General features: G+C 58.2%; 51 protein-coding genes, 1 tRNA gene and 1 riboswitch (2 of these 53 cut by a window edge). Of the genes, 19 read left to right on the forward strand and 33 right to left on the reverse strand.

The genetic code is table 11. The annotated features are described in order from the left end of the window. The 8 genes from rdgB to FXO11_RS03030 form a co-directional block, all read right to left on the reverse strand. Positions 1–228, reverse strand: the 5' portion of a protein-coding gene (rdgB, locus tag FXO11_RS02995) for an RdgB/HAM1 family non-canonical purine NTP pyrophosphatase (protein ID WP_148861511.1). Its footprint begins 381 nt before the window's first position; only the first 228 of its 609 coding nucleotides appear in the window; the start codon lies at positions 226–228; the stop codon falls past the left edge of the window. Positions 229–236: 8 nt separating this feature from the next. Then, positions 237–695, reverse strand: coding sequence for a DUF4426 domain-containing protein (locus FXO11_RS03000; protein ID WP_148861512.1), 459 nt, complete (start codon positions 693–695; stop codon positions 237–239). 32 nt (positions 696–727) lie between these two features. After that, the gene (gene metW, locus FXO11_RS03005; RefSeq protein WP_148861513.1) at positions 728–1321 is read right to left on the reverse strand and encodes a methionine biosynthesis protein MetW; all 594 of its coding nucleotides are present in this window, start codon (positions 1319–1321) and stop codon (positions 728–730) included. Further along, positions 1318–2466 carry a homoserine O-succinyltransferase MetX gene (metX, locus tag FXO11_RS03010; RefSeq protein WP_148861514.1) on the reverse strand — a complete coding sequence of 383 codons (1149 nt, stop codon included), beginning with the start codon at positions 2464–2466 and terminating at the stop codon, positions 1318–1320. The genes metW and metX overlap by 4 nt, the downstream gene beginning before the upstream one ends. A gap of 175 nt (positions 2467–2641) precedes the next feature. Further along, on the reverse strand, positions 2642–4606 hold the full coding sequence (locus FXO11_RS03015) for a dynamin family protein (RefSeq protein WP_148861515.1): 1965 nt from the start codon (positions 4604–4606) through the stop codon (positions 2642–2644). 410 nt (positions 4607–5016) lie between these two features. Further along, entirely contained in the window at positions 5017–5601 is a 585-nt protein-coding gene (locus FXO11_RS03020; RefSeq protein WP_148861516.1) for a YggT family protein, read from the reverse strand. A 73-nt stretch (positions 5602–5674) separates the two neighbouring features. Next, the gene (gene proC, locus FXO11_RS03025) at positions 5675–6505 is read right to left on the reverse strand and encodes a pyrroline-5-carboxylate reductase (protein WP_148861517.1); all 831 of its coding nucleotides are present in this window, start codon (positions 6503–6505) and stop codon (positions 5675–5677) included. 114 nt (positions 6506–6619) lie between these two features. Further along, positions 6620–7318: a YggS family pyridoxal phosphate-dependent enzyme gene (locus FXO11_RS03030; protein WP_148861518.1), complete on the reverse strand. Its 699-nt coding sequence runs from the start codon at positions 7316–7318 to the stop codon at positions 6620–6622. A 269-nt stretch (positions 7319–7587) separates the two neighbouring features. Between FXO11_RS03030 and FXO11_RS03035 the strand changes: the two genes are divergently transcribed. The 4 genes from FXO11_RS03035 (at position 7588) to FXO11_RS03050 (ending at position 14078) form a co-directional block, all read left to right on the forward strand. Continuing rightward, entirely contained in the window at positions 7588–8622 is a 1035-nt protein-coding gene (locus tag FXO11_RS03035) for a type IV pilus twitching motility protein PilT (protein WP_148861519.1), read from the forward strand. 182 nt (positions 8623–8804) lie between these two features. Continuing rightward, positions 8805–9926, forward strand: coding sequence for a PilT/PilU family type 4a pilus ATPase (locus tag FXO11_RS03040; RefSeq protein WP_148861520.1), 1122 nt, complete (start codon positions 8805–8807; stop codon positions 9924–9926). Between the two features lie 233 nt (positions 9927–10159). After that, positions 10160–11563 (forward strand): OmpP1/FadL family transporter, encoded by a 1404-nt coding sequence (locus tag FXO11_RS03045; protein WP_148861521.1) that lies wholly within the window; start codon positions 10160–10162, stop codon positions 11561–11563. A 346-nt stretch (positions 11564–11909) separates the two neighbouring features. Further along, positions 11910–12110, forward strand: a riboswitch (cobalamin riboswitch). 174 nt (positions 12111–12284) lie between these two features. Further along, positions 12285–14078: a TonB-dependent receptor domain-containing protein gene (locus tag FXO11_RS03050; protein WP_148861522.1), complete on the forward strand. Its 1794-nt coding sequence runs from the start codon at positions 12285–12287 to the stop codon at positions 14076–14078. Between the two features lie 114 nt (positions 14079–14192). Here FXO11_RS03050 and polA read toward each other — a convergent pair whose 3' ends face one another. After that, a complete protein-coding gene (gene polA, locus FXO11_RS03055) occupies positions 14193–16913 on the reverse strand; it encodes a DNA polymerase I (protein WP_148861523.1) in 2721 nt (906 codons plus the stop codon). 100 nt (positions 16914–17013) lie between these two features. Between polA and FXO11_RS03060 the strand changes: the two genes are divergently transcribed. Then, entirely contained in the window at positions 17014–17343 is a 330-nt protein-coding gene (locus FXO11_RS03060) for a DUF2782 domain-containing protein (protein WP_148861524.1), read from the forward strand. A gap of 76 nt (positions 17344–17419) precedes the next feature. Here the strand turns inward: FXO11_RS03060 and FXO11_RS03065 are convergent, their stop codons facing one another. Then, positions 17420–17932, reverse strand: a complete 513-nt coding sequence (locus tag FXO11_RS03065; RefSeq protein ID WP_148861525.1) for a fibronectin type III domain-containing protein — start codon at positions 17930–17932, stop codon at positions 17420–17422. Positions 17933–18340: 408 nt separating this feature from the next. Here FXO11_RS03065 and FXO11_RS03070 point away from each other — a divergent pair, with 408 nt between their 5' ends. Next, positions 18341–18808, forward strand: a complete 468-nt coding sequence (locus tag FXO11_RS03070) for a hypothetical protein (RefSeq protein WP_148861526.1) — start codon at positions 18341–18343, stop codon at positions 18806–18808. Positions 18809–18906: 98 nt separating this feature from the next. Here the strand turns inward: FXO11_RS03070 and FXO11_RS03075 are convergent, their stop codons facing one another. Both FXO11_RS03075 and pyrE read right to left on the reverse strand, forming a co-directional pair. Next, positions 18907–19497, reverse strand: coding sequence for a DUF4124 domain-containing protein (locus FXO11_RS03075; RefSeq protein WP_264766197.1), 591 nt, complete (start codon positions 19495–19497; stop codon positions 18907–18909). 218 nt (positions 19498–19715) lie between these two features. Next, on the reverse strand, positions 19716–20354 hold the full coding sequence (gene pyrE, locus FXO11_RS03080; protein ID WP_148861528.1) for an orotate phosphoribosyltransferase: 639 nt from the start codon (positions 20352–20354) through the stop codon (positions 19716–19718). Between the two features lie 68 nt (positions 20355–20422). Here pyrE and FXO11_RS03085 point away from each other — a divergent pair, with 68 nt between their 5' ends. Beyond that, positions 20423–21229, forward strand: a complete 807-nt coding sequence (locus tag FXO11_RS03085; protein ID WP_148861529.1) for an exodeoxyribonuclease III — start codon at positions 20423–20425, stop codon at positions 21227–21229. A 124-nt stretch (positions 21230–21353) separates the two neighbouring features. Here the strand turns inward: FXO11_RS03085 and rph are convergent, their stop codons facing one another. After that, on the reverse strand, positions 21354–22070 hold the full coding sequence (gene rph, locus FXO11_RS03090; protein ID WP_148861530.1) for a ribonuclease PH: 717 nt from the start codon (positions 22068–22070) through the stop codon (positions 21354–21356). A 157-nt stretch (positions 22071–22227) separates the two neighbouring features. On the opposite strand from rph, the gene FXO11_RS03095 reads away from it, so the two are divergent. From FXO11_RS03095 to FXO11_RS03115, 5 genes are all read left to right on the forward strand, one after another. Continuing rightward, a complete protein-coding gene (locus tag FXO11_RS03095; RefSeq protein WP_148861531.1) occupies positions 22228–23094 on the forward strand; it encodes a YicC/YloC family endoribonuclease in 867 nt (288 codons plus the stop codon). A gap of 105 nt (positions 23095–23199) precedes the next feature. Then, complete coding sequence (gene gmk / locus FXO11_RS03100; RefSeq protein WP_148861532.1) at positions 23200–23847, forward strand: guanylate kinase; 648 nt, start codon at positions 23200–23202, stop codon at positions 23845–23847. A 106-nt stretch (positions 23848–23953) separates the two neighbouring features. Continuing rightward, complete coding sequence (rpoZ, locus tag FXO11_RS03105; protein ID WP_148861533.1) at positions 23954–24166, forward strand: DNA-directed RNA polymerase subunit omega; 213 nt, start codon at positions 23954–23956, stop codon at positions 24164–24166. 329 nt (positions 24167–24495) lie between these two features. Then, the gene (locus FXO11_RS03110; protein ID WP_148864772.1) at positions 24496–26649 is read left to right on the forward strand and encodes a RelA/SpoT family protein; all 2154 of its coding nucleotides are present in this window, start codon (positions 24496–24498) and stop codon (positions 26647–26649) included. 159 nt (positions 26650–26808) lie between these two features. Continuing rightward, a complete protein-coding gene (locus FXO11_RS03115; protein ID WP_148861534.1) occupies positions 26809–27195 on the forward strand; it encodes a RidA family protein in 387 nt (128 codons plus the stop codon). Between the two features lie 21 nt (positions 27196–27216). On the opposite strand, the gene FXO11_RS03120 is transcribed toward FXO11_RS03115, so the two are convergent. Next, the gene (locus FXO11_RS03120) at positions 27217–28077 is read right to left on the reverse strand and encodes a sugar nucleotide-binding protein (RefSeq protein WP_148861535.1); all 861 of its coding nucleotides are present in this window, start codon (positions 28075–28077) and stop codon (positions 27217–27219) included. 67 nt (positions 28078–28144) lie between these two features. Here FXO11_RS03120 and FXO11_RS03125 point away from each other — a divergent pair, with 67 nt between their 5' ends. The 3 genes from FXO11_RS03125 (at position 28145) to FXO11_RS03135 (ending at position 32772) form a co-directional block, all read left to right on the forward strand. Next, positions 28145–29110 (forward strand): hydrogen peroxide-inducible genes activator, encoded by a 966-nt coding sequence (locus FXO11_RS03125; RefSeq protein WP_148861536.1) that lies wholly within the window; start codon positions 28145–28147, stop codon positions 29108–29110. A gap of 20 nt (positions 29111–29130) precedes the next feature. Continuing rightward, on the forward strand, positions 29131–31206 hold the full coding sequence (recG, locus tag FXO11_RS03130; RefSeq protein WP_148861537.1) for an ATP-dependent DNA helicase RecG: 2076 nt from the start codon (positions 29131–29133) through the stop codon (positions 31204–31206). Between the two features lie 192 nt (positions 31207–31398). Beyond that, entirely contained in the window at positions 31399–32772 is a 1374-nt protein-coding gene (locus FXO11_RS03135; RefSeq protein WP_148861538.1) for an HDOD domain-containing protein, read from the forward strand. Positions 32773–33294: 522 nt separating this feature from the next. Here FXO11_RS03135 and FXO11_RS03140 read toward each other — a convergent pair. From FXO11_RS03140 to FXO11_RS03150, 3 genes are all read right to left on the reverse strand, one after another. Further along, positions 33295–33765, reverse strand: coding sequence for a DUF2489 domain-containing protein (locus FXO11_RS03140; protein ID WP_148861539.1), 471 nt, complete (start codon positions 33763–33765; stop codon positions 33295–33297). A 119-nt stretch (positions 33766–33884) separates the two neighbouring features. Beyond that, the gene (locus FXO11_RS03145) at positions 33885–36179 is read right to left on the reverse strand and encodes a molybdopterin-dependent oxidoreductase (protein ID WP_148861540.1); all 2295 of its coding nucleotides are present in this window, start codon (positions 36177–36179) and stop codon (positions 33885–33887) included. A 454-nt stretch (positions 36180–36633) separates the two neighbouring features. Then, positions 36634–37752, reverse strand: coding sequence for an alkene reductase (locus FXO11_RS03150; protein WP_148861541.1), 1119 nt, complete (start codon positions 37750–37752; stop codon positions 36634–36636). A gap of 317 nt (positions 37753–38069) precedes the next feature. Between FXO11_RS03150 and FXO11_RS03155 the strand changes: the two genes are divergently transcribed. Continuing rightward, positions 38070–38765 (forward strand): glutathione S-transferase N-terminal domain-containing protein, encoded by a 696-nt coding sequence (locus tag FXO11_RS03155; RefSeq protein ID WP_148861542.1) that lies wholly within the window; start codon positions 38070–38072, stop codon positions 38763–38765. 55 nt (positions 38766–38820) lie between these two features. Here FXO11_RS03155 and FXO11_RS03160 read toward each other — a convergent pair whose 3' ends face one another. The 8 genes from FXO11_RS03160 to rpsU form a co-directional block, all read right to left on the reverse strand. After that, on the reverse strand, positions 38821–39771 hold the full coding sequence (locus FXO11_RS03160; protein ID WP_148861543.1) for an ornithine cyclodeaminase family protein: 951 nt from the start codon (positions 39769–39771) through the stop codon (positions 38821–38823). Positions 39772–39775: 4 nt separating this feature from the next. Then, positions 39776–40129: a RidA family protein gene (locus FXO11_RS03165; protein WP_148861544.1), complete on the reverse strand. Its 354-nt coding sequence runs from the start codon at positions 40127–40129 to the stop codon at positions 39776–39778. A gap of 45 nt (positions 40130–40174) precedes the next feature. Next, complete coding sequence (locus tag FXO11_RS03170; protein ID WP_202980280.1) at positions 40175–40327, reverse strand: hypothetical protein; 153 nt, start codon at positions 40325–40327, stop codon at positions 40175–40177. A gap of 147 nt (positions 40328–40474) precedes the next feature. After that, positions 40475–41248, reverse strand: a complete 774-nt coding sequence (locus FXO11_RS03175; RefSeq protein ID WP_148861545.1) for a helix-turn-helix transcriptional regulator — start codon at positions 41246–41248, stop codon at positions 40475–40477. Positions 41249–41593: 345 nt separating this feature from the next. Then, a tRNA-Ile gene (locus tag FXO11_RS03180) sits at positions 41594–41670 on the reverse strand. A 59-nt stretch (positions 41671–41729) separates the two neighbouring features. Beyond that, a complete protein-coding gene (gene rpoD / locus FXO11_RS03185) occupies positions 41730–43577 on the reverse strand; it encodes an RNA polymerase sigma factor RpoD (protein ID WP_148861546.1) in 1848 nt (615 codons plus the stop codon). 171 nt (positions 43578–43748) lie between these two features. Further along, the gene (gene dnaG, locus FXO11_RS03190) at positions 43749–45491 is read right to left on the reverse strand and encodes a DNA primase (RefSeq protein WP_148861547.1); all 1743 of its coding nucleotides are present in this window, start codon (positions 45489–45491) and stop codon (positions 43749–43751) included. Between the two features lie 232 nt (positions 45492–45723). Beyond that, on the reverse strand, positions 45724–45939 hold the full coding sequence (gene rpsU / locus FXO11_RS03195; protein ID WP_004578868.1) for a 30S ribosomal protein S21: 216 nt from the start codon (positions 45937–45939) through the stop codon (positions 45724–45726). Between the two features lie 403 nt (positions 45940–46342). Here rpsU and tsaD point away from each other — a divergent pair, with 403 nt between their 5' ends. After that, on the forward strand, positions 46343–47398 hold the full coding sequence (gene tsaD, locus FXO11_RS03200) for a tRNA (adenosine(37)-N6)-threonylcarbamoyltransferase complex transferase subunit TsaD (RefSeq protein ID WP_148861548.1): 1056 nt from the start codon (positions 46343–46345) through the stop codon (positions 47396–47398). A gap of 85 nt (positions 47399–47483) precedes the next feature. Here the strand turns inward: tsaD and plsY are convergent, their stop codons facing one another. Beyond that, the gene (gene plsY, locus FXO11_RS03205; protein ID WP_148861549.1) at positions 47484–48068 is read right to left on the reverse strand and encodes a glycerol-3-phosphate 1-O-acyltransferase PlsY; all 585 of its coding nucleotides are present in this window, start codon (positions 48066–48068) and stop codon (positions 47484–47486) included. Between the two features lie 167 nt (positions 48069–48235). On the opposite strand from plsY, the gene folB reads away from it, so the two are divergent. Further along, positions 48236–48589 carry a dihydroneopterin aldolase gene (gene folB, locus FXO11_RS03210; protein WP_148861550.1) on the forward strand — a complete coding sequence of 118 codons (354 nt, stop codon included), beginning with the start codon at positions 48236–48238 and terminating at the stop codon, positions 48587–48589. 1 nt (position 48590) lies between these two features. Beyond that, positions 48591–49115: a 2-amino-4-hydroxy-6-hydroxymethyldihydropteridine diphosphokinase gene (folK, locus tag FXO11_RS03215; RefSeq protein WP_148861551.1), complete on the forward strand. Its 525-nt coding sequence runs from the start codon at positions 48591–48593 to the stop codon at positions 49113–49115. A 43-nt stretch (positions 49116–49158) separates the two neighbouring features. On the opposite strand, the gene pgi is transcribed toward folK (FXO11_RS03215), so the two are convergent. The 7 genes from pgi to FXO11_RS03250 all read right to left on the reverse strand — a co-directional run. Beyond that, entirely contained in the window at positions 49159–50817 is a 1659-nt protein-coding gene (gene pgi, locus FXO11_RS03220; protein WP_148861552.1) for a glucose-6-phosphate isomerase, read from the reverse strand. A gap of 29 nt (positions 50818–50846) precedes the next feature. Further along, a complete protein-coding gene (panC, locus tag FXO11_RS03225) occupies positions 50847–51695 on the reverse strand; it encodes a pantoate--beta-alanine ligase (protein WP_148861553.1) in 849 nt (282 codons plus the stop codon). Then, entirely contained in the window at positions 51692–52486 is a 795-nt protein-coding gene (gene panB / locus FXO11_RS03230) for a 3-methyl-2-oxobutanoate hydroxymethyltransferase (protein WP_148861554.1), read from the reverse strand. Before panB ends, panC begins: the two co-directional genes overlap by 4 nt. Before the next feature lie 227 nt (positions 52487–52713). Beyond that, positions 52714–53238 (reverse strand): 2-amino-4-hydroxy-6-hydroxymethyldihydropteridine diphosphokinase, encoded by a 525-nt coding sequence (gene folK, locus FXO11_RS03235; RefSeq protein WP_148861555.1) that lies wholly within the window; start codon positions 53236–53238, stop codon positions 52714–52716. Between the two features lie 4 nt (positions 53239–53242). Further along, a complete protein-coding gene (gene pcnB, locus FXO11_RS03240; RefSeq protein WP_202980323.1) occupies positions 53243–54571 on the reverse strand; it encodes a polynucleotide adenylyltransferase PcnB in 1329 nt (442 codons plus the stop codon). Between the two features lie 905 nt (positions 54572–55476). Beyond that, positions 55477–56874 carry a sigma-54-dependent transcriptional regulator gene (locus tag FXO11_RS03245; RefSeq protein WP_148861557.1) on the reverse strand — a complete coding sequence of 466 codons (1398 nt, stop codon included), beginning with the start codon at positions 56872–56874 and terminating at the stop codon, positions 55477–55479. 222 nt (positions 56875–57096) lie between these two features. Further along, positions 57097–57318: the 3' portion of an ATP-binding protein gene (locus tag FXO11_RS03250; RefSeq protein WP_148861558.1), read on the reverse strand. 2742 nt of this gene lie beyond the right edge of the window; the window shows 222 of its 2964 coding nt (coding positions 2743–2964); the start codon falls outside the window, past its right edge — the gene reads right to left on this strand; it ends in the stop codon at positions 57097–57099.

Below are 57318 nucleotides of genomic sequence, written 5' to 3' on the forward strand. Positions count from 1 at the left end.
GACGGCCAGGCCCGAGTCATCCGCCAGCGCCGGTAGGCCGGTATGGCTGGCGGCGTTGCGCGCCTTGATCAGCGCGTTTTCCACGAAGGTTACTGCAGGCTCTTCGGCTTCGGGAACGCCGAGCGAGGCTTGGGATTCTACCGTTAGGTTCAGCGGGGCAAGCAGCTCACTCAGTTCGCGGATCTTCCCGGCGTTGTTGCTCGCCAGTACCAAACGTTGTTCGTTCATTGTTTCGCTCAGTCATTGACCAGAGTTTGGGCGACGCGGATCGGCATGGGATCGCGGGTGCCAGGCACGTTGGCTTCGAGCTGGAAGGTCAGCAATTCGCCGTCGCTAAACTGGAACTCGGCGATGTAGTAGGTCGCCTTGCCTTCGCTGATACGGCGAAACCCAAGGAAGCGACTCTGGCGGATATCGTTCATCACTTGACCTTCGACCTGTCCGGATACGGGTTGGAGGCCGCCTTGCTCAGTCTTCTCCAGGATGCTCACGTTAACGATGCCAATGGATTTACTGCGTACGATGCCGTATTGGGCCGCGACTTCCGGCGTCAGGAAGCTGCTGGGGAAGATGCTGTAGTGCACCTGATAGTCGCCGAACTTCTTGTATTGGCCCGCGTGAGCTTGAGCACCGGCCAGCAGCGCGCAGGCGGCCAGGAGCACGAACAATCGGTGAATAAGGGTCTTGGAACGCATGATGACCTCCTGCAGGTAATTCGGTAACCGCGCTAGCGCGTAATCCGGTAGATCGCGATTTGCCCGAGCATGTTGGGCCATAACCGGCTGAACCAGCGGTAGCGATGTTCACTGTCGACGACGGTGCGGTTCATGATGTGGATGTTCTTACGATAACAGAGTCCCTCGAAATCCTTGAACGTGCACAGGTGGATATTCGGCGTGTTGTACCACTTGTACGGCAGGGTTTCGGATTCCGGCATGCGACCGCGCCGCATCAGGTACCAGCGCAGCCGCCAGTAGGCGAAGTTTGGAAAAGTGACGATGCATTCCCGGCCGAGGCGCAGCATCTCATCGAGCACGATATCCGGCCGGCGTACCGCCTGCAGGGCTTGGGTCATGAGGACGACATCGAAGCTCTGGTCTTCGAAATTGCCTAGTCCCTGCAGGTCCAGGTTCTGCTCGATAACGCTGACGCCGCGGCCCATGCAAGAGGTGATGTGGTCCGGATTGATCTCGAGGCCAAAACCGGTGGCCTGCTTTTCATCCTGCAGGTAGGCCAGCAGCGTGCCATCGCCGCAACCCAGGTCCAGCACATGGCTCTGGGGGCTAATCCACTTTTCAATGATTTCCAGGTCGGCCCTCATCCGTTTACCTCCCGCGCAATGCGGCTCATATAGGCGGTGAAGGTATCCGTATACCGCGGTGTGGGAATGAGAAACGCGTCGTGCCCCCACGGAGCGTCGATTTCGGCGTAGCTCACCTTTCTGCGGGCGGCGATCATGGCTTTGACCAGTTCCTCGGAGCGGGCTGGGGTAAAGCGCCAGTCGGTGCTGAAGGAAAGCACCAGAAACTCGCATTGAGCATGGGTCAGGGCCTTGGCCAGATCGTTGTCGTACTCAAAGGCCGGATCGAAGTAGTCCAGCGCACGGGTCATTAGGAGATACGTATTGGCATCGAAGGTTTCCGAGAAACGCTCACCCTGGTAGCGCAGGTAGCTTTCCACCTGGAATTCGGCATCGTAGCCGAACTTGTAGGCTTCCTCGCGTAGCTCACGGCCAAATTTTTCACCCATGGAGGCGTCGGACAGGTAGGTAATGTGCCCGACCATTCGTGCCAGCATCAGGCCATGGCGCGGCGTGGCGTTGTGTTCGCCGTAACGGCCGCCGTGAAACTCTGGGTCGGAGGTGATGGCCTTGCGTGCCACCTCGTTGAAGGCGATGTTCTGGGCCGTCAACCGAGGGGTTGAGGCGATAACGACTGCGTGGCGGATGCGCTCGGGATAGGACAGGCTCCATTGCAGTGCTTGCATGCCTCCCAGGGAGCCCCCGACCACCGCGGCCCATTGCTGGACGCCCAGGCGGTCGGCCAGTTGCGCCTGGCTATCGACCCAGTCCTTGACGGTCACGACGGGAAAGTCCGGCCCGTAGGCGCGACCGTTATCCGGGTTGACGGACGTTGGCCCGGTACTGCCGTGACAGCCGCCTAGGTTGTTCAGGCTGACGACAAAAAATTTATCGGTGTCGATGGGCTTGCCGGGGCCGATGCAGCTATCCCACCAGCCGGGCTTGCGTTCGTCCATGCTATGGAAGCCCGCGGCATGATGGTGCCCGCTCAGGGCGTGGCAGATCAGCACGGCATTGGATGCGTCGGCATTGAGCTCGCCGTAGGTTTCCACAACCAAATCGTAGTGCGGCAGCGCCTGACCGCACGCCAGTGTCAGCGGCTCTGAAAAATGCAGGGTCTGGGGTTGAACCAGTCCTACGGAATCGGGTGGCAGAGAATCTGGCATTGACGCAATGGGTTCCTAGACAACGCCGGCAGGATTAAGGGGACTCAGAACGCCGACCAGCGAAGCAGTTTAAAGGCGGGGCGCGAGGGCTGCAACAGCGCGTCGGAACTCATACCGTAATTCCCTAAAGCGCGGCGAGAGCAGCAGCGCTTTAGGGCTTGGATGGGCTGTGTTTTCAGGCAATTCCCGAGAGGTTCACCACTTTCTGCTGGATCAGCGTGGGTGCCGGCTTGCGGATTTGGCGTTGCATAGTGTCGGCCAGGTCGAGCTGTCGATGCAGGTCGCCTATGCTGTCGTCCAGGCGCTTGCGCTCATCCTTCATGGTGCGGTCGTTGCGGGCCATGTCGCGGATGCGGCGGATCTGGTGCTCCAGCAGCTGCTTTTGCTCCATGGAGTACTGCATGATCGGCAATAGCGCTTCCTGGGGCCAACGCTCGACATCGGCGCGCACGCGATGGTGTAGGGTGCGGGCTTCGCCCACCATGACGTTGAAGAAACGGCGAATAAGTAATGACTGCTCCGTTAGCATGTTCTTGGGATTGCGCCGGAAACGATCGGACTTCTTGCGCAGCTCCCGTACTGCAATAACGTGGCGGCCCGCCCGTAGCGGAATCGGTTCGAGGTGACGGGCGCGGGTGTCCTCGTTGTAGCGGCGGTAGATCGAATTCACCATCTTTTCCGCTAACTGGCCCTCGGCCAGCAGGTTGCTCAGATCATTCTCGAGCAGCTCGAAGAAGTGGTTCATCGCGCGGCTCATGCCGGCTGTCGTCCAACTTTTGCTGAGCAGGGCGCGCACATTTTCCACGTGAGCGTCAAAGCGGGCCTCGGTCACCAGATCGTTGAGCATGTCGCCCTGGGACTGCATGAGGCGGCGGCTGGAGCGCAGGGTGATCAACTTTTTGTAGTAGAAGTCGTATTCCTGCTGGGCGCGGTTCGTCAGGCGTTTGAGGGCGTCGCGGTCCACGTGGGTTTCGCCGCAGGCCTGGAGCTCTTCTTTCAGGGCTTCCAATCGGGTCTGCATGGCCGCCTGGCTGTTCTGCAGCATACCCAGCAAGTCGTTGATCAGGCTCTGGGTGATCAACTGCTCCTTATGCATGAGGATGCGGTTGATGATCAGCTTTTCCAGTTCCGGCAGGCGGCTGCGTTCGAACAGCGTTTCGTTCTTCTGCACGCGTGCCAGCAGGCCCTGCTTGGCCGAAACCGGGATGACGTCCTCGGCACGGATATTGAGGTGATCGGCGGTGTAGTCGCGCACCCGGGAAATGGACGCTTCGGTGTGCTCCGGTCCCTGCAGATCGTCCCAAAGCACATCGATCTTGTTCAGCACCGCAAAGCGGCCGGCGCGGTGGTCGGCCTCATCGGTGGCGATGTGCTCCTTCCAGATCGTCATGTCGCTGGCGGTCACGCCGGTATCGGCGCTGAGCAGAAAGATCACCGCATGGGCGCTGGGCAACATGCTAATGGTAAGTTCTGGCTCGGAGCCCAGTGCATTCAGGCCCGGCGTGTCGAGGATGCGCAGGCCCCGCTCAAACAACGGGTGGCGAATGCTGATCTGGGCATTGCGCCACGCCGGCACCAGGACGTGCCCGGGATGGCTGCGGTCGTGCTCCAGCATACTTTCGTGGAAGCCCAGCTCGCGGGCCTCGCCTGGGGTGACGCTCTTGACTTGGGCCACTTCGGCCAAGACTTCACGCATGACTGCAGGATTGCTGGCGTCTAAATCGTAGCGCTGCCAGCGCTCGGGCTGCTTGCGTAGTTGCTGTAGGGAGACGTCCTCGCACCGGGTTTCGATGGGCAGCAGCAATAGGTAGTCTTTGCCTTCGGTGCGATCGTAGAAGAGTTCGGTGGGGCACATGGTCGTGCGCCCGGCCTGGGATGGCAGCATGCGCTGGCCATAGTCGGAGAAGAAGAGGGCGTTGATTAGCTCCGTCTTCCCGCGGGAATATTCGCCGACGAAGGCAATCGTCAATTCATCTTCGATCAACAGCTCCAATCCGCGCCGAATGCGCTGGCTAACGTCGTCGGAAAACAGGTCGTTATCCTGCAACCAAAGGCGATAGCGGGAAATCTGGCGGATAAGTTCCTTCTTCCAGGCGTGGTAAGCCTCCACCTGATGGGACAAGCTTCCAATTGCGTTCATGGCTAGCCTTCTGCGCGAATTCTGTGCTGCGGAGATGCCGGAATGCTGGTGCTGGGTGCCAGCACACGACTAGATCACCCGTTTACCGAACCCTTCCTGCGGTCCTTTTATGTCGCTATAACGGTTAAGTCGTTATACCGGTATCCATCTCGGCGCGACCCTGACGTGGTCGAACCGCCTTGAGAGAATTCCGGCTTATTCTATCTATGGTAGGTCGCGGCGAAAGTTCGCTTTGTGACAGAGCGCGCGATTACGCCCTGTTTTACCGTCAATTTAACGGCAGGGAAAAGATAAGTGTTTTGAAATCAGTCGTGTGGAAGGCTTTCGGTCTTAGGTGGATTTTTGCTTCTTTTTGTAAGTCTTTGTTGGTACGGAAGAATTCTACTTTCAGGCGGGGAGGTGGGCGCCGCTCAAAGAGCGACGCCGATGTTGCCCAGTCCAACGCCACGGGCCATGTGCTCGATGATGATGGAAATAACATTGAGGAGCAGGAACACCACAATCGGCGACAGATCCAGTCCGCCTAACGAGGGCATCACATTGCGTACCGGACGCATTACCGGTTCGGTGAGCTGGCCAATGAGCTGGATGGCCGGATGCGAGCTGCCCGGGGCGATCCAGCTAATGATGACAATCGCCAGTACCGACCAGAAGTAGATCTTGACGATCAGGCCCAGCACCGTAACGACGGACCACGCCAGCAGTGTGACCGGGTTGATCGCCGGCAGGCCATTGTTGAGTGCAATCAAGATCAGCAGGAACGTCATCATTTGAATAAGGATGGCGAGCACCAGTGCAGCGCCATCGACCCCGCCCCAGCCGGGAATCACCTTGCGTAACGGACGCAACGGTGGGTTAGTGGCTTTAACCACAAACTGGCTAATGGGATTGTAGAAGTCTGCCCGTGCCACCTGCAGCAAAAAGCGCAGCAGGACGATGGTGAGGTAGAAGGTCGAGAGAATCTGTAACGTCGTAATCAGAATCTGCGCCAGCATATCAGGCTCCGTGCTCAGGTTTCGGCGTCAATAATGCGGTCGGGCAGGGCGAATTTCCACCACTGCGTGCTGTTTAGTCTTCACTCAGTTCTTTGGCGAGTTCGCCAGACCGTTTGAACGCCGCCTGACCCGCCTTCTGGACCAGTTCGCGTAGGCCGCCTTCTTCGAAGGTCTTGATGGCCTGTTCGGTGGTACCGCCGGGTGACATGACATTGCGCTTCAGCTGCGCCGGTTCGTCCGGGCCGCGTGCAGCCATTTCTGCGGCGCCAGCCATGGTTTGGATTGCCAGCCGGCGCGCCGTCCCCGCTTCCAGACCGTTGGCGATGGCGGCCTCTTCCAGCGCTTCAAGGATGAGGAAGAAATAGGCCGGCCCGCTACCGGACAGCGCCGTGACCGAATGCAGCAGGTCTTCGTTATCCACCCAGACAGCCACGCCGATACTCTCGAAGATGGCGGTAACCGCATCGCACTGCTCGGCTTTAACGTCCTCCGTGGCGTACAGGCCCGCAGCGCCTTTGCCGACCAGCGATGGCGTGTTGGGCATCACGCGGATCACCGGCAATCCGCCGCCGAGCCAGCTGTCGAGTGTGGCGCATTCGAGACCGGCAGCAATAGAAACCATCAGCGGCCGGGTATTCTGTACCATTGGCGCGATGTCTTGGCAAACGTCGCGCATGGCCTGGGGTTTGACGGCAAGGACGATAATATCCGCCTGCTGGGCGCAATGGCGGTTGTCGGTGGTGACGCTGACGCCGAAGCGATTACGAATGGCCTGTAAGTGATCGTCGTCCGGGGCGCTGACCCAGATGTTGTCGCCACTGTATCCGTTTTCGAGCATGCCGCCGATGATGGCACTTGCCATGTTGCCGGCACCGATGAATGCGATCGTCTGGGGTTTGCTCACACTTGAACTCCGTCAGTCTTATGGAACATGTCAGTCGTTAAACCGTCCTGATGGCTAAGGCCCGATGATAACGGGCTGATGATAACGGCCTGATGATAGCAGAGCCCCGGCGGCTTACGCCTCCCGCGCGCCAAACAGCGCCGTGCCGACGCGCACTATCGTGGCGCCTTCTTCTATGGCCAGGTCCAAGTCGCCGCTCATGCCCATCGAGAGCGTGTCGAGCCCCGTGGCACCGGGGTGGGCATGGCGTAACTGGTTCAGCATACTGGCCAGCGCCCGGAAACGCGCGCGCAGGCTCTCCTCGGACTGATCCGGATCGGGGATGGCCATTAAGCCCCGCAGACGCACGTTGGGTAACTGCAGTACGTCGGTAGCCAGTTGCGGAATCGATTCGAGCGTGGTGCCGGACTTGGTCTCTTCGTTATCCACATTCACTTGAAGGCAGATGTTCAAAGGGGGTTTATCCTCCGGGCGCTGGTCGCTCAGGCGGCGCGCTATCTTCAGTCGGTCAACGCTGTGGACCCAGTCAAAATGGACGGCGATATCCCGGGTCTTGTTGGACTGAATGGGGCCGATAAAGTGCCATTCCAAGCGTGGAATATCGGCCAGGGCAGCCATCTTTTCCAGAGCTTCCTGGACATAGTTTTCGCCAAATGCGCGCTGACCGGCGGCAGCGGCGGAACGCACGTCGCCGGCTGGTTTGCGCTTGCTTACGGCCAGCAGTCGGACGCTGTTCTCAGGCCGGTTTGCGGCCTTTGTTGCTTTTTGTATGCGTCGGGTTACGCCCCCAATATTGTCTGCTATGCTGCCCATTCAGGTACCTCTGGTCGAAACTGGAACCTATTCTGGCTTGGTCTTCGAAGCGACACAAGGCAGGGGCCAGGTCAGAGCCGCAATAGCAGCCGCCGTGGTCCGGGCGTTTGACGCCGATAGTTTTCGATACCCGGTGATTTTTATCACCTAGACCTAGTCACATTTAACACCTAGCTAGACCTGGTCATTTTTAATACCTAGCTAGACTTGGTCATTTTAGTACCTAGACAGAAACAACAGAACCAAGAAAAGCCTTCCGAGGAATTCCGATGGATATAACTGAACTCCTGGCCTTTTCGGCGAAGCAGGGCGCGTCGGACTTGCACCTGTCTGCCGGACTGCCACCGATGATTCGTGTTGACGGCGATGTGCGGCGAATCAACCTGCCGCCGATGGAGCACAAAGAAGTCCATTCGCTCATTTACGACATCATGAACGATAAGCAGCGGAAGGACTACGAAGAATTCCTCGAGACCGACTTCTCCTTCGAAGTGCCGGGCGTGGCCCGCTTCCGGGTCAACGCCTTTAACCAGAATCGCGGCGCCGGCGCCGTATTCCGGACGATCCCGTCCAAGGTCCTGACCATGGACGATCTGGGCATGGGGCAGGTCTTCAAGGACGTGTCTTCGGTACCCCGCGGGCTGGTGCTGGTCACCGGACCGACCGGTTCCGGTAAGTCCACGACCCTGGCGGCGATGCTCGACTACATCAACGACAGCCGTTACGAGCACGTCCTCACCATCGAAGACCCCATCGAATTTGTGCACGAATCCAAGAAGTGTCTGGTTAACCAGCGGGAAGTTCACCGCGACACGCTTGGGTTCAACGAGGCCCTGCGTTCGGCCCTGCGGGAAGACCCCGACATTATCCTGGTGGGTGAGCTGCGGGACCTGGAGACTATTCGTCTGGCCCTGACCGCGGCGGAAACCGGTCACCTGGTCTTCGGCACCTTGCATACCACGTCCGCTGCCAAAACCATCGACCGTATCGTCGACGTCTTCCCGGCGGAAGAAAAGTCCATGGTCCGCTCGATGCTGTCCGAATCGCTACAGGCAGTTGTCTCCCAGACGCTGATGAAAAAAGTCGGTGGCGGCCGGGTGGCGGCTCACGAGATTATGATCGGCACTTCGGCGATCCGGAACCTGATCCGGGAAGACAAAGTGGCGCAGATGTACTCGGCGATCCAGACCGGTGGTTCGATTGGGATGCAGACCCTCGACCAATGCCTCCAGCGTATGCTCCAGAAGGGCTTGATCACCCGTGAGGCGGCCCGATCCAAGGCGAAGATGCCAGACAACTTCTGAATCCGTTGAATTCCGGAAACGCGGATTCTGGAGGGCACTATCGCGGCACATGGATGTGCCGCCAAAATCGAAGGCGTAAGCCTTTGATTTTGCGAGCCGGGCTAAACCGCGTTTTGCCCGGTGACTCCGCGAAACGCCAGGGATGGCGTTTCAGGAAGGAAAACTACGTCACAGGTGAACCGATGGAATTTGAGAAACTGCTGCGGTTGATGGTGGAGAAAGGGGGCTCAGACCTCTTCATTACGGCCGGTGTGCCGCCCAGCATGAAGGTGAACGGTAAAGTGTTGCCGGTTACCAAGAACGCGCTTACGCCGGAGCAGACCCGGGAATTCGTCTACGGGGCGATGAACGATAAGCAGCGCGCCGAATTCGACGAAACCCACGAGAGCAACTTCGCGATCAGCGCCCGGGGCATTGGCCGGTTCCGTGTCAGCGCCTTCTTCCAGCGCAACCTGTGCGGCATGGTGCTACGCCGTATCGAGGTGAAGATTCCGCAGCTCGACGATCTGGGACTGCCCGATATCATCAAGGATTTGGCCATGACCAAGCGTGGCCTGATTATTTTCGTCGGCGCCACCGGAACCGGTAAGTCCACGTCGCTGGCGGCCATGATCGGCCACCGCAATCGCAACAGCCGTGGGCACATCATCTCGATCGAGGACCCGATTGAATTCGTCCACCAGCATCAGGGATGTATCGTGACCCAGCGTGAAGTGGGCATCGATACAGAGAACTTCGAGGTGGCGCTGAAAAACACGTTACGCCAAGCGCCCGATGTGATCTTGATCGGCGAGGTGCGAACCAAGCAAACCATGGAGTATTCCGTCCAGTTCGCCGAGACCGGCCACCTGTGTCTGGCCACCCTGCACGCGAACAACGCCAACCAGGCGCTGGATCGGATTATCCAGTTCTTCAACCCGGACCAGCACAACCAGATCTGGATGGACCTTTCTCTCAATCTCAGGGCTGTCGTCGCCCAGCAGTTGGTACCGACGCCGGACGGCAAGGGCCGTCGCGCGGTTATCGAAGTGCTGATCAACACGCCGCTGGTCCAGGATCTGATTCGAAAGGGGGAAGTTCACAAGCTCAAAGAATTGATGGCCAAATCGACCGAGATGGGCATGCAGACCTTTGACCAGGCGCTCTACCGGCTCTACGCTGAAGGTGCGATCACCTACGAAGATGCGCTGGCCCATGCGGATTCGGCCAACGACCTGCGTCTGATGATCAAACTGGGTGCCGATGCGGCCGGTTCTGATAAGCTTTCATCCACGGTCGACAAACTGTCGATCCAGGACGATTAGGAACAGGGGTCCGGGCGTTTGCCGGACCCTATTATTCTCCCTCCTCGCAGTGCGTCCTAATGCCCGAAAGGGTGTATACGGTCCGGCGCCACGTTCAATCTCCAGTTAGTCGAACACAAGCGATTGTAATAACTAACAATATGCAATCCGAATGGGTTGCCTTGGCATTTGAGGCCAGCGCTTGCTCGTGCGTATACTCGCATCCCTACGACTTTAGGCGGAGATCCAATAAAATGAGAAACAACAACACGTTGTCGCGCGCAATCCTCGCTTCAGTACTGTGTAGTCCCGGTGCCGTCATGGCTGGCGGCTTTGCGTTGAACGAGCAGAGTGCAAGCGCCATGGGCACAGCGAATGCCGGTACCGCAGCCAACCCCGAGAACGCCACCACGGTTTATTTTAATCCGGCGGGCATGAGCCAGCTTTCGGGCACGAATATCTCTTTCGGCGCCGCTGTACTGGATATCGACGCCGAAGCAAAAGAAGGTACGGCTACAGCCCGCAACGCCATTAATCAGCCGGTATCAGGCTCGAACGGCGGTGATATTGCCGATCCGGCGGTGCTGCCGAACTTCTTTATGACGCACGAAATCAACGACACCGTTGACGTCGGCTTCGGCATCCATGCGCCATACGGGCTCTCAGCGGATTACGAAGATGATTTCGTGGGCCGTTTCTTTGCCGATAAGACGGAGTTGACCGCTATCGCTTTTAGCCCTTCCATTGCCCTGAACAACGGCGAGGGGTTCTCTTTGGGTTTCGGCGTGAACGTACTCTACGCGGAAGGCCGTTTGACCAAGTTCCAGGATTACAGTGGCAATGAGGCGCAGTTGCGCCAGCTGGGCTATGCCGGACCCGCCTTGGAGCAAGGCTATTTCGATACCGAAGGCGACGACGTCGGCGTCACCTTTAGCTTCGGGTTGCTTTATGAACTGTCTGATCGCACCCAGATTGGCCTGTCCGGCCAGACCGGTACCGAGCTTGAGCTGGAAGGCGATTCAACGCTGACCAACGTGCCAAGTCCGTCGATCGGACCCGGTGGCGTCAATGTCAATATCGTTAATTTGCAGGAAGATGCGGTGGTGCCACTGGAAATCCCCGAGAGCCTGACCTTCGGCGTTCGCCATCGGTTGACCGACAGCGTGACTCTGCTGGCTGGCGCGACCTGGGCCAAATGGAGCCGTTTCGAAGCACTTGATATAGAAAGCGACCAGGGCGGTGGGCCGATCTCCGATATCGCTGAAGACAAGTACGGGCAGGAAAACATTATCGGCCACGTCTCCGAGAACTGGAAGGACACCTGGCAGGTGAACGTTGGCGCTATCTGGCAAGCCACCCCGGAGTGGGCCTTCAAAGCGGGCTACGCTTACGATGAGTCGCCCGTAAACGAGAACTTCCGCACCGCGCGTATTCCATCCGATGACCGTCAGTGGCTAACGCTAGGCACCCAATACGCCCACGCGCCGTCCGGCTGGACGGTGGACGTTGCGGGCGGTGTGCTGCTGTTTGACGATGTAGATGTCAACGAGCGGGAATACACTGTCGATGACGAGCCTGCCGAAGGCGCAGCCAGCTACTCGGCCACGTACGAGCTGAGTGCGTGGGGCGCCGCCGTGCAGGTCAGCAAGGCATTCTAACGATCTAGCGTCGCTGAATTTCTACGACAGGCAGGCCTCCGGGCCTGCCTGTCGCGTTTAAGGCGCTTAAAAATCCCTATTGGACTTCATCGGGGTATCACTCAGTGAACCGGCAAGACCATTTTGCGCCCGCGATAAGTAATAACCCGAGTTTTACCGCCATGGGCGGAAGCGGGTGTTCTCGCTGGTTTTCCGGGGGGGTGTAGGCACCGTTTTGGCGCAGCGCCTCGAAGCTCTGCAGTGACGTGCCGGCCTGATTGCTGCATTTTGCATTGACCGTTCGATGGTCAGAACCTAAAGTGCGCTCGTATTAAGATGACAGTTTTGTCATCGGGGGCTAAAAGTCCCCGTATAACCTGCAAGCGGTGCTCGCCCAGGCGAGTGAAACGGGAAACTGGTGCAAACCCAGTGCTGCCCCCGCAACGGTAAACAATGAACGGCAGTCAGCTTTGGCCACTGGGTATTTGCCTGGGAAGGCGCTGACGCCGGCATCTCTCTCGACGATGCCATTGTGAGCCCGGAGACCGGCCGCTTGCGACGCGTTTCATGCCCCGAGTTTTGTGCACAGACCAAGTGTCGTGCACCGAGAGGTATAGAGGCGTTGAAACGACATGCGGTGTAGCGGAGGGCTTCACCGGTGGCTTTCCTGCCGTGACACGCATCAGCTGCCGCACGTTCCTCTTCTCGCCGGGTTATTCGACTTCCGTTAAAGGGCGTACCCGTGAGAGTTTCCTCCAAATTTGCCTTCAGCTTGTTGGCGAGCTCAGTCTGTGCAGGGTTGCATGCCGAAACCTTGAATCCGTTGGTTGTGACGGCGACTCGCACGGTGCAGACCGTGGACGAGGCAAACGCCTCGGTGACCGTCATCAGTCGGGAGGACATTGACCGAAGTTCCGCAACAACCATCGAACAGATCATTCGCACGGTGCCAGGTGTGTCGGTAACGAGTACGGGTGGGCCGGGTAAACAGTCCAGCGTATTCATTCGCGGCGCCAATTCCGATCACGTGCTGGTGCTGGTCGATGGCGTCAAGATCGGTGGGGCGACGGCCGGCACCGCTCAACTGGAAAATATCCCGTTGGCACTGGTGGACCATATCGAAGTCGTTAAGGGTCCGCGCTCGAGTCTATATGGCTCTGAGGCCATTGGCGGGGTTATCCAGATATTCACGCGCCGTGGCACGGTGGAACCCGAGGTCATTTCCGAGGTCAGCGCAGGGAATAACGGAACGTCACGGCTCACTCAACATTTTGCGGGGGGCTCCGGTGACACGCGTTATAGTCTGTCGGCTTCGTTGTACGATACCGAGGGTGTGGATGCTCAGCCGGACGGTGTGCAAAATGATGCCGATGGTTTTGAGAGCAAATCGGTCGCGACCAGCCTGGATCGGCATGTCACCGATAACCTATTGCTGGGCCTGAACTTCATGCATGCGCAGGGAGAGAACGACTACGATGGTTCGCCGTCTTTTGGAGACCGGTATTGGAACAGGTTCGTTCAGCAGTCCGGCCGCGTGTTCGCTGACTATGCCGCGTCAGATCGGGTGACAGTGCGGGCGCAGCTCGGATTCGGCCGCGAAACCAATGACAATTTCGTCGATACGGCCGATTTCTTCGACTATGAGACCCGTCGCCTCCAGTATCTACTGCAAAGCGATGTCAGTTTGACTGATCATCAGTTGCTCACTATCGGGCTGGAGCGTGTCGACGAGGAAGTCGACGCCTCGACCCAATACACGGAAGAGGAGCGCTACAACAACGCTGTGTTTGTGCAATGGCAGACCGTTGACCAGCCCTTGCATGTGACCGCATCCCTTCGGCAAGACGATAATGAAGCGTACGGCGAGGAAACGACTGGGATCATTTCGGCCGGCTATCATTTGGCTGACTTCTTCCGCCCCTATCTCAGCTACGGCACTGGATTTAAAGCACCGACATTCAACGATCTATATTCCCCATTTGGCGCCAATCCGGATCTCGAGGCCGAAACTTCGGATACTTTCGAGGTTGGGCTAAAAGGAAGCGTTGGACGCGTATCTTATGAATTGGCGGTCTACAAGACCAAGTTTGATGAGCTGGTCGTCCTTAGTCCGCCGCCACTTTTCATTCCGTACAACGTTGATCGCGCGACGGCCAAGGGTGCCGAGCTGAGCGCTGCTTATAAAGCTGATGGCTGGTCGCTTGAGGCTGGCGTAGGTTACACGCGTGCGACGAATGACGAGACTAACGCCCAGCTCGAACGACGCCCGAAGTGGGATGGCCGTTTGGCGGGAACAAAAGTGCTTGAGAAAGTGGAGTTGAACGTGGAGCTGCTCGGACGCACTGACGCTGTCGACACCGGCGATGCCCGCATACCCGGCTACGTTATTGCTAACGCCGGGGCCGCGTATAGGGCCACGGAATCGCTGAACGTGGCGCTGGAGGTGACCAACCTGTTCGATCAGACAGCCATTACCGCTACCGGATACGCCGGCCAGGTTCGCCAGGTTCTGGCTACACTGCGTTATACCTACTGATGTGCGGGAAGTCCGGTAGGTTGGGCTGGCAAGCCCAACAAGATTTGTCGGGTTTGTTGGGCTTTCCAGCCCAACCTACAGTCAAGTGAGTTGCGATAGTTAATCGCGAGCTGCTCAGTGAGCCTCGTCCCAGTTGTCCCCCACACCGGCCTCAACCAGCAGCGGCACGTCCAGCTCCGCAGCCCTGGACATACGCTCGGTCAGTCCCTTCATGACCTTGTCCAGCGCGGATTCCTTCACCTCCAGGATCAGTTCGTCGTGAACCTGCATCACCATGCGAGCCTCGTCTGCGTGGCTGTTCAGCAGCCAATCCTCTACCGTGACCATGGCGCGTTTGATGATGTCGGCAGCGGTCCCTTGCATGGGCGCATTGATCGCAGTGCGTTCGGCGGCCTGCTGCATCTGCTTGTTCCGGGCGTTGATCTCCGGCAAGTAGAGGCGGCGTCCGAAAAGCGTTTCCACATAGCCTTGGTCGTGGGCCAGCTTGCGAATGTTGTCCATGTACTCGGCCACGCCGGGGTAGCGGTGGAAATAAAGATCGATATATTCCTGGGCCACCTTGCGCTCCACGCCAAGCTGACGTGACAGGCCGAACGCCGACATACCGTAGATCAGGCCGAAGTTAATCGCCTTAGCGCTGCGGCGCTGTTCGCCGGTCACGCCGTCTACCGACGTGCCGAACACTTCGGCGGCAGTGGCGCGATGGATGTCTTTACCTTCGGCAAAGGCATTGAGTAGGCTCTTGTCGCCGGAAAGATGCGCCATGATGCGCAGCTCGATCTGCGAATAGTCCGCGGCCACCAGCTTGTAGCCGTCGGGAGCCACGAAAGCCTGGCGGATACGCCGGCCTTCTTCCGTGCGGATCGGAATATTCTGCAGATTGGGTTCCGATGACGACAGGCGTCCAGTCGCCGCCACGGCCTGATGGTAAGAGGTATGCACGCGCCCGGTGCGGGGGCTAACCACCTCCGGCAAGCGGTCGGTGTAGGTGGATTTGAGCTTGCTCAGGCTGCGATGCTCCAGGATCAGATGCGGCAGCTTGTAGTCGTGGGCCAGCTCCTGCAGCACCGGCTCGGCGGTCGAGGGCGCGCCCTTCGGCGTTTTCTTGATCACCGGCAGGCCCAGCTTTTCGTAGAAAATGGCCTGGAGCTGCTTGGGGGAGCCAAGGTTGAATGTTTCGCCGGCTTCTTCATGAGCCGCCTGTTCCAGCTCCGCCATACGCGTGGCCAGCTGCTGGCTGTGGCTTCGCAGGGTGGCCGTGTCGAGCATGACGCCGCGCTGCTCCATGTGGGAAAGCACCGGCACCAGGGGTAGATCAATGTTTCTATAAACCGACTCGAGCTTGGGCTCCGCCGCCAGTTTTGGGCGCAGCGTTTGGTGCAGGCGCAGGGTGATGTCGGCGTCTTCGGCCGCATAAGGGCCGGCCTGCTCAAGCGAGATCTGGTTGAAGGTGAGCTGCTTGACGCCTTTGCCGGCAATGGATTCGAAGGAGATCGTGGCCTCGCCCAGATACTTCAGTGCCAAGCTATCCATGTCATGGCGGGAGGCTGTGGAATTAAGCACGTAGGACGCCAGCATGGTGTCCTCGGCGATTCCTTCCAAAGAGATGCCGTGGTTGGCCAGCACGTTTTTGTCGTACTTGAGATTCTGGCCCACCTTCTTGCGCCGCGGGTCCTCCAGCAACGGTTTGAGCTGACCCAGTACATAGTCGCCTTCGAGTTGATCCGGGGCGCCCATATAGTCGTGGCCGAAGGGCACATAGGCCGCCTCGCCCGGCTCGATGGCAAAGGAAACCCCGACCACTTCGGCGATGGAATAGTTGAGGCTGGTGGTTTCGGTGTCGAAGGCGAAAAGGTCGGCCTTCGCCAATCGTTCGACCCAGCTATCGAATGCCGCTTTATCGGTGATGGTGGCGTAATGTTTTTCGGGCGCTTCCGGCGCCGCCTCATCGCTGGAGACGTCCGGAACGTCCGCCTGGCGACTGAGTTCGTCCACCCAGGTTCTGAATTCCAGTTCTTTGAACAGAGCCAGCAGCTTTTCTTTGTCGGGTTCCTCCGGGTTGACGTCGGTAATGCCGAACGCCAACTCCACATCTGTTTTGATGGTAGCGAGTTCCTGGCTCAGGGGGAGGATCTCTGCCGCAGCGCGGAGGTTGTCGCCAATCTTGCCCTTAATCTCGTCAGCGTGCTCAAGCAGGTTGCCCAGGTTGTTGTAGGATTGCAGCCACTTTACCGCCGTTTTCGGGCCGCACTTTTCCACGCCGGGAATGTTGTCCACCTTGTCGCCGACGAGGGCGAGGTAATCAATGATCTGCTCGGGAGCGATGCCGAATTTTTCCTGCACGCCCTCCCGGTCCATAGCGGTTTCGGTCATGGTGTTGATCAGGGTGACGTGATTGCTGACCAGTTGCGCCATATCCTTGTCGCCGGTGGAAATCACCACATCCACCCCCTTGGCGGTCGCCTCGTAGGCGAGGGTGCCGATCACATCGTCGGCCTCCACGTTGGGTACGATCAATAGCGGCAGGCCCATGGCGCTAATAATCTCGTGGATCGGGGCGATTTGGGTGGCCAAGTCCTCGGGCATGGGTGGACGATGGGCCTTGTACTCTTCATAGAGATCGTGGCGGAACGTTTTGCCCTTGGCATCGAAAACAACAACCACTTTGGAGCCCGGGTAGTCCTTGTCTATACGGCGAATCATGCTGATCACGCCCTTGATTGCACCGGTTTGCTGTCCCTTGCTGGTCGTCAAATCAGGGAGGGCGTGAAAGGCGCGAAACAGGTAGGACGACCCATCGACAAGAACAACCGGTGGCGTCTGTTGCTGGCTCATAGCTGCGGTTTCCGGAATCAGGTTGTGAAGAGGGCGGTGTTGTGCAAATCTCAGGGAAGCTCCCTAAAAACACCATCGATTTCAGGATGCCAAGGTTAACATGAAACGAACCCTCTCCCTGCTGACCGCCGTCGCTGCCGGCATTTTTTCCGTCGCTTTTCTTCAGGTATCGCAGGCGCAAGAATCAGCGGCGGACAACGAACCGGTGCGGGCTTCGGAGTACCAGCCGCCATCGGATGAGCCTCAGGTTGTCATTCGACCGGGCGAAGACGCTACTTATTATGAGTACCGTGTGAACGGCGAATTGAGGGAAATCAGGGTCGATCCCAAAGTCGGGCCGGTCTATTACCTGATTCCGGTTGATGGCGGATTCATTCGCCAGGATGGCTCGCAGCTGGTGGTGCCGAAATGGGTTCTTTTCGAGTGGTGATGACAGCCGCTTGGGAGAAGGCGGCATGGGGAGCAGGTATCAACTGCTCCCACATAACGAACCGGGGGTTGTCGTTTCAAATGATGTTGACCGCTACCAGCTCCGAGCGTTGGCTTTCCAGGCCCTCCGTGTCTAAAGTTGATATCGAGAATTCATACACCCCGGGGATGAATTCTTTTAGGGGGTAGTGAGTCGAGCTGGCGTCGTCTACCTGGATAATACGAAACACATGCTGATGGCGCAGCTTGTAATAAATCTTGTAGCCATGGATCTCGCCTGTATACAGCTTCGAGCCATCGGCGCGAGTGGCCGGCGCCAACCACTGCAGGCGGGTTGGTGGAGCGTGCCGATAACCAGCCGCTTCGGTATGGCGTGTTTCATTGACTGTTTCATTGGCCGTTCCATTGGCTGTCTCAGTGGACCATGCCGGATTGTTAAGCGTCTGAGCATCGGTGTTGTGGGCCACATTCACATTGGTGGTGGCGTTGCTGGAAACGCCGCCACCTTTGCAGCCAGAAAGCGTTAGAGCCGCAATAAAAAGCAAAGCCAGGGCGTCCTGCACGCCCGGCGGTTGGTTGTTAAACATCACGCGCCTGCCATTTTTTTGAATAGATCCGCTCAAGCGGACTTTATTTGTTATCGAATATTTGTTCTTAAGAAGTGCTTGGGTATGACCTTTTTTTATCGGACCATTAAGTTCGAGACATTAAGTCCGCGTCATTATGCCGACGATTATTATCCCCTCAAGCGACAATGGTTGGGGTTGGCGTGCGAGATATCCTAAGAATCAGCGAATTGCGATGTTTGTCACATGGTCTGCGCGTAATATAAAAACATAGGTGCTTGCGCTGGCCCGGGTAATGCGTCCCTGTTTTTTGTCCTTAGTATGATTATTCTAATTTTTAGACGTAATGTCGGCGGTGTTATCTAAAGGGCGCATAGCGCGCCGAATCATCAGCAGATGCTCAACGAGCCACTGCAAAGGAGAGATACCGCCATGGGTAAACTAAGAAACTATCAAGAGCAGTTTCAGGATGTCGTTGAAAAGGGCATTAACGCGGCGGAAGAACAGCAGAAGAAGCTGGCCTCCAAGCCGTTTGAATATGCCGAAAAATTGGAGTCGGAAGCTCGCGAATACAGCGTGAAAGGCTTGCGCAAACGTTACGACGGTTATAGCAAAAGCCTGTTTGGGCAGCTGCGTAGCTTCAACACGCGAGTAGGCTCTTTGGCTTCTGAGGTTGTAGCTCGGATTGAGAAAGAAACGGTCGAAGGCGCTGACGCCGTAGCGGCGACCGCCAATGAGGTTTCCGATCAGGCGAAGCCGGTCAAGCGTAGCCAGGCGCCGTCAGGCAAGCGAGCTAATGCTGCGCGTAAAACTACCTCGGCCAGCAAGACGGCCTCGACTGACTCGGCTAAGACCGCGACTGACTCGACGAACAAGAAGTCCGAGTCTACGTCCGCCTAAACTCGGGGTGCTTGGACGAGAAAGAGCCGTGATCGGCTCTTTCTTTTTTTGCGGTTTGCTTTTTTGCGGCTTGTCTTTCTGAGGTTTACAGAGACTCCTCAGTTACCGGCGCTGCTTGAAGGTCCGATACCGCTAGCCGCTTCCAGCAATAAAGTGCGCTTTTCACCGGTGATCGTTTCCAGACGTTCGATCTTTTCCTCGTACGCTTCGCGTATGGCCTGAGTTTCCATATTCTGAACCGCGATCTCTTTCTCGATCTCCCGGATCTGGGAGCGTAGGCGATCGATGCGTGTCAGCAGATTTTCCGGCACTTCACGGCCGGCCCGCTCAAGGTCGGCAGCCTTGCTTTGTTGCTCCTCAAGCTGACTCTCGATGACCGAGATATTGCCGCGTTTCAGTTGGACCAGGCTATCCAGTTCCTGCAATTTGCGCTGCAAAGCTCGAACGGCATCGTCCGGATGACTGAAGGTGCGCAGTAGGTCAGCGTCGGACTGGCGCCGTTTTTGTGCTTGGGCCATGCGCTGTTTTTCGGCTTCGCGGGCGGCGAGTTCTTCTTCGGTCGGTGCCGGTTCGACCACATCGACTACCCGGCCTCGCGAATTCAGGATTTCATAGCCGCGGGTCGAGTTTTCCGACGGAACCGTATTGCTGATCACCAAGCGCCCGTTATCGTCCTTGTATCGGTACATGGTTGAAGCAAGCAGGGGAGGTGCTGCCAGGCAGGCGCATAGCAGAGCTGCCAGGGCAGGTCGCGGTAAGTGTCTCATAAACTGCTGATTCACCGTTTACTATCGTTTGTCTGAAGAATAACAGACTTTACCGTGACGGCTTGTGAAAAAGCGTTAGCGGTTGCGGCCAAAGGTTACCTTCCTTGGCATGTGGGTTCGGCGCCCTGCTGATGAGGTGGTCAGATACCGTATCGGTTGCGATAGTCAGCTACTTTGCGGGCGTTTTCCGCAAAGTCGTCGCGCTCGGACAAGTAACTAATGACCTGCTCTAGGCGAATAATGCTCACAACCGGCAGTTTGAATTCCGCTTCCACTTCCTGAATGGCGGACAGTTCGCCTTGGCCCCGCTCCTGCCGATCCAACGCAATTAATACGCCCGCGGGTTCCGCTCCGGCGGCGTGAATAATATCGATGGACTCGCGAATCGCGGTGCCGGCAGTGATCACATCGTCAATGATCAGTACTTTGCCCTTTAACGGTGCGCCGACAATGTTGCCGCCCTCTCCGTGATCCTTTTTTTCTTTGCGATTGAACGCGTAAGGCCGGTCGTCACCCGTTTCCGCCAGCGACATGGCGGTTGCTGCGGCCAACGGAATGCCCTTATAGGCAGGCCCGAAAAGAATGTCATAATTCAGGCCACTATTTTGCAGGGCAGAGGCATAGGCACGCCCGAGTTGCAGCAAATCTGAGCCTGTGTCGAACAGACCGGCGTTGAAGAAGTAAGGGCTCTTGCGCCCGGACTTGAGTGTGAACTCACCAAAGCGAAGTACATCGCGGCGGATGGCAAATTCGATGAAATCGTGCTGATAGTCGTGCATGGCGGGACGGATTCTTTCAAAACGGCGTAAAAACGGTATCATACACACAAACGTTTCAGGGAACATCTATGCGGGTAGTATCGATCAGCGTCAATGGCCTGGCACAGGCTATTGACCGGGGTTTTTTTGACTGGCTGGCGGATCAGGACGCAGACGTTGTATGCGTTCAGGATCACCGCATGCGGGTCTATGAATTCGACGACCCCCGATACGTGCCCGAAGGCTATGAAGCTTATTTCATCGATGGCGAGGAAACCGAATACGGCGGCGTGGGAATTTATACACGCCACTTCCCGAAGGCCATCATTTATGGCTTCGCCAACGAAATTGCAGACCGCGAGGGGCGCTTTATTCAGGCGGATTTCGATAAGGTCAGCGTCGCGTGCGTGCTGGCGCCCTGCGCCTTGGGGCGTGAGGAGGAGCTGATCGGTGAAAACGATCTGACCGTGCTGGACCACAAGGACGACTTCATGGAAGGCTTCGGCCTGCATATGCAGAAGACGTTGCGCAAACGCCGCCAGTTCATTTTCTGTGCCAACCTGCAGACGGCCCATCACGTGACCGATACCAGTCCGCGCTATCACAAGCTGGACGTATCCGGCTTCCTACCTCATGAGCGCGCATGGCTGGATCGGCTATTCGACGAGATGGGGTGTATCGATGCTTTCCGCGAGATCAATAAGGAAGGGGATCAGTTCACTTGGTGGCCGGAATGGGCCGAAGGCTGGCGCAAGCATGCTGGCTGGCGTACGGATTATCAGCTCACAACGCCGGGTATCCGCAAGACGATAGACGATGCCTGGATCGATGAGGAAACCCGCTTCTCGGATCATGCCCCTATTATTGTCGACTACGATATTGAGATCGGTTTTTAAGAAATAGGGATCGGTTTTAATAACGATGTGAGACTGGTGTTGAATAGCCGGCAAGCATCGAGCGCATTCCACAAGAAACGGCCAGCACACGCTGGCCGTTTCTGTTTCCCGGTGCGCCTTCGAGCTATTGCTCCAGTGCCAGTTTTTGCAAGTCGAACAAGTAGTTGATGCCCTCTTTCGCCAGTTTTAGCATGTCGTCCAGCTGTTCCTGGGCGAAAGGTTCGCCTTCGGCGGTGCCCTGGATTTCAATAAAGCCGCCGCGATCGGTCATGATCACGTTCATATCGGTTTCCGCCGCAGAATCCTCCGGGTAATCCAGATCGACGACCGTGGTGCCTTCGTAGACGCCAACCGAAATTGCGCCCACCATCTGTATCAGCGGCGATGTTTTCAGACGGCCTTCGGCGACCAGATGATTGAGCGCGTCCACCAAGGCTACACAGCCACCGGTAATGGCGGCGGTACGTGTGCCGCCATCGGCCTGGATAACGTCACAGTCGATGGTGATGGTGTGCTCGCCCAGCTTGCTCAGGTCGACCGCGGCGCGCAGAGAGCGGCCAATCAGACGCTGGATCTCCACCGTGCGGCCACCCTGCTTGCCGCGTGCGGCTTCGCGGCCCATACGACTGCCGGTGGAGCGAGGCAGCATGCCGTACTCGGCGGTAATCCAGCCTTTACCGGTGCCTTTCAAAAAACGGGGTACGCTGTTGTCGATTGACGCCGTGCAGATCACTTTGGTGTCCCCGAACTCGATCAGGACCGAACCTTCGGCGTGCTTGGTGTAGTTGCGGGTGATGCGGATATCGCGGGTTTGTTCAGGCGCACGTCCACTGGGTCGCATAGGTTATCCTGTCTTGGCTGAATGGAATTGACTTGGTTGAATAAAGTCGGAATAGCGAGGCAGTGTAACATGCAGGGTGACCGGAGCGCAGACTGGTCGCCTGAGCACTCGCAGGCCTGCTAGAATAGGTCCACGTTTACGACAGCACGGAGAACACATGATCAGAAGCATGACGGCCTTTGCCCGCAAAGATACCGAAGGTGAGTGGGGCTCGCTGACGTGTGAAATTCGCGCCGTCAATCACCGTTACCTGGAACCGGTTTTCCGCTTGCCGGAGCCATTGCGTGAGCTGGAGAATCAATTTCGCGAGACTGTACGTGGTGGACTTCGCCGCGGCAAAGTCGAGGTAGGCGTGCGGTTACAACTGGCCGAGCAAAGTTCGGGTGGATTGAAAGTGAACCAGCTCTTGGCGGAAGAGATCAATAACGCCGCCAACCATATTAACCGCATCCTGGACAATCCGGCTCATATTAATGCGCTCGATGTCATGCGCTGGCCCGGCGTGTTGGAAACGGCCGAGCGGGATATGGAGCCGGTCAAGCAGGCGGCCAGCGAGTTGGTTGCTGCGACGATTGACGAGTTGGTGGCGGTGCGCGAGCGCGAAGGTGAGCGCTTGCGGCCTCTGTTCGAAACCCGGCTCGAAGAAATGTCGGCGTCGGTGGCCGACGTTCGCAAACGAATGCCGGAACTGCTGAAGCAGCAGGAGCAGAACCTGCGTGACCGCTTCGAGGCCGCCAGAATCGAGCTCGACTCCGACCGTCTGGCCCAGGAAATGGTCATGCTGGCGCAGAAATCCGATGTGGCGGAAGAGCTGGACCGGCTGGATACCCATGTGAGCGAAGTGCGCGAAACCCTGAGCGGTGACCAGGCCATCGGCCGGCGGCTGGACTTCCTGATGCAGGAGCTCAACCGCGAGGCCAACACGCTGAGCAGCAAGTCTATCGATGCGGAGGTTACCCGGGTGGCCGTCACCTTGAAAGTTCTGATCGAGCAAATGCGAGAGCAGGTCCAAAACTTAGAATAATTAATCGGTTACGATTTTTATCGTGATCGCTCTGATGCGCTCGTAGTGACCGTATTGGGCTCGTACGGGGCACGTCCTATCTGTTGTAGTGAGGAGACAAGGCTGATGAGTGAGCCGGTCGATAAAGGCACGCTTTTCGTTATTTCGGCACCTTCCGGGGCTGGCAAGACCAGTCTGGTGGCGGCCATGCTGGAGCAGGATCCGGTGCTTTGCGTATCCGTATCCCATACCACCCGGCCCATGCGGCCGGGTGAGCAGGATGGCGTCAACTATCACTTTGTGAAGCGTGAAACCTTTCAGGGGATGATTGGGCAAGAGGATTTCCTCGAGCATGCGGAAGTCTTCGGTAATTACTACGGTACGTCCCAGCGCTGGGTAGAGGAGACCCTGGATCAGGGTCGGGACGTCATCCTGGAAATTGATTGGCAAGGCGCCGTGCAGGTTCGCCGGCTGAATCCCAATTGCGTTGGCATTTTCATCGTTCCACCGTCGCCGGAAAGTCTGCGGGCTCGCCTAACCGGCCGTGGGCAGGATTCCGAGGATGTGATCGAGCGGCGTCTGCGCGAAGCTGCTGAAGAGTGTAGTCATGCCCTGGAATTCGACTATCTGGTCGTTAACGACCGATTCGAGAGTGCGCTGGAAGAGCTGTTGTCGATCGTCCGGACCCAGCGGCTCAGTGTCGAGCGCCAGGAAGTCCGTCACGCCGATCTTCTCGCGGCGTTGGTTGCCGGTGGAACGGCGTATACAAATTGAGCATTTTTGATATACTGCGCGGTCTGCTCGGCACCGCATTTAAAGATTCCGGCTCTACCGTTCAGCCGGAGTGATCAGTTATCCATTTTAATTTTTCGGGGATGTTATGGCACGAGTCACTGTTGAAGACTGTCTGGATCACGTTGATAACCGTTTCGAGTTGGTAATGCTGGCGACTAAGCGCGCGCGTCAGCTTGCCACCAAGGGCCACGAGCCGATGGTTCCTGAAGAAAATGACAAGCCGACAGTGCTTGCTTTGCGCGAAATTGCCGAGGGTAGAGTCGACCGCGCTCTGATCCGGCAGGAAGACGAAGAGTAAGCAGAATCCGCAGTTCGGCCCGATTGAAATCTGTGTGGTGGCTCTTATAGTGATTACTAGTAGTGATTAATAGGATAATGATGCGTAGGGGCTTGGTCGCGATTGATCGGTACCTGGGATCATCAGGCGCTAGCGAAGAGGTCGGGGCTAGTAGGTCATAAGATGCCGACGAACGACCGTCCGTAAGGGCAAAGGAAGACCCGGGTGTCATGCATTCGGGTTTTTTTGTCGGTGATTCACCGGAATTCGGGGCTCTAGTGGTCTGTTTACACAAGCGGCGCGAATTCCTTCCAGTCACTGGAGGCGCAGTGTCAGTAGAGGCCGCGGATATCAGTTCTGTCGATACGTTGGCGGAGCAACTGAGTACCTATCTCGATACGCCTCGCATCAATCAGGTGCGGCGGGCGTATTACTATGCCGAACAGGCGCACGAGGGGCAGATGCGGCGCTCGGGCGAGGCGTACATTACCCATCCGCTGGCGGTGGCCGGCATTCTCGCCGATATGAAGCTGGATCATCAGAGCCTGATGGCCGCCATGCTTCATGACGTCATTGAAGATACCGGTATTCCCAAAGAAGCGCTTTCCGAACAGTTCGGCGACCCCGTCGCGGACTTGGTTGACGGTGTCAGTAAACTGACCCAGATTGAGTTCCGCTCTCGCGCTGAAGCCCAGGCAGAAAATTTCCAGAAGATGACGCTGGCTATGGCCCGAGATATCCGGGTCATCCTGGTCAAGTTAGCGGACCGTCTGCACAATATGCGCACTCTGGGGCACATGTCCTACGAGAAGCGTCAGCGTATTGCCACCGAAACCCTGGATATCTACGCGCCGATCGCCAATCGCCTCGGCATGCATAGCTTGTGTACCGAGCTGGAAGACTTGGGCTTTTCGTTCCTCTATCCCATGCGATCGCGTTACATTTCCAAAGCAGTGGAGAAGCTGCGCGGGAGTCACCGGGAGATTATCGATGAAATTCGCGGCAAGCTGAATGAGAAGCTCAGCGAGCGAGGAATGCCCGGCAGAATCATCGGCCGCGAGAAACACCTGAACAGCATCTACAACAAGATGAAGTTCAAGCATAAATCCTTCCATGAAATCATGGATGTGTACGCCTTCCGCATCATCACCGACACCACCGACGACTGTTACCGTATTCTCGGCGCCGTGCATAGCCTCTACAAACCGTTGCCCGGGCGTTTCAAAGATTACATCGCCATGCCCAAAGCCAATGGCTATCAGTCGCTGCATACCACACTGTTCGGCATGCACGTGAATATCGAGATTCAGATCCGCACCGAGGAAATGGAGCACATTGCCAACAACGGCATCGCGGCCCATTGGCTGTATAAGAACGACAATTCATCGGTACTTGAGGTCAGTCAGCGCCGCGTGGACCGGTGGGTCCAGGGGCTAATGGAGATGCGGGAAAGGGCTGACGATTCCCTGGAATTCATCGAGCACGTCAAGGTTGATCTATTTCCGGACGAGATCTATGTGTTCACGCCCAAGGGCAAGATCCTCGAGTTGCCCGGTGGCGCTACGCCTATCGATTTCGCCTACGCCATTCATACCGATATCGGTAACGCGTGCGTGGCCTGCCGGGTCAATCGCAATCTCGGGTCGTTGAGTCAACCGCTGCAAAGTGGCCAGACCGTGGAAATTATCACCGCCCCCGGCGCGCGGCCCAATCCCGCCTGGCTCAGCTTTGTGGTGACGGGGAAGGCGCGCAGTAGCATTCGCCATTTCCTCAAGTATCAGAAAAAGGCCGAATCTCTGGAACTTGGCAAAACGCTGCTCAAAAAATCGCTGGCTGGCTTCGATTACAAGCTGTCCCAAATTGACGAAGAGCGGCGTCAAAGGGTTTGTGAGCACAACCAGGTGGAGGACTTTGACGACCTGCTCAGCGATATCGGCCTGGGTAATCGCATGGCCTATATCGTGGCGCGGCAGTTGGTGACGGATCCCGGCGGTGGTAGCGAGAGTCAAGAGCGGCCTGATAGCAAGGGTATTGTCAACCTCGAGGCGGGCAGCCACGGCGGGTCCATGACGATTCGTGGTACAGAAGGCCTGCTGGTGCGCTTTGCCAGTTGCTGCAAGCCAATTCCGGGCGACCCGGTGGTGGGCGTAATGGAGTCCGGCAGCGGCATGGTCATCCATAGCGATACCTGCCGTAAGTTGCCGGATCAGGATGCCGACCGCTCAGCCTTGACTCACCTGAAATGGGCCAAGGATATTACCGACGAGTTTTCAGTGGAGTTGCGCGTCGAGCTCGAACGCCAGCGCGGTGTGATTGCCGAAGTGGCCAGCGCTGTGTCGATGGCGGATGGTAATATCGAGCGTATCAACGTGGAAGAACAGAATGCCCGTCTGAGCGTGGTGAGTCTGGTTGTTCACGTCAACGGCCGACGGCATCTGGCTCGGGTGATGCGCCGGGTCCGTAATGTACGGGCGGTGACCCATATTGCCCGGGTGAGGCACTAAAGTTACCGGGCATCAACGCGCTATCTGGCTAAGAATTTGCCAGTCAGCGTATTAGACCCCGATTTGTTGACAGAGCGAGATGATCCCGGAGAGGATCACTGTCTTTCATTATTGATTAATAGCCCGCTGTGAGCGGGGATAAAAAGGGCAGACAACACGATGACAAACAAATCCGTAATCCAGACCGATAACGCGCCAGAAGCCATTGGTACCTATTCCCAGGCCGTAAAAGCGGGAGATACCGTGTACCTGTCTGGCCAGATTCCCCTGGACCCGGAAACCATGGACGTGGTCAGCGGCGATATCAGCGTCAGCATCCGCCGGGTATTCGATAACCTCGCCGCGGTCTGCGAAGCGTCCGGCGGTAAGCTGCAGGATATCGTCAAACTCAATATCTACCTGACGGACCTGGGCAACTTTGCCACCGTTAACGAGATCATGGCCACCTATTTCCAGGAGCCGTACCCGGCCCGTGCTGCCATTGGTGTAGCGGCCTTGCCCAAGGGCGTGCCCGTGGAAATGGACGCTGTCATGGTGCTGAGTTAGCGTGACGAGGACATAAAGGCCCTAAAGGGCCTCGATCAGTGCGCCATAGCCCTCCTTGTATCCGGGGTAGCGGAATTTGAAGCCGCTGTCTCGGAGGCGCTGGTTGGAACAGCGTTTACTCCCCGCACGCCGTTGACTGCGGGCGTCCTCGTCCGGCCTCTCGCAGTGTACCTGGTGGCGAATCCATTCGACGATGGCATCAATGCGCACCGGAGCCGAGTCGCTGCCCAGGTAGCAGTTTTCCAGTGGCTGGCCAGCTAAAGCGCGCCTTATAAGATGAGCCGCCGCTGCGGCGGCATCCTCTTCGTGAATCCGGTTGGTGTACGGGCCGGGCGACGGGGGGGCGATTTTCCCGTCCAGCACGGACTGCAGAAAGCGTCGCCGGGTGGAGCCGTAAATCCCGCTGTATCGAATGACGGTCGCCGGCCAAGGTCCACGCAGCGCCAGTTGCTCTCCCTCCAGCAACCGCCGGCCACTAAAACGGTGTGGTTCCGTGGGGCTCGACTCGTCGACCCAACTGTCGTCGTCCTGCTGATAGACGCCGGTGCTGGAGACGAACAACAGACGTTTGAGCGATTGGTTGGCTGTCTGGAGCGCTCCCATTAAGTGGCCCAAACCGGTCACGAAAGCCGCCTCGTAACCCGCGTCATCGTAGCTGTTGGGCGTCAGGCAGTAGATCACGGCGTCGAGATTTTCGGGTAGCGTGCCCGCCAAACTGGCTGGATCCTGCAAGTCGGCTTTGACGGGCCCGACATTCGCGGGTAGCGTCTTGATATTGCGTTTGAGGCCGAAAACCTGACTGTCATGGCTTAGGTCCGAGGCAATGCGGCTGCCGAGTGCGCCGCAACCAACGACAAGAATGCGTGGTTCATTGATTGCCATAGTCAATTTCAATCCCTATTCTGTAACCCATTATGTGAGCAGATCCTGTGATTGTCCGGAGAAATCCATGACCCTGACCGAATTGCGTTATATCGTCACCCTGGCCCGGGAAAAGCACTTTGGCCGTGCCGCCGAACGTTGCCACGTCAGCCAGCCTACCTTGAGCGTCGCCGTTAAGAAACTGGAGGACGAACTCGGCATCCCCCTGTTCGAACGTAGCAAAAGCAGTATCCGGGTGACGGAAACCGGCTCCCAGATCATCGAGCAGGCCCAGCGGGTATTGGATCAGGTCGGTGTTATCCGGGATATGGCCCAGAATGGCAAAAACCAGCTCAATTCGCCGTTGAAGGTCGGAGCGATCTATACCATCGGGCCCTACCTCTTTCCACACCTGCTGCCGGAATTACGCCGCGCGGCGCCGGAAATGCCCCTGTTTATCGAAGAAGGCTATACCCAGGACCTGCGAAAAAAACTGCGCCAGTCCGAATTGGACGCCATTATTATCGCGCTGCCCTTCGAGGAGCCGGAAGTCGTCACCCTGCCACTTTACGACGAGCCGTTCGTGGTCCTGCTGCCCGCTGGCCATCCATTGACGAAGGAAAAAGCCCTTACGGCCGAACAGTTGGCGCAAGAGCAGTTGTTGCTTTTGGGTCCGGGCCATTGTTTCCGGGATCAGGTACTGGAATCTTGTCCGCCGTTGGAAAACGCCATAGCCGCCCGCGCCACGACAAGCTCCGGACGCCCCGCGCTGGTCACCGAGGGCAGCTCGCTGGAAACCATACGTCATATGGTGGCCTCAGGTTTGGGCATTACGGTGCTACCGATGTCTGCGGCAACGGCGATGGAATACAAAGAGGACATTCTGACCGTTCGTCCGTTCGTGCCCCCAGTGCCGTTCCGCACTGTGGCGCTGGCCTGGCGGGTGACTTTTCCGCGGCCCAAGGCAATCGACATATTATCGCTGGCGGCCAGCCAATGCCGGGTGATCGAAAAGTCCGATCAGGCCCTGCCCCTCACCGCCGCTTCCGCCTGACGGTGTCTATGGCATAGCTGATGGCTGCACTGGAAGACATCAATGTGACGACTCTCAAGGGAGTCGGCAGCGCGCTAGCAGGGACGCTGGCCAAATTGGGCATCCATTCCCTGCAGGATTTGCTGTTTCACTTGCCCCACCGCTACGAGGACCGCACCCGCCTTATCCCCATCGGCAGCCTGCACGTGGGCGATGTTGGTGTGGTCGAAGGCGAGGTGGTCAAGTCCAACCTGGTCATGGGGCGCCGCCGCAGCCTGCAGGTGACCGTGAGAGACGCATCCGGCTTCCTCGTCCTGCGCTTTTTCCATTTCAACGCGGCGCAGAAGAATCAACTCACCGAGGGCGCCCGGGTTCGCTGTTTCGGCGAAGTTAGGCCGGGCCGAGCTGGCTTTGAGTTCTATCACCCGGAGTATCAGGTCAATCCGCCACCCATGCCCACGCCGGACAAGGCGACGCTGACACCGGTGTATCCGCTGACCGAGGGGATCCAGCAGCCCCGCGTGCGCAGCTTGTGTCAGCAGGCCTTGAGCTATCTTGATCGCTACCCTGTGAAAGAGTGGTTGCCGGAGGCGATCCTGGCCGACTTCCAGATGCCCGGTATTAACGAGGCCTTACGCCTGGTGCATGCGCCGCCCGCCGGCGCTCCGGTGCCGGCGTTGGTGGAAGGGCGGCATCCTGCCCAGCAGCGCTTGGTTATGGAGGAGTTGCTGGCGCATCAACTCAGTCTGTTGCGGGTGAGAGAGCAAATCCAGGCGCGGGAAGCCCTTGCCCTATTGCCTCAGGGCGATCTGCCCGAGCAATTTCGCGAGCAGCTGCCATTTCGGCTGACACCGGCGCAGGAGCGGGTGCTGGCCGATATCCGCCAGGATCTGAGCCAGCCTCTGCCGATGCTTCGGCTTGTGCAGGGCGATGTGGGTTCGGGCAAGACCGTGGTGGCCGCTCTGGCCGCCTTGCAGGCCCTCTCGGCAGGTGCTCAGGTTGCGTTGATGGCACCCACGGAAATTCTGGCAGAGCAGCACTATCTCAACTTCCAGGCCTGGCTTGACCCGCTGGGCCTGCCGCCGGCGTGGCTCTCGGGCAAGGTTAAGGGCAAGGCCCGCCAAGCGACCCTGGAGCGGATTGCCCGGGGCGAGGCGCGTATCGTGATCGGAACCCACGCGTTGTTTCAGGATGACGTGACGTTCGATCGCCTGGGCCTGGTGATCGTCGACGAGCAGCATCGCTTCGGGGTTCATCAGCGATTGGCTTTGCGGGAAAAAGGTGCGGCGGGTCGCCAAGCGCCCCATCAACTTATCATGACCGCGACGCCGATTCCGCGTACCCTGGCCATGAGCGCCTATGCCGACCTGGATACATCGGTTATCGACGAACTTCCGCCTGGACGCAAGCCTATCGAAACCATTGCCATCGCCGATGCCCGGCGCGACGAGGTGATCTGCCGGGTGGAGGAGGCTTGCCGCGCCGGTCGCCAGGCCTATTGGGTCTGTACGCTGATTGAAGAATCCGAGGCGCTGCAGTGCCAGGCTGCGGAGGTGACCGCTGAAGATCTCCGTGAACGCCTGCCGGGACTGAAGGTTGGGCTGGTACACGGTCGGCTGAAGGCCCAGGAAAAAGCGGTTGTCATGCAGCAATTCAAAGACGGCATACTGGATCTGCTGGTGGCCACAACCGTGATCGAGGTCGGGGTCGACGTGCCGAATGCCTCGCTGATCATTATCGAGAATCCCGAGCGTTTGGGACTGGCCCAATTACACCAGTTGCGAGGCCGCGTCGGGCGTGGGCATGAGGCGAGTTTCTGCGTGCTCATGTATCATCCGCCGCTGTCGCAGAACGGTAAAGCCCGGCTACAGGTGCTTCGGGATAGCCAGGACGGTTTTGTGATTGCCGAGAAAGACTTGGAAATTCGAGGCCCGGGCGAAGTCTTGGGAACGCGTCAGACCGGCATGATGCAGTTCCGTCTGGCGGATTTCGAGCGTGACAAAGGGTGGATACCGATCATCCGGGAAGCCGCCCCCAGCTTGATGGGGGACCGTTACCGGGTGGATGCGCTGATTCGCCGCTGGTTGGGTGAACGCATTCGTTATGGTGACGTATAGTTAAGGAGTTGCTCAAAGGCTCCTTCAGGTGAGTTGACGCATTGATGCGGGGATGGGGCCTAAGGCCGCCGCTAAGCTGAGCAGACAACGCCCGGGTGCCGCCGCCATAGTCGGGTTTCATACCATAGGCAGGTTTCATAAGGGACCGGCATACGTTCACCAGATTTTACAAAAACAGTCTAGGGGGTTCGCATGGAACTGCCGGTCGCAGTTCAAGATGCCCTTGATGCCGCCCGTCGCGGCCGGGGTATGCCTTTATTCGAGATCGTAGAGGTTGATGGCGACAGCCACGCTCTGCGCATGGTTCCGTTGGAGGACCACGAGGGGAAGTTGCAAGTAATCTGCCGCAAGGCGGATCTGCTTGACATTAATCGACTGAACAAAAAAATGGGACGTGATTTTCGCGTGATCAGCCGCCGGGAGCTCTGTCGTATCCGCGAGCGCCTGGGAGTCGAATTGCTGCCGGCCCTGCCGTCCCTGACGGGTTGGTCGACGATCGTGGACGAGGCGGTGGACCAGCAGACTGTCGTCACCTTGTCCTACAAGCCCGGCGGCCCGCAGATCGAGCTACCGAGCGAAGCCTTTCATGTCATGACCGCGGATGCGCGCCGCATGAGGCTAGCGACGCCGGCGGCCGAGATTCAAGTCAATCTGTCTGAACCGCAAAGAGACCGGCAGCAGCTCCACAGCGCTATCGAGCGTTTCACCAACCTGCGTATACGCCAGCGCCTCGAAGATACGCTGGAACTGCCGCCGTTGCCGGAGACCGCGCAGCGCATCATTCACTTGCGCGTCAACCCCAATGCCGTCATGGGCGACCTGGTGGATATTGTTGAGAGCGATCCGAGCCTGGCGGCCCAGGTCGTAAGCTGGGCGTCCTCGTCCTTTTACGCAGCCGCCGGCGACGTTCGGTCCGTGCACGACGCCGTGTCGCGGGTGCTGGGCTTCGAGTTAGTCATGAACCTGGCAATGGGGCTTTCGCTGGGCAAGACGCTCAAAGCGCCGGAAGATGAGCCGGATGGCTATATCGGCTATTGGCAGCAGGCTATCTGGCAGGCGCAGGCCGCCGGCGTGCTGTCAGCCATGATGCGCCGTGGAGACCGTCCCTCCTTTGGACTGTCGTATCTTAGCGGCTTGCTGCATAACTTCGGTTACCTGGTTTTGAACCAGGTCTTTCCTCCCCATTTCCGGGTGGTCTGCCGTAATCTGGAAGCCAATGCCAACCTGGATTCCTCGCTGATCGAACATCACCTATTGGGTATTACCCGCGAACAGGTGGGTGCGCAGTTGATGGAAAATTGGGGCATGCCGGATGAAGTGGTGGTGGCCCTTCGGCACCAGAAGAATCCCGACTACGATGGCTCCCACGCCGTCTATGCCCATTTGTTGAGGCTCGGACGTCAGCTTCTGGTAGAGCGGGGCGTCAATCTGGGCACGTCCGCGGCGTTGGAAGACGACATCTACCAGTACCTTGGCCTGGATCCGAACGCGGTGGCCAAACAATTCGACGGCATGATGGAAAACCGTGACAGCATCCTCGCCATGGCCGGCATGATGCAGTCGTGATCGCCCTCGAGCCGTAACGCTCACTCGCTGGCCACGGCTTCCCCGGTGGCCAGTATTTCCTCGCTTCCTGAAATTATTGCTTTCCTTTTTATCCTGGTGGTCTAGATTAATAGATAGGCGTGCCGAATAGGCCGCTGAGCAATGGATTGCGGTCCAGGACAGGGCGCTAGCGCGATGTCCGCGGGAGGTGTCTTTTTTAAAGGCTGACTTCCACAACCGGCAGTATTTTCCACCTCAGCCCATTCGAACCTATGCCTGAACCAGCGGCTGACATGCCCTGGGTGAAGATAGCGTTTCGAAATCCGGTTCTTTTGCGATGCGTCTGAATTCAGGACGCCGTCGTAAGTTCGTAAGTTCGTAAGTTCGTAAGTTCGTAAGGTCTAAGAGTTTTAGCAGTGCGTTGGTGAGCGTCGTAGTACGGCATGTTATGCCGGGTAGTCTTTCAGGTTGATCTGCATAAGCGGGTGATTGCCGGCCACGAGGCCGGCTTTTTTATGGTGATTTTCTATCATTTCGGCGAGGTTATCGGGCCTGCTCCGTAAAGGTGTGGTAACGGATCGCTGTTGCGGCTCGGCGTATGGCATCGGCGTGCTTTTGTTCCAACTCGAAGCGCTGGCGATCCATTTTGTCGATAAAGCGTGTCGCCGTGTCCTGCCGCGCCTGATGCGTGGGCATATGCTGGAGGGCATCGTGCATTTCCTGGAAGATCCGGAAGGGCGACTGATTCAATAAATCCGGCGCCAAATGGTCGAGCAGGCCCTTTATGCGCAAACAGGCTTCTGAGTATTCCACCTGATCCTGTTCGATGGACATCGCCAATACCCGGACACTTTCGATCATCTGTTCTCGCCTCTCGTTCTGAAAGGCCAGGTTGCGGGCCTGCTGACGGTTCTGCTGCTGCATCAAATGACTGCGTTGCCAGATAAATCGACCCAACAGAGCGATGACCAGAAGACCTGCGACAATCAGAACCCACTGAATCCACTGCGGCATGCGTAACGCCTCCGGTTCTTTAACTCGTGTATTTAGAACCGGAGGATTCTACCTTAATTGGCTTAGGCTCGCGTTCGTCCACCAACCATCGGTCAGCGACGAACACAGCCGCGGATAAACTACGCCTGCTGACGCATGGCGTGATTCTTCCAAACACTCACGGTCACGGTTTGCCCATTCAGCACCGATGTTCCGCTCACCGGATCGACTTGGTCATCTCGGATCACGTCGTTGATGCTGGCCCCGGCGTGGGCCTCGGCCACTTTTTGCACAGTGCCGTCGCGGGTGTGACCCCAGCCGTGGGGAATCGACACGACGCCGGGCATAATATCCGCGGTGATCTCCACCGGAACGACGATCTTGCCAGCCTCGGTTGTCACCTGGGCCTCGTCGCCGCCGGTCAGGCCGGCCCGGTGCGCATCATCCGGATGAATCATCAATGTGCAGCGACTTTTGCCCTTCACCAGCCGCTGGCTGTTGTGCATCCACGAGTTATTGCTGCGCACGTGGCGACGGCCAATGAGCAGCAAATCTTGCGGCGGCTTGCCCCGCAGGAATGCATGCAAACGGGTCAGGTCATCCAGGTATCGGCGCGGCGCCAGGTTGATCTTGCCATCCCGGGTGTAGAGGCGGTCCGGTAGGGACGGGCGTAGAGCCCCTAGATCGATCCCATGAGGATTCTCCCGCAGCTTGGCAAGGGAGAGGCCTTTGGGCAGATCCCGCCAGCGTCGATCGAGCGGGCTCAGTCGGGTTAGATGACGCAGGGGATGACGGTCGGGCAAGACCGCTTCGAACAGATCCACCGCAGGCTGTAGCGCCGGGCGTACAGCGCCTACCGGTTGGCCGTATGGGCCCGTGCGCAAAGCAAGATCGAGAAGTGTGTCCGGTCCAAGCTTTTTGAACGCGCGCCAGCCCCATTCCTGACGTAGCCCCAAGCGGCCGCCTTTGTTGAGCCGCTCTAGTCTGTGGGCCAGTTCGAGCAGGATCTGCCAATCGTGTTTGGCGTCCGCCGCCGGCTGGAATAGCGCGTCACTGAATTTGGCGACGTTGCGCACCGCCATCATGTTGAAGATCAGGTCGTAATGGCTGCGTTCCAGGGCGTGAGTGGGGGGTAGGATGACATCCGCATGCCGGGTGGTTTCGTTCAGGTAATAGTCTACCGATACCATGAAATCGAGTTGCTCGAGCGCTTTTTCCAAACGTGTGCCGTTGGGACTGGAAAGCACCGGGTTGCCGGCAATCGTGACGAACGCACGAATCTGACCGTCGCCCGGGGTGAGGATTTCGTCCGCCATGGCGTTGGCTGGGTATTCGCCGGCGAATTCTGGAAGCCCCTTGACGCGGCTGCGACGTTTTCCGAAATGGCCTTTCTGACCGGATAAGGCCCCGAGCGCGACCAGATCGATCGCGGGCTGGGTAAACATCAGGCCGCCGGTCGTGTCGAGCTTGCCGGTGAGTATGTTGAGCAGGTATATGAGCCAGGTGGATAGACCGCCGAACGACTGCGTACTGGTGCCCATACGGCCGTAGAGCACGGCCCTGGGGGTGGTGGCTAGTCGGCGGGCGAGCACGCGGATGGTCGTGGCCTCTATGCCCGTATGGTTGCTGACGGCATCCGGCGGATAGGCGGCGCAGGCCAGGCGCACCAGGTCCAGGTCACGGGTCCATTGCTGGGCGGCCCCCAGATCCACCAGATGCTCCTCGAACAGGGTGTAGACCATGCCCATCAATAGCAAAGCGTCGGAACCGGGGCGAATAAAGTGAAAATCGTCCGCCTGCTGAGCGGTTTCGGTGCGACGCGGGTCGATCACGACCAGTTTTCCGCCGCGGCTCTGAAGCGCTTTCAGGCGGCCGCGGAAGTCCGGTACGGACATCAGGCTACCGTTGGACGCCATGGGATTGGCGCCGATACAGATCATCAGATCGGTGTGGTCAATATCCGGAATGGGGAATAGAACCTGATGGCCGAACATTTCCAGATTGGCCAGCATGTGGGGCAACTGATCGTTGGATGTGGCGGAAAAGCGATTCTGGGTGCCCAGCGCTCTTAGTAGCGGCAGGCCGCCAAGCATCGCGCCGTGGTTATGGACGTTGGGATTGCCCTGGTAAGTACCCACAGCATTGAGTCCGTATTCCGAGCGGATGCGGTGGAGCCGTTCGGCGACGAAATCCAGCGCGGTGTTCCAGTCTGTTTCTTCCCAGCCATTACCGGTTCGCAGCAGGGGGCGGGTCAAACGGTCGGGATCGTTATGGAGGTCTTGCAGGGCCACGGCCTTGGGGCAGATGTGGCCGCGACTGAATGGATCGTCGGCGTCGCCTTTTACGGAGGCAATCTTGCCTTCCGTTACTTCGATCGCCACGCCACACATGGCTTCGCACAGGTGGCAGGTGCGATAGTGCACGCCGTTTTCCATGATGAACCCTCCCCAGTATTTGTTATTGGCCTAGGGAGCCTCTGAAAAAGTCCATTCTGCGGCGAATCACTGCGTTGCGCGGTACTCAAACACTCGCCTACCAGGGAGGTATGTCTCGCGTCTTGCGCTCCGTGCGCCTTGCGCTTCATCCACAGCCTGAACTTTTTTAGAGGCTCCCTAGCCTGCAATTTAGGTTTTATTAAGAAACCAGATTAGCAGGAAACAAGGCTGCGATAAAAAGTTTGGATGCCCTTAGCTTGATCGTGCCTTGTCAGGGAGGCGCTTGCGCCGTCACGGCAAGGGGCTCAAAGGTATTGTGTAGCCGAAGTTTCAGAAGGGGGAGATTGGAAGAAGAGGCATTTAGTTAAATGTGATTTGCGCTACTTTTTAGAGGTGACAGAGGCACCCGGTTTAGGGGAGGCAGAGGCACCCGGTTAGGGGTGCCTCAGCAGGATCAGGATGCCGCTTCCGCTTTCGTCAATTTGGGATAGTCGGTATACCCGGCTTCGCTTCCACCGTAGAAGGTACTGTCATCCCATTCGTTCAGCGGTGCACCGGTGCGGAAACGCTCTGGCAGATCCGGGTTGGCGATGAACGGACGGCCGAACGTCGCCAGATCGCACAAACCGTCGCTAATCCGCTGGCGTGCCTCGTCGGCGTTGTAATTGCCGTTCGCGATATAGCGACCGCTGAAGCCGTCGCGAATGGCACGGATGACATTTTCCGGGCGACCGCTGGCGAGATTGCCTTGGAATGAGTCTTCAACGACTTCAATGTAGGCGATACCACGTTTATCGAGTTCTTTGGCCAGTTCGCCGTAAGTCTCGGCTGGATCGGGTTCGTTCATACCATTGAAGCTGCCCGTCGGGCTGACGCGTATGCCGGTGCGACCCTTACCCCAGACATCGACAACGGCATCGACGATTTCCAGCGGCAGGCGCAGCCGGTTAGCCAATGAGCCGCCGTAGTTATCGGTACGCTGGTTGCTGTTACTTTTGATGAACTGATCGAGGAGGTAACCATTGGCGGCATGGATTTCTACACCGTCAAAGCCGGCAGCCTTAGCGTTCTCGGCCCCCTTTCGGAATTGCTCGACAATACCCGGGATTTCATCCGTGCCCAGGGCGCGGGGCTCAAGCACATCGACCATCCCCGACTCGGCGCTGATATACGTCTTCGCGCCTTGGGGCTTGATGGCGGATGGTGCGACCGGCGTGGCCCCGTCGGGTTGTAGTTCCGGACGGGAAATCCGGCCAACGTGCCAAAGTTGAAGGTGGATGCGGCCACCAGCCTTGTGCACCGCATCGGTCACTTTCTTCCAGCCTTCGATCTGGTCCAGGGAATGGATGCCGGGGGTGAAGGCGTAGCCTTTGCCTTGCGGCGAGACCTGGGTTGCTTCACTGATAATCAAGCCGGCTGAGGCGCGTTGCGCGTAGTACTCAGCATTCATTTCGAAGGGGACATCCCCGGGCTGCTGCGCCCGTGAGCGGGTTAGCGGGGCCATGAGGACGCGGTTGGGCAGTTCAAGATCGCCCAGTTGGAAGGATGACAAGAGTACGTCGTCGTTGCTCATTGGCAGGTTCTCCTCGTATTGCCTGTATTGGTTAATTAGACCGGTCTACTATTTCTAGGTCAAAAAAATAGCGTGAAATGAAAAGTAAATACTGGAGCCAAAACGTTGGTCCGTGGGACGCGCGTTGACAGCGAATGAGAAAACATGCCCATAATAGACCGGTCGTCTATAGAAGTCAAAGAAAGGCAAAGAGAGTCAAAGAGGTCAATTGTCAAAGACGTCGAAGTCAAAAACTTCAGAGCAGGCGAAAACCAAAGCAGATTCGCGAAATGGAATCCACCGGTTCGGCTCGAGCCAACAGAAACAGAGGATTATCTATGATCGATCTCTATTACTGGACCACACCGAATGGACACAAGATCACCCTTTTCCTGGAGGAAGCAGGGCTAGAGTATCGGATCAAGCCCATTAACATTAGCAATGGCGATCAGTTTGCCGAGGACTATCTGAAAATTTCGCCCAACAACAAGATTCCGGCCATGGTGGATCACGATCCTGAAGGCGGCGGGGAGCCGCTGGCTTTGTTCGAATCGGGCGCCATGCTGGAATACCTGGCGGACAAAACCGGCCAGTTCTTGTCGAAGGACCTGCGCACCCGCTGGGACACGCTGCAGTGGCTCTATTGGCAGATGGGCGGCTTTGGTCCGATGCTGGGCCAGAACCACCACTTCAGTCAGTACGCACCGGAGAAGATCGAATACGCCATCAATCGCTACCAGAAGGAAGCGGAGCGCCTGTACGGAGTGCTTGACGACCTGCTGGCGGACCGGGAATTCATGGCCGGCGAGTATTCCATTGCGGACATGGCGACGTACCCTTGGGCCAAGCTCTGGGAGCGCCAGGGCCAGGATATCGACGCGCTACCCAACGTTAAGCGTTGGCTTGAGGCCATCGAGGCGCGCCCTGCGGTGCAGAGAGCCTATGCGAAGGCGGATGAAATCAACACCAATGCCACGGTGAGCGAAGACAGCAAGGCAATCCTCTTTGGCCAGGGCCGTCGCAAGTCGGGCTGATTAGCCGAGTCCCTGTGCCGTCCTTTATGCGGCACAGGGACCCGAGGCGTTTATGTTATTGCCGCTCCCACACTTCGATGGCTGCCGCCAAGTCTTCCAATGAGGCGCCCACCGACTTGAATACGGTGATCGCGGCGTTCGAGGAGCGGCCTTTCTTCACGCCCCGTAGCAGTTCCGCCAGATCGGCCTTGATATGGTCGAACGAGAATGTCCCTTCATCGGCTGCATGATGTAGGTCGCCGGCTTCACCTTCAGCGCCGGCGTACGTATCGACAAAGATTTCGCCTCGCTCGATGCACGTCGCATCCGTCTCACGCATGGTGCGGCGAAAAGCGCCGACCAAATCGAGATGGGCGCCCTCGGAAAGCCAGTGCCCCAGAACGATGGCTTCCTGGGAGAGCGTGGCACAACTAATGATATCCGCGTCGGGAACGCCGGCGGCCAGGTCTGTCACGCCCGTGGACGATTCGAAAGCTGCCAGGCCGCCTTCATAGCCCTCGTACTGCTTCGCGAGTTCGTGTGCCTTGTCCGCATTGCGTCCCCAGACCTGTAGGTGCCGTATAGGCCTTACAGCGGCATGGGCCTCAATCAGCATGGGGGCCAGCCTGCCGGTGCCAATGACCAGCAGGCGGCCGGCGTCTTCCCGGGCCAACTGCTGGCTTGCCAGCGCCGAGGCCGCCGCCGTGCGTCGCCGGGTCAGTTCGCTGCCGTCGATGCAGGCCAGGGGCTGGCCATTGCTTCCATCGCACAGCATGTAGAGCCCCGAAATGGCGGGCAGGCCTTTGTCGGCATTCTGGGGAAAGACGTTGACCATCTTCATGCCGATGTAGCCGTCTTTCTCCCAGGCCGGCATCAGCAACATGGTGGCTTCGCCATCGGGCCGGTGGATCGCATGGTGATGCCGTGGCGGCGCCTCCACACCATCGCGGAAGGCCTGGCCGATTCGATCGATCAGGGGGTGCCAGGGCAGGTTGTCGGCCACGGCTTCGGCAGATAGGAATTGCATAGGGTTACTCCGGCAGCGCAGCGGTGACCATGATTTCCACTTTCCATTCGGCTTTCGCCAGTTTGGCCTCGATACAGGCCCGCGCCGGTGTCTGACCCGAGACCACCCAGGCATCCCAGGCAGAGTTCATGGCGTCGAAATCTGCCATGTCCGCGACCCAGATCGTCGCCGAAAGCAGATGGCCTTTGTCGGTGCCGGCGTCGGCCAGCAATCTGTCCAGCCCGGCCAGAATCTGCCGGGTCTGATCCGAGGCATCGGCGCTGGCGTCCGTGGCCACTTGGCCGGCGGTGTATACCGTGTTGCCGTGAATGGTGACCTGGCTCATACGGGGGCCAGTGACGAGGTACTTGATGGGCATGGTGAGTCCTTGTGTGATCGGTGGGTTCAGTGGTCTGTTTTCGGTTTAATCTAGCAGTTGGGGAATCCAGGTCGAAAGCAGCGGGAACTGCGCCAGCAGGAAGATAATCACCAGGAAAGCGAGGTAGAAGGGCCAGCTTGCCAGGATAGCCCGCTCGTAAGGCACCTCGGCGATGCGGGCGGCAGTCATCAATGTCATGCCGACCGGTGGTGTCCCCGGTGCGCTGGATCGGGGGGAGCCTGCCTATAACGACTATATGAAGCGCAGAGCGTCACCGCTTGCCCGAAAGTCAGGCCGGTTTGCCCGAGACTCAGCTTTGTGGGAACGAGAGGGTTGAATCGGGGCTCAGGCCCGCAGTTGCGAAGGGGCGACGCCAAAGTGTCGGCGGCAGGCGCGCGAGAAGCTGCCCTGGTCACGAAAGCCCACTTGGCTCGCGATCAGGCACACGGGTAGGGCGCTGGATTCAAGTAGTGCCCGGGCTCTGGCCATCCTTCGCTGGCTGACGTAGGCCATCGGCGTCATGCCGGTGAAATCCCGGAAGGCCTGGTGAAAGTAGCCGGGACTCAGGAAGCAGAGCCGAGCCAGATCATTGACGTGAATCTCGGCATCGAGGTGCGCGTCGACGTACTGTTCAACCCGGTCCAGGCTCTCTTCAGTGAACCGGCGGCGCCGAACAGCGCTGTGCGGCGTCGGACTGGGTGCATCATCGAACCGGCCCAGATAGATTGAACGGATGATCAGCAGAGCGATTTCATCATGCAGGCCCGGCTGTTCCCTGGCCTGGCTGGCCAAGGCGGTGCCGAGTTGGCGCAGAGGCGAAGGTACGGTGTAGAACGACGGCTTCTCGAACAGCCGCTCCACGTCATCGCTATGCGCCAACATGGGCAGGCATTGGGTGGGCACATCGATCACCAGCGTCCTGTTATTGCCATCGCCCAGGTAATCATGGTGGTGGCCGCTGGGAATCAGGCAGCCAGTCTCCTGCGTGATCCGGTCGCCGCGCCCTTCGATACTGAGCTCTGTCTGTCCGGAGGTGGCAAAAATGAGCTGATGGTAGTCATGGGCGTGGGAAACCCAGTGTGTATCCAGAGTACGGGCTTGCAGGCTGACAATAGACATGGCTTTTAGATATCCCTCTGAAGTCCTGATCCCTATTGGCAGCGGGTTGAACGAATCGTCCTGCTTTTATTGTCTAACGTTATCGAACTGCCAGGACAGAGTACCCCAAAGCAGGGTTGAACAAAAACCAACCATGTTTCCGTCAAATAGTCACGTGAAGTTAAAGAAGGGGGGGTATCGAGCATGCACCGGGCCTTGCTGGGTTTTTAGCACGCTTTAAATAAAGCAGAGCTTTGTGTGCCAAAAACGGCTCGCGTCTGTGATGCGAGACCGGATTATTCCAGCGACTATCAGGTTAATCTCGAGAGACCGGTCGATCTCGGGGGAACATAGCATCAAAAAGAATGGTGGGCCTTGCTGGACTTGAACCAGCGACCAATCGATTATGAGTCGACTGCTCTAACCAACTGAGCTAAAGGCCCGCGGGAAATGAAGCGGGCGCCATTATACCCATCGGGGTAGGCGCCCGCTACCGGCTTTATCAGGAGTTATGGTCGTCGATAAAGCCACGGAGATGGTCGGAGCGAGAAGGATGACGCAGCTTGCGCAGGGCCTTGGCTTCGATCTGACGGATACGCTCGCGGGTGACGTCGAACTGCTTGCCGACTTCTTCCAACGTGTGGTCCGTGTTCATCTCGATGCCGAACCGCATGCGCAGTACTTTGGACTCCCGCGCAGTCAGGCCAGCCAGTACGGAGCGCGTGGCTTCGCGAAGACCCTCGGCGGTGGCGGAATCTACCGGCGACAGCGCCTGAATATCCTCGATGAAGTCGCCCAGATGGGAATCTTCATCGTCGCCAATGGGCGTCTCCATGGAGATCGGTTCCTTGGCGATCTTCAGCACTTTGCGGATCTTATCTTCCGGCATTTCCATGCGCTCGCCAAGTTCTTCCGGGGTAGGCTCGCGGCCCATTTCCTGCAGCATCTGACGGGAAATCCGGTTGAGCTTGTTGATCGTCTCGATCATGTGAACTGGGATACGGATCGTCCGCGCCTGGTCCGCAATGGAGCGGGTAATTGCCTGACGAATCCACCAAGTGGCGTAGGTCGAGAACTTGTAGCCGCGACGGTATTCGAACTTGTCCACCGCCTTCATCAGGCCGATGTTGCCTTCCTGAATCAAGTCCAGGAACTGCAGGCCACGATTGGTGTACTTCTTGGCGATAGAGATAACCAGACGCAGGTTGGCTTCGACCATCTCTTTCTTGGCGCGCCGGGCTTTGGCTTCGCCGATAGAGACGCGACGATTGATTTCCTTGACCTCGGCAACAGTCAGGTCGACATCGTTCTGGATGTTGGCGATGCGCTTTTGCATCCGCAAAACTTCGTCCAGGCGTTCGCCGATCCTTTCGCCGTAGGGCTTCTTGTTGTTGGCCAGCTTGGGGGCCCAGTCGAGGTTAGTCTCGTTGCCGGGGAAGGACTTGATGAAGTCCTTGCGCGGCATGCCGGATTCGCGCACGCAAATGCTCATGACCGCGCGCTCGTTCTCCCGTACCGCTTCATTGGTAGAGCGAATAACGTTGACCAGCTCGTCGAAGGCCTTATTGGCCAGCTTGAACGGAGCGAATACCTGACCAAGTTCGTTCAACGCATCCTGAGTGCGCTGATCGCTGCGGCCATGCTTCTGCAAGGCTTTGTCAGCAACCTCGAGCTTTTCCTTCAGCAGCTCGAAACGCAGCCGGGTCTCTTCCGGATCGGGACCGTTATCGGTTTCTTCATCGGAGTCATCGTCGTCATCCGAGTCGCTGTCGTTATTGGAGTCGCTGCTGCTGGCGTTCGACGAGGTGTCCTCGGGCATAAAGGGTTCGGCGTCGTCCGGATCGAGAAAGCCGGTCACGATATCGCTCAAACGACCTTCGTTTTCGACGATGCGGTCGTAGGCCTGGATAACGGTGCCTGCTGTCCCGGGGAAGTGGGCGATCGCGGCCATCACATCGCGAATGCCTTCCTCGATGCGCTTGGCGATGACGATCTCACCTTCGCGGGTCAGGAGCTCGACAGTACCCATCTCGCGCATGTACATGCGCACCGGATCCGTGGTGCGACCGGCGTCGCTTTCCACGGCAGCCAACGCGGCGGCTGCTTCGGCGGCGGCCGCTTCGTCGGCGGTGGCGTCGCCATCGGTCATGAGCAAGGTGTCGGCATCGGGCGCTACTTCGGCGACCTGGATGCCCATGTCGTTAATCATCCGGATGATGTCTTCCACCTGATCCGGATCCGCTATATCCTCAGGCAAGTGGTCGTTGACTTCGGCGTAAGTCAGGTACCCTTGTTCTTTGCCTCGGGCGATGAGGTCTTTCAAACGTGACTTCTGCGAATTGCCTGACATAGACACCCTATGGACTCGCTGTTTAAAAAGATGAAAAGCTAAACAGCTATTATAGCTGCCGCTCAATTGCTCTGCCACAAACCTTAAGTTGTGGCATGTTGTCCGCGTTTCAAGAGAACCCTCCGTAAGTAACCTCCGCAAGGCCTTTAGTTCAGGCATCTTGAGAAAGCTTCATCCGCCGTCTCCGCGGCTCAGGCGCTTAAGCTCCTGGTGGTCCTCTTCGGTGAACTGGCCTGCGGCCTTGCGCTTGATCAGCGCTGCAATTTTCTGCCTGCGAACCTCTTCCTGGTTCGGTGTCAGCAGTTCTCTGGCAGACGCCAGGATATTTTCCCGTTCCGGAACGTGTTCGATGCCATCGAAAAGATGGAAAAACCGGGCACGAGCCCGACTGTCGAAGGCCAATGCTTCGATCACTTCGCCATGCCGGTTCAACCTGGCTTCGCGCACCCAGCTGGCTAAAGCGCCCGCTTGGCGTAAGCTGCGGTCACGGCGCGCGGCTTCCAATACTTCTTCGGCCAATTCGGGGGCTTCAATAACGGCCAGGCTCAGGCTGCTGTCTCGACTGAGCCGGACTTCAGCCGGCTCTTCACTGATCCGCTCAGGTCCCCTGAAACGCCTGAAATCCTTGCCTTTTTGCCATTCGCGGCGTCCACCCTGCTGCCAATCCCGGCGGCCGCACAGGCGCAGCATCTCGTGCCACATGGCGTCCCGCAAGGTGCTGCGTGGCATGCGGTTGAGCAGGGGTTCCGTCCGGGCTCGTAGCTCGCCGCGGTGCTCGGGCAGATTGAGGTCCAATCCCTCACTCTGGCGATCGAACAGAAAGCGCGATAGCGGTGCGGCGCCTTCAATACGCTTGCGAAAGGCGTCCGCGCCTTCCTTGCGTACCAGTGTGTCCGGATCTTCCCCCTCCGGCAGCATCAAAAACTGCAAATGCAGGCCATCCGCCATCAGTTCGAGTGCGTTTTCCATGGCTCGATCCGCCGCCCGGAAGCCTGCGTTGTCGCCATCGAAACAAAAGACCACATGCCGCACATGGCGCAGTAGTGCTTGCAGGCTATCCTGATTGGTCGCGGTGCCCAGCGTCGCCACGGCCTCATGAATGCCATGCTGGGATAGCGCGATGACATCCATATAGCCCTCGACCACCAGCAGGCGGTCCAGTCGGCGCAGAGCGCGTTGCGCCTCGAACAGGCCGTAAATCTCACGGCTCTTGTGAAAGACGTCGGATTCGGGCGAGTTAATGTACTTCGCCTTGTCGTCACCTAGCGTTCTACCGCCAAAGGCGACAGTTCTTCCCCGGGTGTTCCGAATCGGGAACATGATCCGATTGCGAAACAGATCTCGCGGTCGACCGTACCGGTCGGAAACGGTGCCAGTCTCGATCAATGGTTTTTGCAGGCTCTCATCCGCGGCTTGAAACAGGGCTGTGCCATCGCCCGGCGCATAGCCGACCTGGTATTGCTCGATCGTGGCGGCATCCAGCCCCCGGTGGCGAAGGTAGTCCCGCGCCAGCGCGGCACCCGGTTGACTAAGGGCGCTGCGATAGAAGCTGCCGGCAAAATCCAGGGCATCCGTCAGGGTGCGCGCCTGCTGCATCTCCTGACGCGCCGCTTGGTCGTAAGGCACTTCCAGTCCGGCGCGCCGGGCCAGCTCCTCTACGGCTTCGGTAAAGCCCAGGTGATCGAACTCGCGGACAAAGCTGATGGCGTCACCATGAGCGCCGCAGCCGAAGCAGTGATAAAAGCCCTTGTCAGGACGGACGTTGAACGACGGTGTCTTTTCGTCATGAAACGGGCAGCGTGCCTTATAGTTGCCGCCGGCCTTCTTGAGCGTGATCCGGCTGCCGATTAGCTCCGCCAGATCTACCCTGTCCAGCAGGTCGTCTATAAAGCGTTGAGGGATCAGGCCGCTCATGGCATCTCCGGCATTGGACAGCTACCGCTCAAGAGATTAGTCCAAAACTCCCGGCGCGTCCGGTGACGACACGTTTTAGGTCATCCATCTGCGAACTGGCAACGAAAAGAGCGCCCACAAGCCAAAAATGCCGCCGAAGCCAGGCCTCGGCGGCATTGGATACTCGTCATCTCGCTTAGCGTCGGTCTCTGATTATGAGATGTCCGACTACAGTTCAGGCGCGGGCTGTAACTTAGTACAGACGCTCGAACTTGCGCTGTTCCCGCTGAAGCTTCTTGAGATGGCGCTTGACGGCAGCTGCAGCTTTGCGCTTGCGAACGGCAGTCGGCTTCTCGTAGTGCTCGCGACGACGCACTTCGGACAGAATGCCGGCCTTTTCGCAAGACCGCTTGAAGCGACGCAGCGCTACGTCGAATGGCTCATTCTCTTTCACTTTGACAGCTGGCATTCGAAAATCACCTACCTTTGGATCGTTCGGATTAAGTGTTCAGTTCCTCTCGCGGGCTTGCCGCCCAGCGCTTGGCGCTGATGATGCGTTTGATCGCGCGGATCACTGCGAAAATTGTCTAAAACTCGACCAGCGCAGATTTAAGGGCGGCAATGATAGCCTCTTCGCTTGCTGGTTGTAAAGCGTTCAGTCCCTTGCCCCGATAAGTGGGGGTTGTCCGCACCTTTTCAAGGCGTTGCAAAGATGAGGTATCGGGTTCAGGTCATTGCAGAGAAAGGGAGTGGGTACGGGTTATTTGCGTACATTTTGGCTCATCCGATCTGTTAAAATGATGACTTGCCCTACGAGACGCCCCGGGGTGTTGTGAACGCCGGGATTTACCCTGAATAACAGTGAGCTGACTATGCTGGTTCTTGGCATCGAAACGTCTTGCGACGAAACAGGCGTTGCGCTGTATGACAGTGAACGGGGGTTGCTGGCCCACGCCCTGTTCAGCCAAATCGATATGCATGCGGATTACGGCGGCGTCGTGCCTGAGCTGGCTTCTCGGGATCACGTGCGCAAGTTGCTGCCGCTGTGCGATCAGGTGTTGTCCGAAGCGGGGCGTCGGCGGCAGGATCTCGATGCCATCGCTTATACCGCCGGTCCGGGTTTGATTGGCGCGTTGATGGTTGGCGGTTCTGTCGCTCACGCGCTGGCGTTGGCGCTGGATATCCCGGTGCTAGGGGTTCACCACATGGAAGGGCATCTTTTGGCGCCGATGCTGGAGGATCGTCCACCGGCGTTTCCCTTCGTAGCGCTGCTGGTATCCGGCGGCCACACACAGCTGGTGCGGGTTGACGGCATTGGTCATTACCACTTGCTGGGCGAGTCGGTGGATGATGCGGCCGGGGAAGCCTTCGACAAGACGGCGAAGATGCTTGGGCTGGATTACCCCGGCGGGCCGCGTGTCGCCAAGCTGGCTGAGCAGGGCAGGGCAGGACGTTACAGTTTCCCGCGTCCGATGACTGATCGCCCCGGGCTGGATTTCAGCTTTAGCGGCCTCAAGACCTATACCCTTAATACCGTTAAGGATGCTCAGGCGGCTGGCACCTTGGACGATCAGGTCCGCGCGGACATTGCGCTCGCCTTCGAGACGGCCGTTGTGGAAACGTTGGCCATCAAATGTCGCCGAGCGCTTGAAGCGTCCGACTGCAAGCGCCTGGTGGTGGCCGGGGGCGTCAGCGCCAATCGCCGCCTGCGTCACGCGCTGGAAACGACCGTCGAGCGTCTGCGTGCGGAGGTGTTCTACGCTCGCCCCGAGTTTTGTACCGATAATGGTGCGATGATCGCTTACGCGGGTTGTCAGCGCTTGCTGGCAGGGCAGCGGGACGGCGATCGAATCATTGCGGTGCCGCGCTGGCCGATGAATGCGCTGCCGCCTCTGGAAGCGCACTGCGTTGAAGGGCTGAAGGTCTAGGCTGATCTGCGCGGTTGCAACGGGTGTGTTGTTAAGGGAGCGCCACTACCGCACGCGGAGAGGCTGCACGCTATGGCTGGGTTGTCTATAGCCGCGGTTCGCGATGCTGTGCCAATCGAATCAGATTGTCCCGATGCCGTACCAGGATCAACAGCGTGAGTAGGCCGAATAAAGGCAGCGCCTGGGGGTCGAGGAACATGGCAAGGAGGGGGCCAGCCACCGCAGCGGTAACCGAGGCAATAGATGAGATATGCCAGCGCCACATAACCAAAGACCACAGAGCCGCAAGGATAAGGGTCGTCAGAGGTGCAAGCGCAAGCCCCGTACCCAGAGCTGTCGCGACGCCCTTGCCGCCATGGAAGCGGGCAAAAACGGGCAGCATGTGGCCGGTGACGGCGGATAGGGCGACGAATGCCAGAGCCACGGGGGCCAGTTCGAGCGCCAGGCCGAGCCATACCGCGATGGCACCTTTTAGGGCATCCAATGTCAAAGTTGTCGCAGCCGGAGCCCAGCCGCCGGCACGGTAGACGTTGGTTGCACCCGGATTGCCCGAACCCAGTGCCCGAGGGTCGGGTAGGCGCCAGATGTGGCAGACAACGGGCGCAAACAGCACCGACCCCAGCAGATAAGCCAGGACACAAGCCAGGATAGTCAGGGCGGAATCGGGCATGGGCAGAGACGCCAACCATTGGATTATGCGAGAATCGCACCCCCGGTGGCGGGCCGATGAGTACGGTCGCGCTGGCGCCGGATCGGGAATGCATCGGTAGTACGTTAAGGTGAAGTCGATGCAGATCGCAAGTGTTTATCGTCAGGTTCAATTGCTCGGGAGTGCCCGTGACAGATACCGTTTTCATCGAAGGACTGACTGTCGAAACCGTGATTGGTGATTATGACTGGGAGCGGGAAGTGCAGCAGCGCCTGGAAATCGATCTTGAGATGAAGTGGAACAATCGAATGCCCGGTCTCAGTGACGATGTCACCGATGCGCTGGACTACGCGGCGGTTAGCGAGGCCGTGCGACGATGGTTTGGCGGGCACCAGCCCCGGCTGTTGGAAAAGGCGGCCGAAGCCGTCGCAGCCCTGATCCAGAATGAATTTGAAGTTGAGTGGCTGCGCCTGACCCTGCGCAAGCCGGGCGCGGTACCCGGTGCTCGTAACGTCGGTGTTCGCATCGAACGAGGTATTTGAGATGTCCCATGCCGCCACGGTCTATATCAGTATCGGCAGCAATATCGAGCGGGAACGGCACATCTTGGCCGCGCTCAATGCATTGGCAGAACGCTACGGCCGGCTAGATGTGTCGTCGGTTTACGAGAGCGAAGCGGTCGGTTTCGATGGTGAGAATTTCTACAACCTCGTGGTCGGTGTCCGTACCGAGGAGTCCATTGCCACTTTATCGCGCTTTCTCAAGGGATTGGAATCGGACAACGGTCGGCGTCGGGAGGTGCCCAAGTTCAGCGCGCGAACGCTGGACCTGGATATCCTGACCTACGACGATCGAGTAGGCGATATCGACGGCGTTGAACTGCCACGTAGCGAAATCCTGACCAACGCCTTTGTGCTCCAGCCTCTAGCGGAAATCGCCCCTGACGTCGAGCACCCCTCGCGCGGGGAGAGTTACAAGGCGCTTTGGCAGGCTTACGACCGCAGCCAGAAGCTCTGGCCGGTTTCATTCCGCTGGCAGGGCAGAGTGATCTCCCCTCGCCCTACCTGAACGTTTTCAACGCGCCTTGGCCGATGTTCTATCAGGCCTCCGATCAGGCATCGTCCCGGTGCTTGCGGCGGAACAGGTCAATCAGGCCATCGGTGGAGCTGTCTGTTTTGCTGCCGTTGCCGGTTTTGATTAGCCGGTCCAGAATATTCTGTCCCAACTGTTTGCCCAGCTCCACTCCCCACTGGTCGAACGAATCCACATCCCAGATTGCGCCCTGAACAAAGGTCTTATGCTCGTAAAGCGCCACCAGAGCGCCGACAGTACGTGGCGTGCTGCGTTCGAACAGGATGGTGTTAGTGGGTTTGTTGCCGGGGATCATCTTATGTGGCGCCAAGGACTCGATGGCATCGTTATCCAGCCCCTGCTCACGCAATTCGGCGCGTGCCTCGTCCAGCGTTTTGCCACGCATCAGCGCCTGCGTCTGGCTCAGGCAGTTGGCGAACAGGATGGCGTGGTGACTGGCCACTGGGTTATGGGTGCGCAGCGGAATGATGAAATCCGCCGGCGACATGCGTGTGCCTTGGTGCAGTAACTGGTGATAGGCGTGTTGGCCATTGGCGCCGGCACCGCCCCAGATAATCGGACCGGTGTCGTAATTCACCGGCTCGCCGGCGCGCGTGACGCACTTGCCGTTACTTTCCATATCGAGCTGCTGCAAGTGGGCCGGAAGGCCGCGCAGGTAATGGTCGTAAGGCAGGATGGCGTGGGCATCCGCGCCCCAGAAGTTGCCGTACCAGATGCCGAGCAAAGCCATGATTACGGGAACGTTTTGTTCCAGCGGCGCTTCACGGAAGTGCTGATCCATGGCGTTGGCGCCGGAGAGCAGCGAGCGGAAGTTTTCCATGCCGATGGTCAGGGCCGTAGGCAAGCCGATAGCGGACCAGAGCGAATAGCGGCCACCGACCCAATCCCACATCGGGAAGATGTTTTCCTCGGCGATGCCGAAGTCTATGGCTTCTTTCTCGTTGGCGGTCACCGCCACGAAATGTTTGGAAATCAGGGCCTCGTCGCCGCCGTTATGCAGAAACCACTCCCGCGCGACCTTGGTGTTCTCAAGCGTTTCCTGGGTGCGGAAAGACTTGGACTGAATCAGGAAAAGCGTGGTTTCGGGGTTGATATGGCGCAGCACCTCGGTGATATGGCTACCATCGATGTTGGCGACGTAATGGCAGTTGAGGCGGCCGTGCCAATAAGGTTTGAGCGCGGCGGAGACCAGTTTGGGCCCAAGGAAAGAGCCGCCAATACCGATACTCACCACATCGGTGAAGGGTTTGTTGGTAAACCCCCGCCACTGCGTACTGCGAATGCGCCAGACGAATTCCTCCATGCGTCCCAGAGTGGAGCGCACCTCCGGCATAATATCGGTGCCGTCGACAGCGATCGGGTCATCGCTTAGGTTGCGTAGCGCGACGTGCAGTGCCGGGCGTTTTTCGCTGTTATTGATGTTCTCGCCGCGGAACATGGCCTGAATCTGTTCCGGCACCTTGCAGGCGCGGGCCAGCGCCATCAGATGCGGGATCGTCTCGCGGGTCAGTAGGTTTTTGGAGTAATCCAGTGAAATGCCGGCGGCAGTGGCGAAGAACTGCTCGAAACGCCCGGGATCCTGCTCAAACAGGTCCCGCATATGGGTGCCGCTCAAATTGGCCTGGTGGTCGATGAGGGCTTTCCATTCCGGCTTTTCGGTTAATCCTGGCTGACTCATATTGGAGACCTCTCCCTGGCACATGGGCCTTATCGGTAAACGGATAGATTGTCGATCAAACGGGTTTTGCCCAGGAAAGCCGCTGCCAGGATGGTGATATCGTCATCCCCGGGTTTGGCGGGTTTCAAGGTTAGGCTATGGGCTATATTGACGTAGTCCGGTCGAAATCCCGCCTTTGTGAGTGTTTCGGCGGCTTCCTTCTCCAGCTCCGCGAAATTGGTCTGGCCGTCCTGGATGTTAGCGGCAGTTTGTTGCAGCGTCTTGTACAGAACAGGCGCGATCAAACGCTCGTTCTCGGTCAGGTAGCCATTACGGGAGCTGCGGGCCAATCCGTCCTCGTCGCGCACAGTCGGCGCGCCAACTATTTCCACCGGCATGAACAGATCGTCCGCCATCTTGCGTATGACGGCCAATTGCTGGAAATCCTTCTGACCAAAAAACGCCACATCCGGTTGAACCATATTGAATAGCATGGTGACAACGGTGGATACGCCGTTGAAGTGCCCGGGGCGACTGGCGCCGCAATGCCCCTCACTGACGACGGGGACCGTAATCTGGGTCTGTTCTACCAGGCCGTGGGGGTAGATTTCCTCCACCGATGGGGCAAACACGATGTGGTTGCCAGCCTGTTCCAGTTTTTCCTGGTCTTCCCGCATCGTACGTGGATAGTTATCGAGGTCCTCGCCTGCGCCGAACTGTATCGGGTTGACGAAAATGCTGGTGACCACCACGTCCGCATGCTGCCGTGCTTTTTCCACCAGAGAAATGTGGCCGTCGTGCAGGTTGCCCATGGTAGGTACCAAGCCGATACGGTGCCCATTTTGGCGATGACTGTTGATCAGAGCGCGTAGCTCGCGAATGGTATGGACGGTTCTCATGCCTTGAATGTGTGCTCTTCAGAGGGGAATCGGCGTTCACGGACGGCAGCGACATAAGCGGCCAGTGCGCCTTGGACTGAGTCTGCCTCTTCCATGAAATTTTTGACGAAACGGGGGCGGCGGCCCGGAGTGACGCCCAGCATGTCATGCAGAACAAGAACCTGGCCGTCGGTATCCGGGCCAGCGCCAATGCCGATCACCGGCGCATTGACGGCTTCGGCGATTCGCTTGCCCAGCTCGGAGGGAACGCACTCCAGCAGGATGACGTCGGCTCCGGCAGACTCAAGCAAACGCGCGTGTTTGACCATCGCTTCGGCCTGGGCGTCGCCGCGGCCCTGCACCTTGTAGCCGCCAAATTTGTTGACGAACTGTGGGGTAAGGCCCAGATGCGCGCAAACGGGAACGCCGCGGTCGCTCAGCGCCTTGATGGTATCCTCCATCCAATCGGTGCCTTCAAGCTTTACCATATGCGCCCCGGCACGCATCAATTTGGCTGCGTTCTTGAGCGCAGCCTCGGTGGTGCCGTAGCTCATGAACGGCATGTCCGCCATGATCAGCGCACCTTTGTTCCCTTTGGCCACGGCGCGAACGTGATAGCAGATATCGTTCATCGTGACGGGAAGTGTGCTGTCGTGTCCCTGCAGGACCATGCCTAGCGAGTCGCCGATAAGCATGACATCCACGCCAGCCTCGCTCACCAATTGAGAAAACGTTGCATCGTAGGCGGTCAGAACAGAGAAGGTTTCCTTGTTCTGCTTGCGCTCACGCAGGGTATTAATGGTAACGGCCATAGAATCCTTGCCTTTTGGGTGGATTATGGATGAGGCCCTGGGGCTACCGGGAGGCGCTACCCGAGCCTCGAAGAGGATGTTGTCAAAGCATCACATGCGCGCGCAGCCAAGTCAGGCGAAAATCAACGAAAGCGCGTCGTTTGCAGGCTGTATATACGAGCGCCCCGAAGCGATTTTCAACGCGGTACGGCCGAGCGCAGCGGCTTCTGCAGAGCCCTCTCCTAAGGTTAATCGTCGTGTCCCGGCGAGGCAAGGTTGCCTGGCTCAGGGTGAAGGCGACGTAAGTTATTATCCGGACACTGCTCCCGTAGCTGAGCGATGGCGCGGCCATCCGGGAGTTGCAGGTGGGGTACTAGATCCATTAGGGGCTGCAGTACAAAGTCGCGATTGACTAATTCGGGGTGGGGGACGCTCAGCCGTTCTTCGTCGATAACCTGGTTGTCGTACAGCAACAGATCCAAGTCCAGCGTGCGTGGTCCCCAGCGGCGCAATCGTTCACGGTGGTGAGCCTGTTCGATGGCCTGGAGGGCGTCCAGTAACGCCAGTGGCAAAAGCGCTGTGCGCAGATGAACGGCGCCGTTAATAAAGTCCGGTTGATCCTGGGGGCCTACCGGACGGCTGGCATAGAATGGGGATTGGGCCACAAGCCGGGTTTGCGGCAATGTCGCCAGTGCGCTTACGGCACGGCCTAATTGGCTTAGCGGATCGGCCAGATTGCTCCCTAATCCAATGTAGACGTCCGTCTCGGCCATGGGTCTATGCCTTGGGTTGCGGTTTCTTGCGGCGCTTGCGGCGCCGGTTGCGCGGGCCGGGGCTGCCCAATTCCGTCAGCATTTTCTCCCGGCCTTTATCATCGACCCGCTGGAAGTCGGTCCACCATTGACCGAGATCTTCGGTGTCCTCTCCAGCAGCCTCGCGAACCAGCAGGAAGTCGTATGCCGCACGAAAACGCGGATGTTCCAGGGTAATGAAGGCGCGCTTGCCGTTACGCCGCGGGAGCCGCATCTGCAGCTCCCAGATTTCCTTCATCGGTCCGGAGAAACGGCGTGGGATGGCCGTGGCCTGAACCTGCTGACCAATCACGTGGGCAATGGACTGATGTAACGCCGGCTGGACGGGCTCACCGGCCGCTTGTCGACGCTTCCATTCTGCCTGCAGGGCGGGCCAGAGCAGCGCCGCGAAAAGGTAGTAGGGGGTGACGGACTTGCCTTGCCGGATACGGTCGTCGGTATTTTTCAGGGCGTGCCGAATGACGCCATCGGGTTCTCCCTCATCCAGGGCCGCAGCGCTGGCGGGGAAAAGCGGAGCCAGCAGGCGGTACTCTCGCAATAGATCGTAGGTTCGCGCGCCGAAGCCGGCGCAGAAGAGCTTTAACACTTCGTCGAATAGCCGCGCTGCAGGCACGTGAGTCAGCAATGGTGCGAGATCGCGTATTGGGGCGGCGGTCTCGGGAGCAATGTCGAAGTCGAGCTTGGCGGCAAAGCGGATAGCTCGCAGCATGCGTACCGGATCTTCCCGGTAACGGGTCTCGGCATCGCCGATCAGCGCTAGCCGGCGCGCATGCAGGTCGCTCACGCCATTGGTGAAGTCGATGACGCTGAAGTCCTGCAGGTTGTAATAAAGAGCGTTAACGGTGAAGTCGCGGCGCAGAGCGTCTTCTTCCATCGTGCCGTAGATGTTGTCCCGCAGCAGTAAGCCGTGCTCGCTGGCGCGGCGGTGGTCCTCGGAATCTTCATCGGACTCGGCAGTGTTTCCGCGGAAGGTGGTCACCTCAATGACTTCACGGCCGAATAGCACATGGACAATGCGGAAGCGACGCCCGATAAGCCGGGAATTGCGGAACAGGTCGCGAACTTCTTCCGGTGTGGCGTTAGTGGCCACGTCAAAGTCTTTGGGTCGGCCGTCAAGGAGGATGTCCCGCACGCCGCCGCCCACCAGATAGGCCTCGAAACCGGCGTTGTTCAGGCGGCTGAGTACCTTCTTGGCGTTATCGCTGATCAGCGAACGTGAGACGGTATGCTGGTCGCGGGCAATGACCTGGCGTTGGTAGGCGGGCTGTTGTTTTTTTTGGCCTTTCCCAGGCATAAACGACATCAGTCTTCTTAGCATCGAAACGGATTCTGGTGGATAGGATGATTGACCCGCACGCACGGTATTGAGCGATTGGGAAAAAGTCTTAACGGACTGCATCTTATGCAGTCACGGGGGAGTTTAACGGTTTGCGACGGGGAAGGCGAACAACAGTCACGTCTAAGGATGTAGTGGGGCAGGAATCGATGGCCAAAAAATCAAAAGGCGGGAACGTGAATCACGAACCCGCCGAGAAGAGTAGACGATCTGCATTGTTCTTGTTGTGGCGCGTCCAAAATGAGTTGAACGCAAGCTCCAAGCCAGGAGCGAATGATGCGAGCGGAACGCTTTGAATACAGAGAGCAACAATGACTTTTTGCGAGATCGAAGCAAGTGAAGCGGCGTCTGGAAGACGATTCTTATCTACACGTGCAACTCGCAACAGCCAAGCGCCACTAAAAAGCTCAGCACTCAAAACACTCAGTTCGCTTGCGCTCTATTCTTGTTTTTGTTGCTGAGCGCGCTGCAGCTTTTTGTTTTTGTTTTTGACGCTGCGTCATTCAGTTCTTGTTGTTGTTCGCCAGTATAAAGTGCACTGCACGTGCCAGTTTTTCTAAACTGTTAATTAACAAAGGGTTATGAAATTGAGCTTGGCGAAGGCGTTATTTTTTTAGACCTAAGTGTTACTTGCGACTCGGTTCTCAGATTGACTCTGTTCCCCTAGGTAACACCGGGTAACAGTTGAGAACGGATTCAGTGCTTGATCGAAAAACGACCGGTGCTTTGTGGTCTTCTTAAGAATAGATGGTCTTAGGAATAGACAGGAGCGCCGGTGGGCCGCCAGTTTTTATTAACCAGCGCGGCTCTCATGCGACACGTCGGGATTGAGTGGGGCTCTAAGAGAGTGGGTGTGGAGGTCTTCAGTTGCTTTTCTTGCGAGGGATGCCCAGCCGCTGGCGGCGCTCCCACAATGACTTGCGGCTGATACCGAGCTTCTGAGCCAGCTCCGTCTCGCTCATCTTATCCTGGTTCTCCAGCACAAAGTGTTGGAAATAGTCTTCCAGCGAGAGGTCGTTGGACGATTGCGGATCTGGCGCGGGTGCCGGGTTTTCTTCCTCAAGCAGGCCTGCTGGAATGTGGACGTCGTTGGAATCCGGATCCAGATCCAGCAATGCAGGCGTAATCATGCCGTCATCGCAGAGGATTGTGGCGCGCTCGATGGCATTTTCCAGCTCGCGCACGTTACCCGGCCAGCGGTGACGCTCGAGGACACGCAAGGCCTCCGGGCTGAGGCTGATATCGGGTTTGCTCATGCGCTGGCCCCGGCTCTGCAGAAACCGTTGGGCCAAGCCGAGGATATCGCCGTCGCGTTCGCGCAATGGCGGAATGCGAATCTGCATGACGTTGAGGCGGTAGTAGAGGTCTTCACGGAACTCGCCGGTTTTGGTCATGGCGCGCAGGTTGCGATGGGTAGCCGCAATCATCCGCACATCCACGGTACGGCTCTGAGTCGAACCTACCTTGCGAATTTCGCTCTCCTGCAGCACGCGAAGCAGTCTCGCCTGGGCCTCGGGGGGCAGTTCGCCAATTTCATCCAGAAATAGGCTGCCGCCGTCAGCGGCTTCGATAAGACCGGTGCGCGCTGATACGGCGCCGGTAAACGCCCCTTTCTCGTGGCCGAACAGTTCCGATTCGATCAGGCTTTCCGGGATTGCCGCACAGTTGACGCAGATGAGGGGCTGGCGGCCTCTTGGGCTTAGCTGGTGTAACGCGCGTGCGGCCAGCTCTTTGCCGGTGCCGGACTCGCCATTGATGAGCACGGTGGTTTCGGTCGGCGCCACCTTGCGGATGAGGGTAAACACTTTTTGCATGGCGGCACACTGGCCAAACATGATGCGGGATGGGTCGCCGTCGATGGCTTCCGGTTCTTCGCTATCCGCAGCGGCAGGCGAACCAGCCGCCGCCGGGGCGATGCGTTCCAGAATTTCCTCGACGGTGGCCAGCATCTCGTCGTGGTCAAAAGGCTTGGCAATATACTCCACCGCGCCCAATTTCATGGAATCCACCGCCGAGCGCAGGCTGGCGTAGCTGGTCATGATCAGGACGGGCGTGTCGGGTGCCAGGCGAATCAACTCGGTGCCCGCCGCGCCGGGCAGGCGAAGGTCGGAGATAATCAGATCGAAACTGCCAAGCTCGAAGCGGGAGCGGGCCTCGTCCACCGAGCCGGCGTCGGAAATATCGTAGTCCGCGTGCGTCAGCAGTTTGCGCAGGGCCGAGCGGATAATCTCTTCGTCTTCAACGATCAGGATACGACGCATGCTTAGGGAACCTCTGATTAATTCTATTAGCGATTCTGGCTTGCCCTGAAAGCCGGAATCAAGGCACTGCTTCGCAGGGAGGCTGGCTACCTTTCTGGCCTGCGTTGCGAATCTTGCCGAAGAAAACACCACTGCTTGCGATCCGCGCCTTGTCAGAAAGGCCCTCAAGGTTCGCAGAATCGTCAATAGACTTAATCAGAGGTTCCGTATCTATCGCCTCTTTCATTCGCCTTGCAGGATTTCTGTTTCCGCTTCGTAAGCTGGCAGTTTCAGTCGCACGCAAGTGCCCGCATTGGTGTTCGAAGCCTCGGAATCTTGCCCCGAAACGGGACTTTCGACTTGGATATGGCCGTAATGTTCTTCCACGATGCTGTAGACCAGCGAGAGGCCCAGACCGGTTCCCTGGTTGGGCGCCTTGGTGGTGTAGAACGGCTCGAAGATGTG

The organism is Marinobacter fonticola (genome assembly GCF_008122265.1).
GTDB lineage: Bacteria > Pseudomonadota > Gammaproteobacteria > Pseudomonadales > Oleiphilaceae > Marinobacter_A > Marinobacter_A fonticola.

Bases quoted from the DNA above. Each gene is read 5' to 3' on its own strand.
- FXO11_RS03000 (WP_148861512.1), bottom strand. From the start codon at position 695: ATGCGTTCCAAGACCCTTATTCACCGATTGTTCGTGCTCCTGGCCGCC.
- metW (WP_148861513.1), bottom strand. From the start codon at position 1,321: ATGAGGGCCGACCTGGAAATCATTGAAAAGTGGATTAGCCCCCAGAGC.
- metX (WP_148861514.1), bottom strand. From the start codon at position 2,466: ATGCCAGATTCTCTGCCACCCGATTCCGTAGGACTGGTTCAACCCCAG.
- FXO11_RS03015 (WP_148861515.1), bottom strand. From the start codon at position 4,606: ATGAACGCAATTGGAAGCTTGTCCCATCAGGTGGAGGCTTACCACGCC.
- FXO11_RS03020 (WP_148861516.1), bottom strand. From the start codon at position 5,601: ATGCTGGCGCAGATTCTGATTACGACGTTACAGATTCTCTCGACCTTC.
- FXO11_RS03030 (WP_148861518.1), bottom strand. From the start codon at position 7,318: ATGGGCAGCATAGCAGACAATATTGGGGGCGTAACCCGACGCATACAA.
- FXO11_RS03035 (WP_148861519.1), top strand. From the start codon at position 7,588: ATGGATATAACTGAACTCCTGGCCTTTTCGGCGAAGCAGGGCGCGTCG.
- FXO11_RS03040 (WP_148861520.1), top strand. From the start codon at position 8,805: ATGGAATTTGAGAAACTGCTGCGGTTGATGGTGGAGAAAGGGGGCTCA.
- FXO11_RS03045 (WP_148861521.1), top strand. From the start codon at position 10,160: ATGAGAAACAACAACACGTTGTCGCGCGCAATCCTCGCTTCAGTACTG.
- polA (WP_148861523.1), bottom strand. From the start codon at position 16,913: ATGAGCCAGCAACAGACGCCACCGGTTGTTCTTGTCGATGGGTCGTCC.
- FXO11_RS03060 (WP_148861524.1), top strand. From the start codon at position 17,014: ATGAAACGAACCCTCTCCCTGCTGACCGCCGTCGCTGCCGGCATTTTT.
- FXO11_RS03070 (WP_148861526.1), top strand. From the start codon at position 18,341: ATGGGTAAACTAAGAAACTATCAAGAGCAGTTTCAGGATGTCGTTGAA.
- FXO11_RS03075 (WP_264766197.1), bottom strand. From the start codon at position 19,497: ATGTACCGATACAAGGACGATAACGGGCGCTTGGTGATCAGCAATACG.
- pyrE (WP_148861528.1), bottom strand. From the start codon at position 20,354: ATGCACGACTATCAGCACGATTTCATCGAATTTGCCATCCGCCGCGAT.
- FXO11_RS03085 (WP_148861529.1), top strand. From the start codon at position 20,423: ATGCGGGTAGTATCGATCAGCGTCAATGGCCTGGCACAGGCTATTGAC.
- rph (WP_148861530.1), bottom strand. From the start codon at position 22,070: ATGCGACCCAGTGGACGTGCGCCTGAACAAACCCGCGATATCCGCATC.
- FXO11_RS03095 (WP_148861531.1), top strand. From the start codon at position 22,228: ATGATCAGAAGCATGACGGCCTTTGCCCGCAAAGATACCGAAGGTGAG.
- gmk (WP_148861532.1), top strand. From the start codon at position 23,200: ATGAGTGAGCCGGTCGATAAAGGCACGCTTTTCGTTATTTCGGCACCT.
- rpoZ (WP_148861533.1), top strand. From the start codon at position 23,954: ATGGCACGAGTCACTGTTGAAGACTGTCTGGATCACGTTGATAACCGT.
- FXO11_RS03115 (WP_148861534.1), top strand. From the start codon at position 26,809: ATGACAAACAAATCCGTAATCCAGACCGATAACGCGCCAGAAGCCATT.
- FXO11_RS03120 (WP_148861535.1), bottom strand. From the start codon at position 28,077: ATGGCAATCAATGAACCACGCATTCTTGTCGTTGGTTGCGGCGCACTC.
- FXO11_RS03125 (WP_148861536.1), top strand. From the start codon at position 28,145: ATGACCCTGACCGAATTGCGTTATATCGTCACCCTGGCCCGGGAAAAG.
- recG (WP_148861537.1), top strand. From the start codon at position 29,131: ATGGCTGCACTGGAAGACATCAATGTGACGACTCTCAAGGGAGTCGGC.
- FXO11_RS03135 (WP_148861538.1), top strand. From the start codon at position 31,399: ATGGAACTGCCGGTCGCAGTTCAAGATGCCCTTGATGCCGCCCGTCGC.
- FXO11_RS03140 (WP_148861539.1), bottom strand. From the start codon at position 33,765: ATGCCGCAGTGGATTCAGTGGGTTCTGATTGTCGCAGGTCTTCTGGTC.
- FXO11_RS03145 (WP_148861540.1), bottom strand. From the start codon at position 36,179: ATGGAAAACGGCGTGCACTATCGCACCTGCCACCTGTGCGAAGCCATG.
- FXO11_RS03150 (WP_148861541.1), bottom strand. From the start codon at position 37,752: ATGAGCAACGACGACGTACTCTTGTCATCCTTCCAACTGGGCGATCTT.
- FXO11_RS03155 (WP_148861542.1), top strand. From the start codon at position 38,070: ATGATCGATCTCTATTACTGGACCACACCGAATGGACACAAGATCACC.
- FXO11_RS03160 (WP_148861543.1), bottom strand. From the start codon at position 39,771: ATGCAATTCCTATCTGCCGAAGCCGTGGCCGACAACCTGCCCTGGCAC.
- FXO11_RS03165 (WP_148861544.1), bottom strand. From the start codon at position 40,129: ATGCCCATCAAGTACCTCGTCACTGGCCCCCGTATGAGCCAGGTCACC.
- FXO11_RS03170 (WP_202980280.1), bottom strand. From the start codon at position 40,327: ATGACATTGATGACTGCCGCCCGCATCGCCGAGGTGCCTTACGAGCGG.
- FXO11_RS03175 (WP_148861545.1), bottom strand. From the start codon at position 41,248: ATGTCTATTGTCAGCCTGCAAGCCCGTACTCTGGATACACACTGGGTT.
- rpoD (WP_148861546.1), bottom strand. From the start codon at position 43,577: ATGTCAGGCAATTCGCAGAAGTCACGTTTGAAAGACCTCATCGCCCGA.
- dnaG (WP_148861547.1), bottom strand. From the start codon at position 45,491: ATGAGCGGCCTGATCCCTCAACGCTTTATAGACGACCTGCTGGACAGG.
- rpsU (WP_004578868.1), bottom strand. From the start codon at position 45,939: ATGCCAGCTGTCAAAGTGAAAGAGAATGAGCCATTCGACGTAGCGCTG.
- tsaD (WP_148861548.1), top strand. From the start codon at position 46,343: ATGCTGGTTCTTGGCATCGAAACGTCTTGCGACGAAACAGGCGTTGCG.
- plsY (WP_148861549.1), bottom strand. From the start codon at position 48,068: ATGCCCGATTCCGCCCTGACTATCCTGGCTTGTGTCCTGGCTTATCTG.
- folK (WP_148861551.1), top strand. From the start codon at position 48,591: ATGTCCCATGCCGCCACGGTCTATATCAGTATCGGCAGCAATATCGAG.
- pgi (WP_148861552.1), bottom strand. From the start codon at position 50,817: ATGAGTCAGCCAGGATTAACCGAAAAGCCGGAATGGAAAGCCCTCATC.
- panC (WP_148861553.1), bottom strand. From the start codon at position 51,695: ATGAGAACCGTCCATACCATTCGCGAGCTACGCGCTCTGATCAACAGT.
- panB (WP_148861554.1), bottom strand. From the start codon at position 52,486: ATGGCCGTTACCATTAATACCCTGCGTGAGCGCAAGCAGAACAAGGAA.
- folK (WP_148861555.1), bottom strand. From the start codon at position 53,238: ATGGCCGAGACGGACGTCTACATTGGATTAGGGAGCAATCTGGCCGAT.
- pcnB (WP_202980323.1), bottom strand. From the start codon at position 54,571: ATGCCTGGGAAAGGCCAAAAAAAACAACAGCCCGCCTACCAACGCCAG.
- FXO11_RS03245 (WP_148861557.1), bottom strand. From the start codon at position 56,874: ATGCGTCGTATCCTGATCGTTGAAGACGAAGAGATTATCCGCTCGGCC.